The organism is Xanthobacter aminoxidans (assembly GCF_023571765.1).
Classification (GTDB): domain Bacteria; phylum Pseudomonadota; class Alphaproteobacteria; order Rhizobiales; family Xanthobacteraceae; genus Xanthobacter; species Xanthobacter aminoxidans.
In genome coordinates this window covers 111,988-168,098 of sequence record NZ_JAMJXC010000005.1, presented here as the reverse complement: position 1 = coordinate 168,098, position 56,111 = coordinate 111,988, and the positions used below count along the sequence as shown (strand labels likewise).

At 68.6% G+C, this 56,111-nt stretch carries 55 protein-coding genes (2 of these 55 only partly in view); 39 read left to right on the top strand and 16 right to left on the bottom strand.

The features are described from left to right. Positions 1-338 carry the beginning of a carbohydrate porin gene (locus EJ105_RS10530; protein WP_250166289.1) on the bottom strand. Its footprint begins 1,147 nt before the window's first position, so only the first 338 of its 1,485 coding nucleotides appear in the window; the start codon lies at positions 336-338; the stop codon falls past the left edge of the window. Between the two features lie 406 nt (positions 339-744). On the opposite strand from EJ105_RS10530, the gene EJ105_RS10525 reads away from it, so the two are divergent. Beyond that, a complete protein-coding gene (locus EJ105_RS10525; RefSeq protein ID WP_250166288.1) occupies positions 745-1,923 on the top strand; it encodes a GGDEF domain-containing protein in 1,179 nt (392 codons plus the stop codon). Here the strand turns inward: EJ105_RS10525 and EJ105_RS10520 are convergent. Together EJ105_RS10520 and EJ105_RS10515 are read right to left on the bottom strand one after the other, a co-directional pair. After that, the gene (locus EJ105_RS10520) at positions 1,890-2,843 is read right to left on the bottom strand and encodes an HpcH/HpaI aldolase/citrate lyase family protein (protein ID WP_250166287.1); all 954 of its coding nucleotides are present in this window, start codon (positions 2,841-2,843) and stop codon (positions 1,890-1,892) included. The two genes, EJ105_RS10525 and EJ105_RS10520, sit on opposite strands and share 34 nt — an antisense overlap. 82 nt (positions 2,844-2,925) lie before the next feature. Then, positions 2,926-3,849, bottom strand: coding sequence for a LysR family transcriptional regulator (locus EJ105_RS10515; RefSeq protein ID WP_250166286.1), 924 nt, complete (start codon positions 3,847-3,849; stop codon positions 2,926-2,928). A 103-nt stretch (positions 3,850-3,952) separates the two neighbouring features. Here EJ105_RS10515 and EJ105_RS10510 point away from each other — a divergent pair, with 103 nt between their 5' ends. The 3 genes from EJ105_RS10510 (at position 3,953) to EJ105_RS10500 (ending at position 7,367) form a co-directional block, all read left to right on the top strand. Next, entirely contained in the window at positions 3,953-5,125 is a 1,173-nt protein-coding gene (locus EJ105_RS10510) for an MFS transporter (protein WP_250166285.1), read from the top strand. Positions 5,126-5,326: 201 nt separating this feature from the next. After that, positions 5,327-6,004, top strand: coding sequence for a response regulator transcription factor (locus tag EJ105_RS10505; RefSeq protein WP_250166284.1), 678 nt, complete (start codon positions 5,327-5,329; stop codon positions 6,002-6,004). A gap of 10 nt (positions 6,005-6,014) precedes the next feature. Further along, positions 6,015-7,367, top strand: a complete 1,353-nt coding sequence (locus tag EJ105_RS10500) for a sensor histidine kinase (RefSeq protein ID WP_250166283.1) — start codon at positions 6,015-6,017, stop codon at positions 7,365-7,367. Between the two features lie 4 nt (positions 7,368-7,371). On the opposite strand, the gene EJ105_RS10495 is transcribed toward EJ105_RS10500, so the two are convergent. Genes EJ105_RS10495 through EJ105_RS10470 form a run of 6 tightly spaced genes read right to left on the bottom strand, consistent with a single transcriptional unit; the run spans position 7,372 to position 12,309 of the window. Beyond that, positions 7,372-8,034, bottom strand: coding sequence for a class I SAM-dependent methyltransferase (locus EJ105_RS10495; protein ID WP_250166282.1), 663 nt, complete (start codon positions 8,032-8,034; stop codon positions 7,372-7,374). After that, entirely contained in the window at positions 8,034-8,705 is a 672-nt protein-coding gene (locus EJ105_RS10490) for a tetratricopeptide repeat protein (RefSeq protein ID WP_250166281.1), read from the bottom strand. Before EJ105_RS10490 ends, EJ105_RS10495 begins: the two co-directional genes overlap by 1 nt. A gap of 43 nt (positions 8,706-8,748) precedes the next feature. After that, on the bottom strand, positions 8,749-9,561 hold the full coding sequence (locus EJ105_RS10485) for an SDR family NAD(P)-dependent oxidoreductase (protein ID WP_250166280.1): 813 nt from the start codon (positions 9,559-9,561) through the stop codon (positions 8,749-8,751). Continuing rightward, positions 9,551-10,219 carry an iron-containing redox enzyme family protein gene (locus tag EJ105_RS10480; protein WP_250166279.1) on the bottom strand — a complete coding sequence of 223 codons (669 nt, stop codon included), beginning with the start codon at positions 10,217-10,219 and terminating at the stop codon, positions 9,551-9,553. Before EJ105_RS10480 ends, EJ105_RS10485 begins: the two co-directional genes overlap by 11 nt. A 37-nt stretch (positions 10,220-10,256) precedes the next feature. Further along, a complete protein-coding gene (locus EJ105_RS10475; RefSeq protein WP_250166278.1) occupies positions 10,257-11,708 on the bottom strand; it encodes a class I adenylate-forming enzyme family protein in 1,452 nt (483 codons plus the stop codon). Then, positions 11,692-12,309, bottom strand: coding sequence for a thermostable hemolysin (locus EJ105_RS10470; RefSeq protein ID WP_250166277.1), 618 nt, complete (start codon positions 12,307-12,309; stop codon positions 11,692-11,694). Before EJ105_RS10470 ends, EJ105_RS10475 begins: the two co-directional genes overlap by 17 nt. A gap of 353 nt (positions 12,310-12,662) precedes the next feature. On the opposite strand from EJ105_RS10470, the gene EJ105_RS10465 reads away from it, so the two are divergent. The 7 genes from EJ105_RS10465 to cls all read left to right on the top strand — a co-directional run bounded on the left by EJ105_RS10465 (position 12,663) and on the right by cls (position 21,086). Continuing rightward, positions 12,663-13,634, top strand: a complete 972-nt coding sequence (locus EJ105_RS10465) for an ABC transporter substrate-binding protein (protein WP_250166276.1) — start codon at positions 12,663-12,665, stop codon at positions 13,632-13,634. Positions 13,635-13,644: 10 nt separating this feature from the next. Then, positions 13,645-14,466 (top strand): ABC transporter permease, encoded by an 822-nt coding sequence (locus tag EJ105_RS10460; protein WP_029554937.1) that lies wholly within the window; start codon positions 13,645-13,647, stop codon positions 14,464-14,466. Between the two features lie 8 nt (positions 14,467-14,474). Beyond that, positions 14,475-15,332, top strand: coding sequence for an ABC transporter ATP-binding protein (locus EJ105_RS10455; RefSeq protein ID WP_250166275.1), 858 nt, complete (start codon positions 14,475-14,477; stop codon positions 15,330-15,332). A 77-nt stretch (positions 15,333-15,409) separates the two neighbouring features. Beyond that, positions 15,410-17,287: a sensor histidine kinase gene (locus EJ105_RS10450; protein ID WP_250166274.1), complete on the top strand. Its 1,878-nt coding sequence runs from the start codon at positions 15,410-15,412 to the stop codon at positions 17,285-17,287. After that, positions 17,277-18,650 carry a sigma-54-dependent transcriptional regulator gene (locus tag EJ105_RS10445; RefSeq protein WP_284145388.1) on the top strand — a complete coding sequence of 458 codons (1,374 nt, stop codon included), beginning with the start codon at positions 17,277-17,279 and terminating at the stop codon, positions 18,648-18,650. The genes EJ105_RS10450 and EJ105_RS10445 overlap by 11 nt, the downstream gene beginning before the upstream one ends. Before the next feature lie 16 nt (positions 18,651-18,666). After that, positions 18,667-19,512 (top strand): beta-keto acid cleavage family enzyme, encoded by an 846-nt coding sequence (locus EJ105_RS10440; RefSeq protein ID WP_250166273.1) that lies wholly within the window; start codon positions 18,667-18,669, stop codon positions 19,510-19,512. Positions 19,513-19,640: 128 nt separating this feature from the next. After that, a complete protein-coding gene (gene cls, locus EJ105_RS10435; protein WP_250166272.1) occupies positions 19,641-21,086 on the top strand; it encodes a cardiolipin synthase in 1,446 nt (481 codons plus the stop codon). Positions 21,087-21,135: 49 nt separating this feature from the next. On the opposite strand, the gene EJ105_RS10430 is transcribed toward cls, so the two are convergent. Next, positions 21,136-21,654, bottom strand: coding sequence for a MarR family winged helix-turn-helix transcriptional regulator (locus EJ105_RS10430; protein ID WP_024278137.1), 519 nt, complete (start codon positions 21,652-21,654; stop codon positions 21,136-21,138). Positions 21,655-21,793: 139 nt separating this feature from the next. Between EJ105_RS10430 and EJ105_RS10425 the strand changes: the two genes are divergently transcribed. The 10 genes from EJ105_RS10425 to EJ105_RS10380 all read left to right on the top strand — a co-directional run bounded on the left by EJ105_RS10425 (position 21,794) and on the right by EJ105_RS10380 (position 33,140). After that, entirely contained in the window at positions 21,794-23,071 is a 1,278-nt protein-coding gene (locus tag EJ105_RS10425) for an amidohydrolase/deacetylase family metallohydrolase (protein WP_029554942.1), read from the top strand. Then, positions 23,068-23,931, top strand: a complete 864-nt coding sequence (locus EJ105_RS10420) for an alpha/beta hydrolase (protein ID WP_250166271.1) — start codon at positions 23,068-23,070, stop codon at positions 23,929-23,931. The genes EJ105_RS10425 and EJ105_RS10420 overlap by 4 nt, the downstream gene beginning before the upstream one ends. Continuing rightward, positions 23,928-26,285 carry a xanthine dehydrogenase family protein molybdopterin-binding subunit gene (locus tag EJ105_RS10415; RefSeq protein WP_250166270.1) on the top strand — a complete coding sequence of 786 codons (2,358 nt, stop codon included), beginning with the start codon at positions 23,928-23,930 and terminating at the stop codon, positions 26,283-26,285. Before EJ105_RS10420 ends, EJ105_RS10415 begins: the two co-directional genes overlap by 4 nt. Next, a complete protein-coding gene (locus EJ105_RS10410; RefSeq protein ID WP_250166269.1) occupies positions 26,282-27,145 on the top strand; it encodes an FAD binding domain-containing protein in 864 nt (287 codons plus the stop codon). The genes EJ105_RS10415 and EJ105_RS10410 overlap by 4 nt, the downstream gene beginning before the upstream one ends. After that, positions 27,142-28,356: a xanthine dehydrogenase family Fe-S subunit gene (locus EJ105_RS10405; protein ID WP_250166268.1), complete on the top strand. Its 1,215-nt coding sequence runs from the start codon at positions 27,142-27,144 to the stop codon at positions 28,354-28,356. The genes EJ105_RS10410 and EJ105_RS10405 overlap by 4 nt, the downstream gene beginning before the upstream one ends. Before the next feature lie 40 nt (positions 28,357-28,396). Next, positions 28,397-29,551: an ABC transporter substrate-binding protein gene (locus EJ105_RS10400; RefSeq protein ID WP_029554947.1), complete on the top strand. Its 1,155-nt coding sequence runs from the start codon at positions 28,397-28,399 to the stop codon at positions 29,549-29,551. A gap of 152 nt (positions 29,552-29,703) precedes the next feature. Continuing rightward, positions 29,704-30,576 (top strand): branched-chain amino acid ABC transporter permease, encoded by an 873-nt coding sequence (locus EJ105_RS10395; RefSeq protein WP_024278130.1) that lies wholly within the window; start codon positions 29,704-29,706, stop codon positions 30,574-30,576. Next, positions 30,573-31,622 carry a branched-chain amino acid ABC transporter permease gene (locus tag EJ105_RS10390; RefSeq protein ID WP_250166267.1) on the top strand — a complete coding sequence of 350 codons (1,050 nt, stop codon included), beginning with the start codon at positions 30,573-30,575 and terminating at the stop codon, positions 31,620-31,622. The genes EJ105_RS10395 and EJ105_RS10390 overlap by 4 nt, the downstream gene beginning before the upstream one ends. Next, positions 31,619-32,443 (top strand): ABC transporter ATP-binding protein, encoded by an 825-nt coding sequence (locus tag EJ105_RS10385; RefSeq protein WP_250166266.1) that lies wholly within the window; start codon positions 31,619-31,621, stop codon positions 32,441-32,443. The genes EJ105_RS10390 and EJ105_RS10385 overlap by 4 nt, the downstream gene beginning before the upstream one ends. Continuing rightward, positions 32,436-33,140 (top strand): ABC transporter ATP-binding protein, encoded by a 705-nt coding sequence (locus tag EJ105_RS10380; RefSeq protein WP_024278127.1) that lies wholly within the window; start codon positions 32,436-32,438, stop codon positions 33,138-33,140. The genes EJ105_RS10385 and EJ105_RS10380 overlap by 8 nt, the downstream gene beginning before the upstream one ends. A gap of 60 nt (positions 33,141-33,200) precedes the next feature. On the opposite strand, the gene EJ105_RS10375 is transcribed toward EJ105_RS10380, so the two are convergent. Both EJ105_RS10375 and EJ105_RS10370 read right to left on the bottom strand, forming a co-directional pair. After that, entirely contained in the window at positions 33,201-34,562 is a 1,362-nt protein-coding gene (locus tag EJ105_RS10375) for an O-linked N-acetylglucosamine transferase, SPINDLY family protein (RefSeq protein ID WP_250166265.1), read from the bottom strand. A gap of 142 nt (positions 34,563-34,704) precedes the next feature. Continuing rightward, positions 34,705-35,523: an N-formylglutamate amidohydrolase gene (locus EJ105_RS10370; protein WP_250166264.1), complete on the bottom strand. Its 819-nt coding sequence runs from the start codon at positions 35,521-35,523 to the stop codon at positions 34,705-34,707. A gap of 104 nt (positions 35,524-35,627) precedes the next feature. Here EJ105_RS10370 and EJ105_RS10365 point away from each other — a divergent pair, with 104 nt between their 5' ends. Then, complete coding sequence (locus EJ105_RS10365) at positions 35,628-36,443, top strand: transglutaminase-like domain-containing protein (protein ID WP_250166263.1); 816 nt, start codon at positions 35,628-35,630, stop codon at positions 36,441-36,443. 137 nt (positions 36,444-36,580) lie between these two features. Next, entirely contained in the window at positions 36,581-36,865 is a 285-nt protein-coding gene (rpsU, locus tag EJ105_RS10360; protein WP_024278123.1) for a 30S ribosomal protein S21, read from the top strand. A gap of 54 nt (positions 36,866-36,919) precedes the next feature. On the opposite strand, the gene EJ105_RS10355 is transcribed toward rpsU, so the two are convergent. Further along, positions 36,920-37,219: a hypothetical protein gene (locus tag EJ105_RS10355; protein WP_029554954.1), complete on the bottom strand. Its 300-nt coding sequence runs from the start codon at positions 37,217-37,219 to the stop codon at positions 36,920-36,922. 215 nt (positions 37,220-37,434) lie between these two features. On the opposite strand from EJ105_RS10355, the gene EJ105_RS10350 reads away from it, so the two are divergent. The 4 genes from EJ105_RS10350 (at position 37,435) to EJ105_RS10335 (ending at position 39,426) form a co-directional block, all read left to right on the top strand. Continuing rightward, complete coding sequence (locus EJ105_RS10350; protein WP_024278121.1) at positions 37,435-37,626, top strand: hypothetical protein; 192 nt, start codon at positions 37,435-37,437, stop codon at positions 37,624-37,626. Between the two features lie 214 nt (positions 37,627-37,840). Continuing rightward, a complete protein-coding gene (locus EJ105_RS10345; protein ID WP_024278120.1) occupies positions 37,841-38,050 on the top strand; it encodes a cold-shock protein in 210 nt (69 codons plus the stop codon). A gap of 154 nt (positions 38,051-38,204) precedes the next feature. Then, complete coding sequence (locus EJ105_RS10340; RefSeq protein WP_024278119.1) at positions 38,205-38,411, top strand: hypothetical protein; 207 nt, start codon at positions 38,205-38,207, stop codon at positions 38,409-38,411. 340 nt (positions 38,412-38,751) lie between these two features. Further along, complete coding sequence (locus tag EJ105_RS10335) at positions 38,752-39,426, top strand: L,D-transpeptidase family protein (protein ID WP_029554955.1); 675 nt, start codon at positions 38,752-38,754, stop codon at positions 39,424-39,426. 152 nt (positions 39,427-39,578) lie between these two features. Here the strand turns inward: EJ105_RS10335 and acuI are convergent, their stop codons facing one another. Both acuI and EJ105_RS10325 read right to left on the bottom strand, forming a co-directional pair. After that, on the bottom strand, positions 39,579-40,565 hold the full coding sequence (gene acuI, locus EJ105_RS10330) for an acrylyl-CoA reductase (NADPH) (protein ID WP_394041973.1): 987 nt from the start codon (positions 40,563-40,565) through the stop codon (positions 39,579-39,581). Positions 40,566-40,621: 56 nt separating this feature from the next. Further along, positions 40,622-41,362: a FadR/GntR family transcriptional regulator gene (locus tag EJ105_RS10325; RefSeq protein ID WP_024278116.1), complete on the bottom strand. Its 741-nt coding sequence runs from the start codon at positions 41,360-41,362 to the stop codon at positions 40,622-40,624. A gap of 172 nt (positions 41,363-41,534) precedes the next feature. Here EJ105_RS10325 and EJ105_RS10320 point away from each other — a divergent pair, with 172 nt between their 5' ends. From EJ105_RS10320 to mdoH, 6 genes are all read left to right on the top strand, one after another. Continuing rightward, positions 41,535-42,770, top strand: a complete 1,236-nt coding sequence (locus EJ105_RS10320; protein ID WP_250166262.1) for an ABC transporter substrate-binding protein — start codon at positions 41,535-41,537, stop codon at positions 42,768-42,770. 1 nt (position 42,771) lies between these two features. Beyond that, positions 42,772-44,001, top strand: coding sequence for an MFS transporter (locus EJ105_RS10315; protein WP_029554959.1), 1,230 nt, complete (start codon positions 42,772-42,774; stop codon positions 43,999-44,001). Positions 44,002-44,021: 20 nt separating this feature from the next. After that, positions 44,022-44,843, top strand: coding sequence for an enoyl-CoA hydratase/isomerase family protein (locus tag EJ105_RS10310; RefSeq protein ID WP_250166261.1), 822 nt, complete (start codon positions 44,022-44,024; stop codon positions 44,841-44,843). Between the two features lie 10 nt (positions 44,844-44,853). Continuing rightward, positions 44,854-46,284, top strand: a complete 1,431-nt coding sequence (locus EJ105_RS10305) for a class I adenylate-forming enzyme family protein (RefSeq protein ID WP_250166260.1) — start codon at positions 44,854-44,856, stop codon at positions 46,282-46,284. A 179-nt stretch (positions 46,285-46,463) separates the two neighbouring features. After that, positions 46,464-47,954 (top strand): OpgD/OpgG family glucan biosynthesis protein, encoded by a 1,491-nt coding sequence (locus EJ105_RS10300; protein ID WP_250166259.1) that lies wholly within the window; start codon positions 46,464-46,466, stop codon positions 47,952-47,954. Beyond that, entirely contained in the window at positions 47,942-50,065 is a 2,124-nt protein-coding gene (gene mdoH, locus EJ105_RS10295; protein ID WP_284145387.1) for a glucans biosynthesis glucosyltransferase MdoH, read from the top strand. Before EJ105_RS10300 ends, mdoH begins: the two co-directional genes overlap by 13 nt. Before the next feature lie 24 nt (positions 50,066-50,089). Here the strand turns inward: mdoH and EJ105_RS10290 are convergent, their stop codons facing one another. Further along, positions 50,090-50,962 (bottom strand): LysR substrate-binding domain-containing protein, encoded by an 873-nt coding sequence (locus EJ105_RS10290; protein ID WP_029554964.1) that lies wholly within the window; start codon positions 50,960-50,962, stop codon positions 50,090-50,092. A 189-nt stretch (positions 50,963-51,151) separates the two neighbouring features. On the opposite strand from EJ105_RS10290, the gene EJ105_RS10285 reads away from it, so the two are divergent. The 6 genes in view from EJ105_RS10285 to EJ105_RS10260 are tightly spaced (at most 10 nt apart) and all read left to right on the top strand, a layout consistent with a single transcriptional unit that may run on beyond the window. After that, a complete protein-coding gene (locus EJ105_RS10285) occupies positions 51,152-51,922 on the top strand; it encodes an ABC transporter ATP-binding protein (protein ID WP_250166257.1) in 771 nt (256 codons plus the stop codon). Continuing rightward, complete coding sequence (locus EJ105_RS10280; protein WP_250166256.1) at positions 51,919-52,677, top strand: ABC transporter ATP-binding protein; 759 nt, start codon at positions 51,919-51,921, stop codon at positions 52,675-52,677. Before EJ105_RS10285 ends, EJ105_RS10280 begins: the two co-directional genes overlap by 4 nt. 3 nt (positions 52,678-52,680) lie before the next feature. Continuing rightward, entirely contained in the window at positions 52,681-53,544 is an 864-nt protein-coding gene (locus EJ105_RS10275) for a branched-chain amino acid ABC transporter permease (RefSeq protein ID WP_250166255.1), read from the top strand. Positions 53,545-53,554: 10 nt separating this feature from the next. Then, the gene (locus tag EJ105_RS10270) at positions 53,555-54,475 is read left to right on the top strand and encodes a branched-chain amino acid ABC transporter permease (protein WP_250166254.1); all 921 of its coding nucleotides are present in this window, start codon (positions 53,555-53,557) and stop codon (positions 54,473-54,475) included. Then, positions 54,475-55,056 carry a carboxymuconolactone decarboxylase family protein gene (locus EJ105_RS10265; protein WP_250166253.1) on the top strand — a complete coding sequence of 194 codons (582 nt, stop codon included), beginning with the start codon at positions 54,475-54,477 and terminating at the stop codon, positions 55,054-55,056. Before EJ105_RS10270 ends, EJ105_RS10265 begins: the two co-directional genes overlap by 1 nt. Beyond that, positions 55,053-56,111, top strand: the 5' portion of a protein-coding gene (locus tag EJ105_RS10260; RefSeq protein ID WP_250166252.1) for an ABC transporter substrate-binding protein. It continues 168 nt past the right edge of the window; the window shows 1,059 of its 1,227 coding nt (coding positions 1-1,059); its start codon is at positions 55,053-55,055; its stop codon lies beyond the right edge, outside the window. Before EJ105_RS10265 ends, EJ105_RS10260 begins: the two co-directional genes overlap by 4 nt.

Below are 56,111 nucleotides of genomic sequence, written 5' to 3'. Positions count from 1 at the left end.
CCGGTGCCGAGCCCGCCCTCGGTGTTGCGCCAGAGTTCGCCGATATAGTTCACGCCGATCTTGATGCCGGCTTCCGCCAGCTTGGGACGGTAGCCGCCCCAGTCGCCCAGCCAGCCGAGCTGCGGGGCGATGGAGGGCTCGGCCTCCTCCTCGGCGGGAGCGGCTGCGGCCGGCGCCTTGGTCGCCACGTCGGCCGCGTGCGCGGTGCCGAGCAGGGGTGCGCCCAGCAGCGCACCGGCGGCGACGCCGGCGAGGAGATAGCGGGCAAGGAGGGTCCGCGTACCCGGAAGGTCCCCGCGGCTGCCGCGGGCGGCGGTCCGAAACACGGTGTCCAGCATCTTAAATTCCCCCATCGGCAGAAGGAGCGCAGCAGAAGGCCCGAACTGCCCTACCGCGCCGGCGCGACTACCATGTTACAGCACGGCCTTCCGCAAGGCTGAAAAAGACCCGCAAATCGCCGCTAACGAGGCCGGATTGGGGGCGAGCGGCCATGCTTTGTCAATCAGGTCAGCTCCCTTATTGATATAGAATATCTCTAAACTGGCGGTATGGAGATGACGGGAACTTTTGCCAACCTGAGGAATTCATACCGCGATATCCGATAGTTAGATCGCCCGCCCCGGTTACCGCCAACCTCCACGACCAGCCGGACAGGCCAATGGGCCATGATGGTTCGCTGGCCGATGTGGTAACTATGCAACGCGCCGCGACGGCGACCGGGACGGGAGCGACACGCTGGGCGCCATGACCGACGCCAAATTGACCGACGCCACATTCCTTCTGCTCATCAATGGCGCGATCGGCCTGACATTCGCAGCGGCGTTCCTTGGAACCACCTGGCGCTCGTCGGTGGAGCTGGGGCGCTGGTGCGCCGCGGCCTTCGTCTGCGCCGCCGCCACCGTGCTCATCGAGGCACTGGCGCCGGACATCCCCTCGGTCAGGCTCACCTCGACTCTCTCGTTCGGATCGCTCATGGCGGCGCTGTCCCTGATCGCGGCGGGGCTGCGGCGCCACTACCGACCTGATTCGCACCTCGGCTGGCTCGGCGCGGCGGCGCTCCTCGCGGTGGTCTTCACGGCGCTTGCGGGCGTCGACCTGCCGCGCGGAGGCTGGGCGCAGGCGCTGACCTATCAACTGCCCTTCGCGGCCATCCTCGCGTTCGCCGCCGTCACCGTGCTGCGGCACGCGCCCGGGCGGGCGGTGGATCTTGTCCTCGCCGTCGTGCTGTGGCTCTGCGCTCTGCAGTTCGCAGCGAAAGCGGTGCTCATTCCCCTCGAAGGCGCCGACAACGGGGTGCGGGACTATCTGACGAGCGCCTATGCCCGTTATTCGCAGACCGCCGGCAGCATCCTGTCGCTCATGCTCGGCGTGGCGCTGCTCGCGCTCGTCGTGAGGGAGGTCATCGCCGAGGCCACCGGACGGCTGGAGCGGGACGGCCTCTCCGGCGTCCTCACGCGCACGGCCTTCTTCGAACGCGCGGAGCGCCTCGCGGAAGCCGCGCCGCCGGGCACCCGCATCGGCCTGCTGCTCTGCGACCTCGATCATTTCAAGGCGATCAACGACAGGTTCGGGCACCCGGCCGGCGACGAGGTGATCCGACGGTTCGGCGCGCTGCTCGCCGCCTGCGCGCGCCCGGGGGATCTATGCGGCCGCATCGGCGGCGAGGAATTCTGCCTGCTGATGCCCGCCGCCGATGTCGAGGCCCTCGCCCGCATCGCCGCCGCGCTGAGAACCGGGGCGGAGCAGATGCGCTTCGCCTGGCTGCCGGAGGAGCGGCGCATCACGGCCAGCCTCGGCGGCACGCTGATCGCCCCCGGCGAGCCCCTCGCCTCCGCCATCCGCCGCGCCGACATCGCCCTCTACCAGGCCAAGGCGGACGGCCGGAACCGCTACCGGATGGCGGACCGCCCGGAAGCCGCCTGAGCGCCCTCCCCCAGCGCCGCCGCGCGCGCGAGCAGCCGCTTGGCCGAGAGATAGAACGGCACCTCGATGATGAGATCTCCCAGCCGCGCCCGGTCCTGACCGGCGGCGCGGGCCACTTCGAAGGCCGCGACGATCTCCCCCGCCTCGGCGACAGCGGCGGCGGAAGGGGTCATCACCGTGTTGATGAGCGCGATGTGGCCGGGCTCCACGGCGCTCTTGGCGCTGTAGCCCAGCGCCCGGCCGGCGCGGGCGTCGGCCTCGCAGCCCTCCAGATCGGCAAAGGTGTAGGGGCAGTCGATGGAGAGCACCTTCGCCGCCCGTGCCTCCAGATGCAGGCGCTGGCGGGCATAGGCCAGCTCCACGGCCGCCCGGCTGCGCGGCGCGTCGAGGTCTTCCGCCAGATCCTCGGTGGAGCACAAAACGGCCGTCACGCGCGGGCTGGCGGTGGCGATGGCATAGGTCTGCATGATGCCGCGCGCGGTCTCGATGTTGGGCACGATCTCGATGGCGCCCGGCGGCAGGCCGAGCCGCGCCTCGTGGCGGCTGATCTCCGCATCCAGCGCGATGACCTGAGCGGGCTCGGCGATCTTGGGCAGGTGGATGGCGTCCGGCCGCCCCGCGATCACGCCCGCGAGGTCGGCGAGGCCGTCCCCCTCCAGCGGATTGATGCGCACGCACGCCACGATGCCCGCCGCGCGCCATGCCGCCATCACCTCCGCAGACAGGGACCGCGCCGCGGCCCGAAGCTCCGGCGGCGTGAAATCCTCCAGTTCCTGGATCAGCGCATCCGCGCCGCAGGACATCGCAGCCATCAGTGCACTCTTGTCGCCACCGGGCGCGAACAGCCAGCTGCGCCGGAGCGCCGGCGGCCGGCGCGTGCTGTCCTGCCGTGCGGTGGTCTTCTGTTCTGTCGCCGACATGGGTCTTCCTCTCCCGAGGCGGCGAGATGAGCCGGAACGCGGCCGGCGCACAAGAGGCGGCGCGGTGGGCTTTGGGGCCGCGTCACGTCCCCGGATGGGCGCCGCGGAGCTTTTCGGCGAGGAAATCCACGAAGACGCGCACGCGGGCCGGCGTGTTGGCGCCGCCTACGAAAACCGCGTGGATGCTTTCCTTGTCCTGCGGGTTGAACGCTTCGAGCAGCGGCACCAGCGCGCCGCTGGCGAATTCGCCGCGCGCATTGGCTTCATCGATGTGGAAATTGCCGACGCGGGTGATGCCCACGCCCTGCGCGGCGAGCTGCACCAGCGTCTCGCCGTTGTTGGCGGTGATGTTGCCCTTCACCTCCAACATGTAGTCGCGCCCGTCCTCGCGGAACGGCCAGCCAGGCTCGATGCGGCGGAAGCTGAAATCGAGGCAATTGTGGTGGGAGAGGTCGGCCGGCACGCGGGGCGTGCCGTGGCGGGCGAGATAGGACGGCGCGGCGATGACGGTACGCCCCGTCTCGCCGAGGCGGCGGGCGGTCAGCGGGCTGTCGGCGAGGGGGCCGAAGCGGATGGCCACGTCCACCCGCCCGCCGAGCACGTCGGCGATCTCGTCGCTCAGCTCCATCTCCACCTCGATATCCGGATAGCGCGCCACGAATTCGCCGAGCAGCGGCACAATGACGAGGCGGCCATGGGCCATGGAGGCGCTGACGCGGATACGCCCGCGCGGATTGGCGCGGTCGGCCAGCGCCGCCTCCGTCTCGTCGATGTCCGCAAGGATGCGCCGGGCAGCGCGGGCATAGGCCTCGCCTTCCGCCGTGAGGCGCAGCTGCCGGGTGGTCCGCACCATCAGGCGCACGCCGAGCCGCGCCTCGATGCGGGCCAGGATGCGGCTCACAGCCGAGGGGGTCAGGCCCAGCTCGCGGGCTGCCCCGGAGAGGCTGCCGGCACACGCGACCTTAAGGAAGGCGGCCATCTCTCCGGTCCGGTCGGGGCGGTCCATTCGTGACTCCGGCGCACAGATGCTGGTCTCGGATGCTCTCTATTGCTGCACTGCAATGTCAACCATATTCCGGGACAACACGATCTGCCCCGGAGTTCCTCCCATGAAGATCAATCTGCCGCTGGTGGCGCTCGCCATCGGCGCCTTCGGCATCGGCGTCACAGAATTCTCCCCCATGGGGATGCTGCCGATCATCGCCACGGACCTCGGCGTCTCCATCCCCGCCGCCGGCCTGCTGGTCAGCGCCTATGCCTTCGGCGTGCTGGTGACCGCGCCCATCATGACGCTCGCCTTCGCCAGCATGCCCCGCCGCCGGCTGCTGGTGCTCTCCATGGGCATCTTCACCGTGGGCAACCTCATCTCCGCCTTCGCTGACGGCTACTGGATGCTGCTCGCCGGCCGCATCGTCACCTCGTTCAACCACGGCGCCTTCTTCGGCGTCGGCGCGGTGGTGGCGGCGAGCGTGGTGCCGGCGCATAAGCGCGCCGGGGCGGTCGCCGCCATGTTCTCGGGCCTCACCATCGCCACCATTGGCGGCGTACCGCTCGCCGCCTGGGTGGGCGAGGCCATCGGCTGGCGCATGGCCTTCTTCGGCATTGCCGTGATCGGCGCCATCGCCATGCTGGCGGTGCGCCTCTCCCTTCCTCCGCTGGAGGTTCAGGGCGAGAGCGACATGCGCTCCGAGCTGAAGGTGCTCATGCGCGGTCCTGTGCTCTCCGCCTTGCTGCTGACGGTGGTCAGCTCCAGCGCCATGTTCACCGTCTTCACCTATATCGCGCCGATCCTGCAGGTGGAGACCGGCGCCGCCTCCGGCTTCGTCACCGCCATGCTGGTGGTCTACGGGCTGGGTCTCGCGCTGGGCAACTGGCTGGGCGGGCGCTTCGCCGACCGCTCGCTCGACGGCACGCTCATCGGCTCGCTGACGGCGGTGGCGGTGCTCCTCGTGCTGTTCGTGCCGGGCATGCACTCGCATGTCGCCACGGTGCCGCTGGTCTTCCTGTGGGGCATCGCCAGTTTCGCCCTCGTGCCGCCGCTCCAGATGCGGGTGGTGCACGAGGCGGCCGAAGCGCCGCACCTGGCCTCAGCCATGAACATCGGCGCCTTCAACCTCGGCAATGCGCTGGGCGCGGCGCTGGGCGGCGCGGTGATCGATGCCGGCCTCGGCTATCCCGCCGTCTCCCTCGCCGGCGCCGGCACCGCCCTCGCGGGCCTCGCCTTCACCCTGCTGCTGCGGCGTGGCCGCCGGGGGCTCGAAGCCGCGCCCGCCCGGGGCTGATGAGGACCAGGGATGGCCGCTACGGAAGCGGCCATCCATTCCCCAACGGAAAAGACCGGCGCCGGATTCTTCTACTGAGCGCGGAAGGGACGCGCCCCCTCCGTATCATCCCGAGGGGGACCGGCGTGGCCGTGGAAATGCCTTAGTGCAGCGCATGGTGGTGCCGTGCGCCCTCAGGCGCACCACTTCCCCGGACGGTCGATGCGCGTTCTCATTCTCGAAGACAATTCCCGCTTGCGGGCGCTGACGGCCGGAGCCCTGCGCGCCGCCGGCTTCGCCACCGACGCCTTCGAGACCCTCGCCGACGCCCGTGCGGCCGCCGAGACCACCGCCTATGACTGCATCGTGCTCGACCTCGGCTTGCCGGACGGCGACGGCATGGATCTGCTGGAAGCGCTGCGCCGGCGCGGCTCCTCGACGCTGGTGCTGCTGCTGACGGCGCGGGACGACAAGGCCTCCGTAGTGCAGGGCCTCAACCGGGGCGCCGACGACTATCTGCGCAAGCCGTTCGACGTGGACGAGCTGATCGCCCGCATCCGCGCCCTGCTGCGCCGTCCGGGCACCGCCTTCCAGACGGTCCTTGCGGAAGGCAACATCGCCCTCGATCCCTCCGAGCGGCGCGCCGTGGTGGATGGCACGGCCATCGACTTCAGCCGCCGCGAGGTCGGTGCGCTGGAGATGCTGATGCGCTCCTCCGGTCGGGTGGTGCAGAAGTCCGCGCTTGAGGAAGCGCTCTACGGCTATGACGAGGAAGTCAGCGTCAACGCCATCGAGGTGCTGGTCCACCGGCTGCGCAAGAAGCTCTCCGGCGCTGGCGCCAACCGGGAAATCGTGACCCTGCGCGGCATCGGCTATCTGCTGGCGGAGCCGCGGGCATGAGGCAAGAGCCGTGAAAATCCTGCCCCGCGACGTGTTCGGCCGGCTGGTGCTGGGCCTCGTGGGGGTGAGCCTCGTCGCGGTGGCGGTTGGCGCGTTCTATCTCTACACCCGCTTCCACAACACCCATTCGCTGTTCTTCGAGGGCACGCTGCAGGCCTTCATCGGCGACATCGCCGACGACATCCATGTCGTCGACGGCAAGCTCACCGCCAATGTCGACGCCACCACCCGTCAGCGCATTGCGGATGAATCCGGGCGCTACGTCATCCTCGACGAAAAGGGGAGCATCGTCGCCGCCTCGCCCGGCGTGACGGAGCGCTTCACCTCCTTCCGCACCGACCGCCCGCTCTATTTCTGGATTCCAAGGCAGGCGGAGGAAGGCGAATATTACGGCCTCTCGGCCCGCATTCCCGATGTACCGGTGCCGGTCTACGTGCAGCTGATGTTCCCCAAGGGGCACATCATCTTCGAGTCGGTGCTGCACGAATTCATGAAGGACATCGCCTGGATCTGGCTGCCCTTCCTGCTCGCCATTCTCGCGGTCAACGTCATCGTCGTGCGCATCGCCCTCGCCCCCCTCTCGCAGACGGTGGAGGAGGCGCGCGCCATCCAGCCCGGCGGGCCGGCGACACTCACCGAGAAGGGCCTGCCGGACGATCTTCTGGCGCTGGTGCGCACGGTGAACGCCGCCTTTGAGCGGCTGCGGGAGGCCCATCGCCTTCAGGAGGAGTTCGTCGCCGACATGGCGCACGAGCTGCGCACCCCGCTTGCCGTGATGAAGGCCGAGTTGGCGACTATGAAGGACCCGCACGCCCGCATCCTCGAACACGACCTCGGCGCCATGGAGCGTCTGGTGGAGCAGTTGCTCGACCGTGCGCGGGTCGGCCGCTTCAATCTCGAGACGGGCAAGATCGTAGACCTCAGGGAGGTGGCGCGCGAAGCCTGCGCCTTCCTCGCCCCGCGCATCGTTGGCCGGGGCCGGATGATCGAGGTGATCGCGCCGGATGTCCCGGTCCTCGTGGCTGGCGGGCGGGACGACGTGTTCCGGGCCGTGCGCAATCTGGTCGAGAACGCCCTGGAGCACACGCCCGACAAGGGGCTGATCTCGGTGGAGATCACCGGCGAACCGGCCATCGTCGTGCGCGATCAGGGACCGGGATTTCCCGCACAGGTGCTCGACCGCGAGGCCCGCCGCAGCGGGCGGGTGCGCAGCGAGCGCCGGGAGGGGGTGGGCCTTGGCCTCTCCATCGTGGAGCGCACCATGATGGCGCACGGTGGCGACCTCACCTTGTCCAACGATCCCGGCCCGGGCGGCCGCGCCATCATGCGCTTTCCCGATGCCGGCTGGCTGCCGGCGGCCTGACCGCTCACGCAGCCCGTGCGACGGCGACCAGCCCCTCGACCCCGAACGGCAGCCGATGGGCGACGACGCGGATATCCGCATCGCGGAATCCGCCTTCGACGAGGAGGCGCCGCAGCCCGGCCGCGTCATAGGTCCGGTGGGTATCCGCGCCGGCGAACGGCCAGCGCGCCATGGTCGATCGGTCCGTCACGTAGAGCACCGCGCGCCCGCCGGGTTTCAGCACCCGCCGGATCTCGGACGCCGCGGCGCCCCCCGCATCGAAGAAATAGGCGACATTGACGGCGAGCACTCCGTCGAAGCTCGCACCGGCCCACGGAAGAGCGCGGAAGTCCCCCTCCCTCAGCTCCACCTGACCGCCCGCGACGGCACGGCGATTGCGAGACGCCGCCAGCCGGAGCATGGCCGGCGAGCCCTCGATGCCGGCCACATGGCCACCCGGCACGCACTCCGCCAATGCCGCGATGCCGGCGCCGGGCCCGAAGCCGATTTCCAGCACGCGGTCCCGCTGCGCGGGGCGAAGGGCCCCGATGGCCAGCCGGTAAGGCGCGCGATTGGCGAGCGACATCGCTCGCGCCACCAGCACGCCCCCTCCCCCCTCGGGGTGGGCAAGCTGGTGGCCGAGCCAGTGCCACAGGGGGGCGACGCCCGCGGAGGCGATGTTCGCCATCAGTGCTTCGCCTTGATCTGTTCGAGCTTCTCGGTGATGACCAGTCGGCGGTTCTCGTCCCACACCTTCCGGTCCGCGCGCACGGGAATGGCGAGCGCGTGGATGAACGCATCGCGGGCCTTCCCATACTCGCCCTGGGTCATCAGGAAATCGCCGTAGAAATACCAGGCGTCGAGCCCGTCCGGCGCGGTCCTGGTGGCTTGCTCCAGCAGCGCCCGCGCCTTCGCCTTGTCGCCGAACGCCACCGGGAAGCCGGGCACCCGGTAGTAGAGCACGCCGAGGCTGGTGGGCGCGCCGGCATCGAGCACGGTGGGGTTCATCTTGTAGGCCTTCTCCAGCGTGTCGCGGGCGCGGGAGGCGAGCGACAGCGCCGAGATGGGATTGACCAGGGAGGCGCGCTCGCTGGTGACGATGCCGTCCCAGATCAGCACTTCCACCCGATCGGGATATTTGGCGGCGAGGCTGTCGGCATCGGTGCCGAGGGCGGTCATCTCGTCGGTCTGCTTGGCGCCTTCGGGCACGGTGAACTTGATGGTCTCCCATCGGGTCTGGATCTGCTTCACCTGCCCGAGCACCGGGTCGTCGGCGGGGGTGGAAGCGGCGGGGGCCGCATGGGCGGAAACGGCGAAAGTGGCGGAGAGAAGGGCGCCGAGGAAGAGGGTTGCGCGCATGGTGATGTCCTTGGTGTGCAATGCGTGGATGTGATCCGTCGGCTCAGGCACCGGAGCGCGCGAGGGACCGGTCGATCGCCTTCGGGAACAGGCGCTGGAGCAGCACGAACAGGCGCTCGGGTCCGGCGGGATAGACGGCATCGCGGCCCGCATCCACCGCCCGCCAGATGTGGGCGGCGACCTTCTCCGGCGTATCGAGGCGCATGCCGGTTCTGGCGATGAGGTCACTGAAGGCCGCCGCCGCATCGGTCTGCGTCGCCCGCGGCGCCGCATAGGTGACGGCAATGCCGCGCCCCTTCCATTCCCGCCGCAGCGCGCTGGAATAGCCGCGCAGGGCGAACTTGGAGGCGGAATAGGCGGCAAAGCCGGGATAGGCGATGTCGCCGAACACCGAGCCCACGTTCACCACCCGCGACGGCCGGGCGGCGGCCAGCAGCGGGGCGAGATCCCGCGTCAGCGCCATGGGGGCGATGACGTTGGTGCGGAACAGATTTTCCAGCACCGCGTCGGCCATCTCCTCCACATCGCCCCCATCCACGCGGCCGGCATTGTTGAACAGGAGGTCGAGCCGGCCCCAGGCCTGCTTCAGCCCGGCGGCGATGCGCGCACGATCCTCCGCGCGGGTGAGATCGGCCGGGATGACGATGGGGCGGGCGGAGGGCGGCAGCGCCGCCGCCGTCTCCTCCAGCGCCGCCGCGCGGCGGCCGCACACCGCCACGAACATGCCGCGCCGGCCGGCCTCCAGCGCCAGCGCCCGGCCGATGCCGGAGCCGCCGCCGGTGACGAGCACGCACTTCACCTCGCGCGGCAATCCCGTGCGCGGCGCGCCCTGGCCCGATATGTCCTCACGCCGCATAGCTCAGCTCCGCGCGGGCGCCAAGCTCGCGGAAGATGTCGCCGTAGAGGCGATAGAACATCCTCGAATGGTCGATGATGATGTCCTGAACGGCCGTATCCTCGATGCCGTCCACCAGCGCGCGGAAGAAGGCCACGTGTTCCTGATCGAGGCTGCCGTGGGAGGTGAGGTAGGAGAAGCCGGCGCCGCCCGCGCTCCCGAACGTCTTGGCCAGCGTCGCCGCGAGCTGGTCGGCGAGCAGCACCGACATGCCCTCCAGCACATGCACACTGCCGAGCATGGCATAGGGGCTCACATGCTCGATGGCGTAATAGGTGAAGCCCACCATCACGCGGCAGGCCTGCCCCGGCTGGCCGGTGCGGACCGCCTCGGCATCGCCGCCCATGGCGCGGATGTCATCGAGGATCCATTTCTCGTGCCCGCGCTCCTCCTCCATGTATTCGAGGAGGGCTGCCTGATAGCGCTCGTCCGTGGTGCGGGAGGCCGCCAGCGCCAGCAGCGGGAAGGTATGCTTCACGTGGTGGTACGCCTCGCCGAGGAAGGCGAGATAGAGCGCGCGGGTGCCCCCCGTGCGGGGCGCGTTGGCGACCAGGGGAATGGCGAGGAAGCTCTCGCGCGCGGCGGCGGTCTCGCGGGTCAGGCGTTCGTGGAAGCTCATGGCCGTTGCCTTTCTGATGATGGCCGGGAAGGGAGTGTCAGACGGCCGAGGCCACGTCGGCGGCGAGCAGATCGCGCGCCACGCGCCGGCGGATGCGGCCGTTGTCGGTGAACAGGCCGGCGGCCTTGGCGGGGACCATCTCGATGACGCGCACACGGGCCGGCCGCGCATAGGGTGGCAGCCCGGCGCAGGCGACGGAGATGCGCGCCTCCACCGCCGCGCGGCCCGCATGGGCGAACCATTCGGCAGCGGGAGGAACCGGCACCACGAGGGCTGCGAGGCCGTCCGGGTCCGCCGCGACGGCGCAGGCGGCGATGTAGGGATCGGACAGGAGCGCCGTCTCCACCCATTCGGGACTGACGTTGCGCCCCAGCGGCGTGACGATGAGATTGTCCTTGCGGCCGGAGACCGTGAGCCGGCCGTCCGCGTCCAGCGCCACCAGATCGCCCGTCGGCCATGGCCGGAGGGCGGGCGCGCCGCGCAGATAGCCGTCGGTGACGCACGGCCCGTCCACGTGCAGCTCCCCGTCGACGACGGTGAGGGTCAGGCCCGGCAGCGGCTCGCCCACGGTGCCGGCCACGCGCCGGCCCGGCCGGTTCACCGCCACCACCGAGCAGCATTCGGACAGGCCGTAGCCTTCGTGCACGGGAATGCCGAGGTTCCATGCCGCCTCCGCCACCTGAGGCGGAACGGCGGCGCCGCCGACGGCGACGAAGCGCAGACTATCGGGGGCGCAGGCCCGCGCGGCGGCAAGCTCCACCACACAGAGCCGGAGCAGCTCGGGCACCAGCACGCCGGTGGTCGGCCGATGGCGGGCGAAGGCCTCGGCGATGCCGGTGACCACGCCGCGGCCGATCTGCTCCGAGACGGCGGTGTCGAAATGCACGCTGCCACCCACGAGGGCCGGGATGAACAGCGCGCAGATGCTCTCCAGCAGCAAAGAGAGCGGAAGAACAGAGAGATAGGTGTCGTCCTCCCGCGCGCCGATGGCTTCCGCCAGCGCGGCGGCGGACCACCCCACCTGCCCGCTCTCGTGCCGCACGCCCTTGGGCTGGCCGGTGCTGCCGGAGGTGTAGATGAGCGTGCCATAGCCCGCGCGGAAGGCCGGCGCGGCGCCCGGCGCGCCGGTCACGGTGACCGCCTGGCGGGCGACGCCTTCAGGCGCGGCCCCCTCCCCGCCCGGCGCGACGAGGATCAGCTCGATGCCCGCATCGCGCACCATATGGGCGATCTGGGCCGGGCTGAAGAAGCCGGGCAGCGGCACGGCGATGCGCCCCGAAGCCACCAATGCGAGCTGAGCCACGGCGTAGGCCCGCCCGTTCGGCAGGAGCAGCCCGACCACCCGCGCGGCCGGAGGAAGGGCGGCGACGAGGCGCGCCGCATCGGCCAGCAGCCCGGCGCGGGTGATGGCGCCATCCGGATCGGTGAAGGCGACGCGATCCGGTGCCCGGCGGGCATGGCCCGCCACCGCCTCAAAGAATGTCTGCATGATGCAGCACCCGGCTGGCGGCAGACGGAATGCAGACGGAAGCCGTCTGCGCCCGGCGATAGGCGGCGAGCATGTCCACGCCGCACACGCCGAAGACCTTCGGCTCGGTCTCGTAATAGCGCCCCCAGACCTCGGGATGGGCGACGCGGGCGGGATCGGCATCGCCGAGATAGATCGGCGACAGGCCGCGCCGCCGTACCAGCAGGCTCAGGCGGCGGGTGAGGGTGAAGAAGCACCAGGACAGGCCGTTGGCGCCACCGAAGGCCACGATATCGGCGATGAACGGCACGAGGTCATGCGGTGCGCCGCTGGCCAGCGTCGTCACCTCATAAACATCGGCGCGCCGCAGCCTGCGGCCGGTGGCGCGGGAGAGCGCGGCTTCCACCGGCCCGTCCAGATAAAGCTCGGAGAAGAAGCCGTCTTCGGCGAGGCGCAGGCCGGCGGCACACAGGATGTCGCCCGCTGCGTTCCGCCGGCACAGGAGGCGCTCGGCAAACGTGCCGACGTGAGCGCCGTATTCGCGTGCATAGACCGATCGGATGAAAGCTTCGACCTCGGCGCGCTCGGCGTCGCCGGGTTCAACAATATGTGCAGATCCCATGTCCGCTCGTCCGTCCGCTTGTGCGTTGATTGCTCTGTCACGGACGTTGCAAGGCTGAGCTTACGCCTCGCTTACAGGCGAGCGGTCAGGGCGGGGAGAATTTGAGGCGGTTTCGGGGCACCGGAAGGCCCTCGCACCACGAGAGGAGGCCTGCGCCCCGCGGCGAACTTCCGCCGTGCTCGCACCCCAGGTGGCGGATTTCCGCCACCCTCATGCGGGCGAGCTTGGAAAACCTTGTTTTATTTCAATGAGTAATGCCAGACCCGCGCATTCCGCAGGGGTGGCATGCGCGGTGCAAAGGCAGGGGCATCATCCGAACCGGCACCAATGCCGGGCTCCCTGGGAGAAACGCCGTGCTGAAACGACTTCGCATCACCGCCACCCTTGTGTCCGCCGTCCTGATGTCCGCTGTCGCGGCGGGTGCGGTCTCGGCGCAGGAGACGGTGCGGGTGGGCAACCTCAAGCTCGCCCATTTCGCCGGTGTCTCCTACATGAAGGAGATCGCGCCGAGCTGCGGGATCAACATCGACCTCAAGCTCTTCCCCAAGGGTCCGGACGTGATGCAGGCGATCCTCGCCGGCGAGCTGGACGTGGGCGCCACCGCCTCCGAGGCCGCCATCTCCGGCCGTGGCAACGGCGCGCCCATCTATATCGTCGGCGGCTTCGCCAGCGGCGGCGCGCGCCTTCTGGCGACCCCCGACAGCGGCATCAAGTCGGTTCCGGACATGAAGGGCAAGCGCGTGGGCGTCACCCGCGGCTCCATCCAGGAAGTGCTGCTGGCCGCTGAATTGGGCAAGAACGGCATGTCCGCCAAGGACATCACCATCGTCTATCTCGGCTATCCCGACCTCAACCAGGCGCTGCTGCAGAAGCAGGTGGACGCCATCATGCAGACCGAGCCGCAGTCGGCGCAGGCCATCGCCCGTGGCTTCGGCGTGGAGGTGCTGAAGCCCTACGACACGCCCATCGGCTCGCCCATCCGCACGCTGGTGATGAGCGAGAAGTTCTACAAGGAACATCCCGAGACGGCGAAGAAGCTGATGGACTGCTTCGTGAAGGCGCAGAAGACCTTCATGAACGACCCCAAGGCCGCCGAGAAGTTCGTGACGCAGGACGTGTTCAAGGGCCAGCTGACGGGCGAGGAATTCCAGGAAGCCCTCGCCAATTCGCCCTACTCCCTCGACATGAGCGCCGACCACATCCAGAAGACCACGGACGTGATGGCCAAGTACGGCGTCGGCAAGATGTCCGCCCCCGCCAAGGCCGAGGACTGGGTGAAGCTCGACCTGCTCAATGCCGCCAAGGCGTCCAACGGCGTGAAGTGAGGACGGCCCCATGAACATCTCGCGCTTCAAGGCGCTCGGCGAGGGGCTGCTCGTACCCGTCGCCGTGTTGCTCCTCTGGCAGGTGGCCTGCTCCGCAGGCTGGGTGAACCCCATGGTCCTGCCCTCCCCCGCCGCCGTCGCGGCGCGCTGGTGGAGCTATCTTGCTCCACTGGAAGCCTATGATCCGGCAACGGAAAGCTGGATCGCGTGGATCTTCTCAGGCGAATTGATCCACGATTCCCTCGCCAGCCTCTCGCGCGTGGTGATGGGATTTGCCGTGGGCGCTGGCCTCGCGCTGCCGCTGGGCCTGTTCATGGGCACGAGCGATTCCATCTATCGCTATGTCAATCCGCTGATGCAGCTGCTGCGTCCCATCCCGCCCATCGCCTACATCCCGCTGTCGATCCTGTGGTTCGGCCTCGGCAACGCGCCGGCGGTGTTCCTCATCGCCATCGGCGCCTTCTTCCCGGTGCTGATGAACACCATCGCCGGCGTGCGGCATGTGGACAGCATCTACATCCGCGCCGCCCGCAGCCTCGGGGCGAGCCGCCTCACCATCTTCCGGCGGGTGATCCTGCCGGCGGCCACGCCCTACATCCTGTCGGGTGCGCGCATCGGCATCGGCACCGCCTTCATCGTGGTGATCGTGGCCGAGATGATCGCCGTCAACAACGGCCTCGGCTTCCGCATTCTTGAGGCGCGCGAATACTTCTGGTCGGACAAGATCATCGCGGGAATGCTGACCATCGGCCTGATCGGCCTTGCCATCGATCTCGCCGTCAGCCGCCTCAACAATCATCTGCTGCGCTGGCATCGCGGCCTGGAATCGTGAGGACCGACATGCCCATCGCAGCTCCCCTCGCGGCCAGCCCCGCCCCCTCCGCCGCCGCGCTCGCGGACGCCGCCCGGCCGCACATCGTGGTCTCGGGTGTCGACAAGCGCTTCGTCATTCCGGGCGGCGAGATCGTCGCCCTGAAGGACATCGACCTCACCATCAATGAGGGCGAGTTCGTGTGCCTGCTCGGCCCCTCGGGCTGCGGCAAGTCCACCCTGCTCAACGCCATCGCCGGCTTTTCCGCCCCCACCACCGGCACCATTACGGTGGACGGCCGCGCGGTGAAGGATCCCGGGCCGGATCGGGGCATGGTGTTTCAGGAATACGCCCTGTTCCCGTGGATGACGGTGGCGCAGAACATCGCCTTCGGCCTCGAGATCAAGGGCATGAGTCGCGCCCAGATCGAGCCCAAGGTGAACGAACTGCTCGCCATGCTGAAGCTCGCGGAATTCCGCGACCGCTTCCCGAAAGACCTCTCCGGCGGCATGCGCCAGCGCGTGGCCATCGCCCGCGTGCTGGCCCTCGACAGCCCGGTGATGCTGATGGACGAGCCATTCGGGGCGCTCGACGCCCTCACCCGCCGCTCGCTGCAGGACGAGCTCATCCGCATCTGGTCGGCGACGGGCAAGACCATCGTCTTCGTCACCCACTCCATCGAGGAGTCCATCTATCTGGCGGACCGCATCGTCGTGCTCACCTACCGGCCAGGCACCATCAAGCGGGACATCAAGGTGGAACTGCCGCGCCCGCGGGATTCGGCTTCAACCGCCTTCAACGAGCTGAAGCGGGAATTGTCCGCCCTCGTCACCGCCGAGCAGCACCGCTTCGAGGAGGTGGAGGTCAAAGGCTTGACCACCGACTGAGGGCGGACCAGCATCCCCGCGACATGGCCGGGCCACGCGAGGCCCGGCCGCACCACCTTGAGGACGCGGAATTTTCCATGCGATCGAACCGCATCACGGCCCTCGGTGCCGTGCTGTCCGCCGTGCTGGCGGCGGCTGCGGTGTTCGCCGTTCTCGAAGCCGGGGAGATGGCCGAGGCGCGGGTGGGCGAGCGCCTCGCCTCGGACGCGCGCCACCGGGCGGAAATCTATGCCCAGAGCCTCGAAGGTGTCATCGAGCGTTTCGGCTACCTGCCCACCGCCGCCGCCCTCGACGACAATGTGAAGCGCCTCCTCGCCACCCCGCATGACACCGAACAGCTGGCGCAGGTGAACGCCTACCTGGAAACGCTGAACCGCGCCGCGGGCGGCACCGTGCTCTATCTGCTGGCGCCCGGCGGCATCACCATCGCCGCGTCCAACTGGAACACGCCGCAAACCTATGTGGGCGCGGATTTCAGCTATCGCCCCTATTATACCGAGGCCATCGCAGGCCAGACCGGCCGCTTCTATGCGGTGGGCACGCTCACCGGCGTCCCCGGCTATTTCATCAGCGCGCCGGTGATGGTAGACGGCAAGGTGGCCGGCGTGGTGGCGACCAAGGTGAATCTCGACCCGCTGGAAGCCGTCTGGCACGAGGCCGCCGACACCGTCCTGGTGGCGGACGGGCACGGCATCGTCTTCCTCGCCTCGGATCCGAAGTTCAAGTTCCGCTCCCTCCGGCCCATCGATGCCACCGCCGCCGCCGAGATCGCCAAGACCCGCCAATATGGCCACAAGTCCTATCCCCTGCTGCGCATGGGGCAGGCACAGGACGAAGGCGGCCTGAAGGTGCTGTCCGGCTCCGACCTGAGCCCCGCCGGCCTCGTCATCCGCGATGAGAAGGACCTGCCGACCTACGACTGGCGGCTGCTGCTTTTCACCGATGCCGCACCCGTGGTGCTGGCGGGACGTTCGGCGCGCATCGGCATGACGCTGGCGCTGGTCATTCTCGGCCTTGTCGGCCTCTACTGGCGCCAACATCTCAGGCGCGCCCGCGAGAGCCTCGCCGCGCAGGCGGCACTCGCGGCTGCCCATCGGGAACTGGAAGGCAAGGTCGCCGAACGCACCGCCGACCTCTCCGCCGCCAACACCCGCCTTGCCGCCGAGATCGAGGAGCGGCGCCGTGCCGAGACCGACCTGCGCGCCGCCCAGGACGAGCTGGTGCAGGCCGCCAAGATGGCGACCCTCGGCCAGATGGCGGCCGGCGTGACCCACGAACTGAACCAGCCGCTCACCGCGCTCCGGGCGCTGGCCGACAACACCGCCAAGCTGCTCCAGCACGGACGCGAGGAGGATGCGGAGGCGAACCTCGCCCGTATCGCCGCGCTGGTGGATCGCCTCGGCAAGATCACCGGCCAATTGCGCGCCTTCGCCCGCCGCAGCTCCAGCGAGAAGGGGCCGGTGGACGCCGCCGCCGTGCTTGCGGAAAGCCTCGCCATCCTCGCCCCGCGCCTTCGGGCATCGGGCGCACGCGTCGTCAGTGATCTCGCTCCCGATGCGACGCAGGTGATGTTCGAGCCCATCCGCCTCAGCCAGGTGCTGGTGAACCTCGTGGGCAACGCCCTCGACGCGGTAAAGGGACGGCCGGAGGCAATGGTGCGCATCGCTTCCCATCGCGACGGCAGCCGCATCGTGCTGACCGTGGAGGACAACGGGCCGGGCCTCGCAGAGGGGGCAGCGGAGCGCATCTTCGACCCCTTCTTCACCACCAAGCCGGCGGGCGAGGGGCTGGGGCTCGGCCTGCCCATCTCGCTCGCCATCGCCCGCGACTTCGGCGCTACCCTCGTCGCCCGCAATCGGGTGGAAGGCGGCACAGCGTTCGATCTCGTCATGGACGCGGCCGAGGCCGAAGAGCACCTGACCCTTCCCGCGGAGCCGCTGCGCCATGTTTCCTGAACGCGCCTTCTCCGCCGAGGCCGAAGCGCCCCGCCACGCCAACCGCCCCCGGGTGCTGCTGGTGGACGACGAGGAGATGATCCGCCTCTCCATCGAGCAGACTTTGGATCTCGCCGGCATCGACGTGACCGCCTTCGGAAGCGCCGAAGCCGCTTTGCCCGCCATCGGCCGGGACTATCCCGGCATCGTCGTCACAGATGTGCGCCTGCCCGCGCGCGATGGGCTGGAGCTTCTGGCGGATATCCGCCGCCGCGATCCGGAGCTGCCGGTGGTGCTCATTACTGGCCATGGGGATGTGGCCATGGCGGTCAGCGCCATGCGGGAAGGCGCCTACGACTTCATCGAGAAGCCGTTCGTGAGCGACGCCTTCGTGGAGGTGGTGAAGCGGGCGCTGGAGAAGCGTGCCCTCGTGCTCGAAAACCGGCGCCTGCGCACGGCGCTCGACCGTGGCGATGCCATCGAACGCCATCTGGTCGGCCAGTCCGCCGCCATGCGGCGCCTGCGCGACGACATCGCCCGGCTCGCCTCCACCAGCGCGGACGTCCTGGTGCTGGGCGAGACCGGCGCCGGCAAGGAGCAGGTCGCCCGCGCCCTGCACGAGGGCGGCGCGCGGCGCGACAGGCCGTTCGTGGCGGTCAATTGCGGTGCCATTCCCGAAAGCATGTTCGAGAGCGAGATGTTCGGCCACGAGGCCGGCGCCTTCACCGGGGCAGGCAAGCGGCGCATCGGCAAGATCGAGCACGCCTCCGGTGGCACGCTCTTCCTCGACGAGGTGGAGAGCATGCCGCTCGCCATGCAGGTAAAGCTGCTGCGGGTGCTGCAGGACCGGCGCATCGAGCGCCTCGGCTCCAACACGCCGGTGCCGGTGGACCTGCGCGTCATCGCCGCCACCAAGGAAGACCTCGGGGCGCTGGCTGATGCCGGCGGCTTCCGGAAAGACCTGTTCTTCCGCCTCGACGTGGTGAAGCTCTCCTTGCCGCCTTTGCGCGATCGGCGGGAGGACATCCCGCTTTTGTTCGAGCTGTTCCTGGTGCAGGCGGCGGTGAAGTACCAGCGGCCGGTGGTTGAGGTTCCGCCTTCCTTGCGACGCGCCCTGATGCTCGCCGACTGGCCGGGCAATGTGCGCGAGCTGAAGAACGCCGCCGAGCGCCACATGCTGGGCTTCCTCGCCCCCGACTTCACCGGCGGCTCGGCCGCCGCGCCGAGCCTCAACGAATTGCTGGACCGGGTGGAGCGCCTCGTCATCGAAGATGCGCTGAAAGCCTCCGGCAACCGCGTCTCCGCCGCCGCGCTGGCCCTCAACATTCCCCGCAAGACCCTTCACGACCGCATGAAGCGGCTGGGCCTCACCACCACCGACTGACACATCCGGACCGTTCATGACCGCTATCGCCCCCGCCGAGGCCCTCCTCTGGCCGCCCCTCGTCATCGCCAACGCACCCAACGGCGCCACCCGCACCAAGACGGACCACCCGGCTTTGCCCATGACCGCCGCCGAGCTGGCGCGCAACGCGGCCGAAATCGTCGAGGCGGGCGCCGCCCTCATCCACATCCATGTGCGCGACGCCGAGGGCCGCCATCTCCTGGATGCAGACGCCTATCGCGAGGCCACCGCCGCCATCCGGCGCGAGGTGGGCGACAGGCTGGTGGTGCAGGCGACGTCCGAAGCGGCGGGGCGCTACAAGGCGCCGGAGCAGATCGCCGTGGTGCGCGCCCTGCGGCCGGAGGCGGTCTCCCTCGCCTTGCGCGAGATCATCCCGGATGAAGCGCACGAGGCTGCTGCCGCCGACTTCTTCGCCTGGCTGCGGCGCGAGCGCACCCTGGTTCAGATCATCCTCTATTCGCCGGAGGAGGTGTTGCGCTATCACGCGCTGAAGGGGCGCGGCGTGCTGGGCGAGGGGGAGGACTTCCCGCTCTTCGTCCTCGGCCGCTACACCAGCGGACAGGTCTCCACGCCCGCCGATCTTGTGCCCTTCCTCGCCGCCGGCACGCCGCCGCGGCTGTGGGCCATGTGCGCCTTCGGGCCGAAGGAGAACGCCTGCGCCACCGTCGCCGCCGGCCTCGGCGGGCATGTGCGGGTGGGTTTCGAGAACAATCTCTTCGCGCCGGACGGTACGATGGCGGAGAACAATGCCGCGCAGGTGCGGCGCGCGGCAGAAGGCGCACGGCTGCTCAACCGTCCGCTCGCCACGGCCGATGTGGTGCGCGGGCTCTACGCCGCCTGACGGCGTTCGCGCAGGCGGCGAAGATGCAGGCGTCTTGCGATACGCATTTTCTTCATGCGAACCGGAATCCACTTCGCTTGAAAATGCTCTAGAACGGCAGCGCTCCTCTCACCGGGCGTGCCGCCGACATGCAAGACTCCGCCGTCCTCGCCTGGGTGTTCTACGCCGCCCACCTCAGTCTGCAGATCATCTTCGTCATCCGCGCGCTGCTGCGTCCCCATCGCGAGCCCGCCTCACGCATGGCGTGGGTGCTGGTGATCCTGCTGGCGCCGGTGGTGGGCATGCTCGCCTACATCCTGTTCGGCGAGGTCAATCTGGGGCGCAAGGCGGTGGAAAGCCTGCGCGCGGCGGTGGCCGCCCTGCCGCCTGCGGAGGGTGTCGCCGGCCCCTCGGCGGAGGCGGAACTTCCCGAGCGCCACGTGCCGCTGTTCCGGGTCGGCCAGTCGGTGAACCACTTCCTGCCTGTGGCCGGAAACCGCGCCGAGCTGCTGCCAGATTCCGCCTCTGCCATCGCGTCCATGGTCAAGGACATCGACGCCGCGCGGCAGAGCGTCCACGTGCTCTTCTATATCTGGCTCGACGATGCGAGCGGACGCTCGGTGATGGAGGCGCTGAAGCGCGCGGCGGCGCGGGGCGTCACCTGCCGGGCAATGGCGGATGATCTCGGCTCCCGCGCCCTCATCCGCTCCCCTCTGTGGCACGACATGGCGGCGGCGGGCGTGCGGCTCGCCACGGCCCTGCCCATCGGCAACCCGCTCTTGCGCCCGTTCAAGGGCCGCATCGACCTGCGCAACCACCGCAAGATCGTGGTCATCGACAACGCCATCACCTATTGCGGCAGCCAGAACTGCGCCGATGCCGCTTTCGCCGTGAAGGCGAAGTTCGCCCCCTGGGTGGATGTCATGGCGCGCTTCGAGGGGCCGGTGGTGCGGCAGAACCAGCACCTGTTCGCCAGCAACTGGATGGCGCAGGTGGAGGAAGACCTCGCCCCCCTCTTCGCCGAGCCCCTGCCGCCGCCGCAGCCCGGCTTCATCGCGCAGGTGATCGGCTCGGGAGCGGGCGTGCGCTACTCGGCCATGCCGGAGATGTTCGTGGCGCTGATGAATGCGGCGCGGCGCGAACTCGTCATCACCACACCCTATTACGTGCCGGACGAGCCGCTTCAGGCGGCGCTGTGCTCCGCCGCCCGGCGCGGGGTGGCGACCACCATCGTGTTTCCGAAGCGCAACGACAGCTGGATCGTCGCTGCCGCCAGCCGCAGCTATTACCACGAGCTGCTGGAGGCAGGCGTCGAGATCCGGGAATATGTCGGCGGCCTGCTCCACGCCAAGACGCTGACCCTCGACGGCGAAGTGACCCTGATCGGCTCCGCCAACATCGACCGCCGCAGCTTCGAGCTGAATGCGGAAAACAACATCCTCCTCTACGACCCCACCTTCACCCGGACCCTCCGGGCGCGCCAGCAGGTGTTCCTGAATGCCGCGACGCCGGTGACGCAGGACGATGCGGACGCCTTCAGCGCGCCCCGCCGCCTGTGGAACAACACCATCGCCATGCTCGGCCCGGTGCTGTAGGCGCTGCCGATTTTCCAGCCGCCCATTTCTTAGGCGCCAACGACCGAAATCAGAGCAGATCGGACGAGGCCTGCCGCCCGCCATGGGCCGCGACGATTTTCTTCATGGCTTCAATGAATTGCCGACGCTCCTCGGGCGCCAGCATCTCCACCGTCACCGCATGGGCGCGGCGGGCGCCGGCTTCCATCTCCTCCAGCATGCGGCGTCCCTCCTCGGTGAGCGAGCAGCTTTGCGAGCGACGGTCGGTGGCCGACGTGCCGCGTCGCACCAGGCCCCGCGCCTCAAGGCGCTTCAACGCTCCGGTGGTGGTGGTGCGATCCAGCGCGACGATGCGCGACAGGGTGGTCTGGTCCGCCTCGGTCCGGTCCGCGAGCGCCGACAGCAGGCTGTATTGCACCGGCGTCACCCCGAACGGGGCACACAGCTCAGAAAACAGGCTGACATGGATCTGATGCACCCGGCGCGCGAGGAAGCCGGGGCGGTCGGCAAGCGGCCAATCCTCATGCATCCCAGCCTCGGGCTCCACCGTGGAGCCCTTTGATTTTTCACGCGATCTCGTCACGTCCATCCCCTCCGGCGCGCGGCGCCGCTCTCGAAAAATTGATCTAAATCAAAACTGGCACGCGCCCTGCATTTGAAAAATGCGACGTATGCTTCGCTTTTCCAAGGCGGTCCCGAGACCGCACATGCATGGACGGAGACCCCTGATGGCTGAACCCGCCGGCTACGATATCCTCCTCAAGGGCGGACATGTCATCTGCCCCGCCACCGGCATCAACGGCATCCGCGACGTGGCCGTCCGCGACGGGCGTATCGCCGCAGTGGAGGAGACGATCCTCCCGTCGAGCGCCACCGAAACCATCGACGTTTCCGGCAAGCTGGTGCTGCCGGGCATGATCGACACCCACGGCCATATCTACCAGTACGTGACCGGCCGCTTCGGCCTGAACCCGGACATGGTGGGCGTGCATTCCGGCGTCACCACGGTGATCGACCAGGGCGGCCCTTCCTGCATGACGCTGCCGGGCTTCCGCAAGTTCATCGTCGAGCCCTCCGACACCCGCATCTATGCCTTCCTCTCCGCCTATCTCGTGGGCGGCCTTGAGGGCCATTACTACCCCAACCTCTACAGCCCGGATTGCGTGGACATCGACGCCACCGTGCGCTCGGCCATCGCCAACCGCGACCTCGTGCGCGGCATCAAGGGCCACGCCGAGATCGGCGGCTTCGCCCGCTGGGGTATCAAGGTGATGGAAATGGCGGCTGAAATCGCCCGCCGCGCCGAAATCCCGCTCTATGTTCATTTCGGAACGCTCTGGGGCTTGCCGGAGAGCGGCGCCAACGGCGAGGATGCCGACACGATCCTCGAGCGGGTCATCCCGCTTCTGAAGGAGGGCGACGTACTGGCCCATCCCTTCACCCGCCATCCCGGCGGCTTCGTGAACCAGCAGGGCGAGGTCCATCACGTCATCCAGGCGGCGCTCGACCGCGGGCTGAAGGTGGACGTGGGCCACGGCAGCCACTTCTCCTACCGCCTCGCGAAGAAGGCCATCGCCGCTGGCGTCGTGCCCCACACGCTGGGTGCCGACATGCACGGCTACAACACCCATGTCCCCGCCCCTGCCGGCACGCCGGAGGAGCATTATGACGACGAGAACCACCCCTTCAAGGGCCAGGCCCGCTTCAGCCTGACCCAGGCCATGAGCTCCATGATGGCTCTGGGCCTCTCGCTGGAACAGGTGGTGCCCATGGTCACCATCAATCCCGCGAAGATGATCGGCCTGACCGACCGGGTGGGCTCGCTCACCGTGGGCTATGCGGCCGACATCTCGGTGCTGGACGACAATCGCGGCCGCTTCCTGCTGCGCGACAACGAGGACACCAAGGTGGTGGCCGAGCGCCTGCTTACCCCCGCCTTCTGCCTGCGCGCGGGCAAGAAGTTCGATGCCGATGCCGTCATCCTGCCCCGGGCGGTGGCCGCGTGAGCCCGGCATCCGCAGCCGTTCGGCCTGCCCCGCAGGAGGTCTGGGACACCCTGTCCCAGGCCGAGCGGGATGCGGCCTACAACAACAATGCCGCGGTGAAGGACAGCGCGGCATGGGTCGAGGCGCGCGACAAGGCGGCCCCGCTCTTCCGTGCCGCGACGCCCGCCCATCTGGACATTCCCTACGGCTCCGGCGCCCGGCAGAAGCTGGACATCTACCCCGGCACCCCGGGCGCGCCCTGCCTCGTCTTCATCCATGGCGGCTACTGGCAGCGCAACACCCGCGAGGCCTTCGCCCATTATGCGGAAGGCCTCCTCGCCCACGGCTGGTCCGTGGCGATGCCCAGCTACACGCTGGCGCCGCAGGCGCGCCTCGGCGCGATCGTTGACGAGATCGGCGCCGCGCTCGATCTCATCGCCAAAGACGGCGCCCTTTATGGCGTCACCGGCCCGGTGGTGGTCTCCGGCTGGTCGGCGGGCGCGCAGCTCGCAGTGATGCAGCTGGACCATCCCGCCGTCGCCGCCGGCCTCGCCATCTCCGGCGTCTATGAGCTGGCGCCGCTGCGCGACACTTTCCTCAACGCCGCGCTTGATCTCTCGGACGCCGAGATCGCCGCCTGCTCGCCGTTGCGCCACGCTCCGTCGCCGAAGCCGCTGGCCATCGCCTACGGCACGGCGGAAGTGCCGGCGCTGGTGCATGATTCCCGCGCGCTGGCAGCAAAGCGCGTGGCGGCCCATGCGCCCGGCGCGCTGCTTCCCATCCTGGGCGCCAACCACTTCTCTATCCTCGACGAACTGCGCCGCCCCGACGGCCTTCTGGTGCGCGCGGCGCTCGACCTGATGCCGGGAGCCCAGGCATGAGCGAACCCCGGTCTCAGGAAGGTGTCGGCGCCCGTCTCCCCCGCAAGGAAGACGATCGGCTGATGCGCGGACGCGGCCAGTTCATCGCCGACATCCGCATGGCGGGGATGCAGGACGTGGCGTTCGTGCGCAGCCCGCTCGCCCACGCGCGCATCCGCGCCATCCATGTGCCGGAGGATCTGAAGGGCCGCGTCTTCACCGCCGCCGATCTCGATGGGGTGAAGCCCATCCGCGCCGTCTCCGGCCTGCCCGGCTTCAAGGTGTCGGAACAGCCCGTGCTTGCCACCGGCAAGGTGCGGCAGGTGGGCGAGCTGATCGCCATGTGCGTCGCCGACACCCGCGCCGAGGCCGAGGATATGGCCGCCCGCGTGGAACTCGACCTGGAAGAGCTGCCCGCGCTCCACGACATGCTGGACGCCCGCAAGCCCGGCGCGACGCTGGTGCATGAGCACTGGGGCGACAACGTCTTTCTCGAAAGCCTCGTGAACATCAACATCGAGGCCGCGTTCGACGCGCCGGTGAAGGTGTCGCGCACCATCTCCACCGCCCGCCAGTGCATGGCGCCCATCGAGGGGCGCGGCACGGTGGTGCATTTCGATCACCGCACCGACCAGCTGGTGGTGCACACCGCCAGCCAGATGCCGCACATCGTCCGCTCGGGCCTCTCCGAATGCCTCGGGCTGGAAGAGGGGCAGATCCGCATCATCTCCCCGGACGTGGGCGGCGGCTTCGGCTACAAGGCCATCCTGCTCAGCGAGGACGTCTGCCTCGGCTGGCTCACGCGGAAGATCGGCCGGCCGGTGCGCTGGCTGGAGGACCGCCGCGAGCACCTGACCGCCAGCGCCAATTGCCGCGAGCATCATTACGAGATCACGCTCTATGCCGAGCGCGACGGCACGCTGCGCGGCATCGACTGCGAGGCGAGCGTAGATAGCGGCGCCTATTCCGCCTACCCCTTCTCCGCGTGCCTCGAAGCCGCGCAGGTGGCGAGCATCCTGCCCGGCCCGTACGATTTCCCGTCCTATCGCTGCCGCACCTGGTCGGTGGCCACCAACAAGTGCCCGATCCTGCCCTATCGCGGCGTGGCGCGCACCGGCGTGTGCTTCGCGCTGGAAGTGGCGCTGGATGCACTGGCGGCCGAACTCGGCCTCGCGCCGGAAGTGGTGCGGCTGAAAAACCTCGTGCGGCCCGAGCAGATGCCGTTCGACAACATCACCAACAAGCATTTCGACAGCGGCAACTACCCTGAGGCGCTGCGGCAGGCGCTGGATGCGATCAAGGCCGATGCGGTTCGCACGCGCCAGCTCGCGGGGGAGCCGGACGGCCGCCGCATCGGCCTTGGCCTCTCCATCTATTGCGAGCAGGCGGCCCACGGCACCTCGGTCTATTCCGGCTGGGGGATTCCCATGGTGCCCGGCCACGAGCAGGCCGGCGCGCGCCTGACCCCGGACGGCGGGCTGGAACTGCGCATCGGCGCCCATTCCCACGGCCAGGGGCTGGAGACGACGCTGGCGCAGGTGGCGCACGAAATCCTTGGAATGCCCGTCGCCCGCACCCGCCTCGTGCATGGCGACACGGCCATGACGCCCTATTCCACCGGCAGCTGGGGCTCGCGGGTGATGGTGATGGCCGGCGGCGCCGTGGCCACCGCCTGCACCGAACTCGCCGAGCGCATCCGCCGCATCGGCGCGCACATGCTCCAGGCGCGGCCGGAAGATGTACGGCTCGAAGCCGGACGCGTCATCGGCCCCTCGGGCGACGTGACCATTCAGCAGGTGGCGCACACCTGGTATCGCCGCCCGCAGGATCTGCCGGCGGACGTGGACCCGCACGGCCTCGAAGTCACCGCCGGCTACAAGCCGGTGCGCGACAGCGGCACCTTCAGCTACGCCGCCCACGCGGTGGTCGTCGCGGTGGACCCGGACCTCGGCGAGGTGGAGATCCTCGACTACGCCATCGTGGAAGACGGCGGCACGCTGGTGAACCCCATGGTGGTGGACGGCCAGATCATCGGCGGCCTCGCCCAGGGCATCGGCACCGCGCTCTATGAGGAGATGGCGTTCGATGCCTCCGGCCAGCCGCTGGCCTCGACATTGGCGGACTATCTGCTGCCCGGCGCGCCGGAAGTGCCCATGCCCTTCATCGGCCATATGGAAACGCCTTCGCCCTATACCAAGTTCGGCGTGAAGGGCATCGGCGAGGGCGGGGCCATCGCGCCGCCCGCCGCCATCGCCAACGCCATCAACGACGCGCTGCGCCCGCTGGGCGCCGAGATGCTGCGCTCCCCGGTGACGCCCCGGCGCATCGTGGAGCAGGTGCTGGCGGTGCGCGCCAGCGAAAGGAGCGCGGCATGAAGCCCGCCCCCTTCCGCATCGAGCGCCCGCGCACCATCGCCGACGCTGTCGCGCTCCTCGCCTCGGGCGGAGACGGCGCGAAGGTCATGGCCGGGGGCCAGTCCCTCGGCCCAATGCTCAATCTGCGCCTCGCGACCCCGGACCTCATCGTCGATCTCTCCGGCATCGACGATCTGCGCACCGTGCGCGAAGAGGCCGGGCACATCATCTATGGCGCCCTCGTCACCCACGCGGACGTGGAGGACGGCCGCGCGCCGGACGTGGGCACGAACATCCTGCGGCGCGTGGCCAGCGGCATCGCCTACCGCGCTGTGCGCAACCGCGGCACCATGGGCGGCAGCCTTTCCCATGCCGATCCGGCCGCAGACTGGGTGAACGCCCTCTCGGTGCTCGGTGCCGAAGTTGAGATCGCTGGCCCGGCCGGCGCGCGCCGGCTTCCCATGGGCGCCTTCCTCGCCGGCGCGCTCGCAACGGCGCTGGAGCCGGGCGAAATCCTCGTCGGCGTGCAGGTTCCGAAGGTGCCCGCCACCGCGCGCTTCGGCTATGTGAAGCACTGCCGCAAGGTGGGCGAATTCGCCCACGCCATCGGCGCCGTGCTGATCGATCCCGCCACCGGCACCGGCCGCGCGCTGATGGGTGCCATCGACGCGCCGCCCCTCGTTTTAGCCGACGCCGCGACGCTCTTCGGCGGCCGGATCGACGCCGGTTTCGCCGTCCGCTTCGACGCATCCGCCGCCAACGCCGCGCTCGTCGCCGCCGGCCTGACGGACGCGGTGGACCGCCATGTGCATGTGGAGGTGCTGCGCCGCGCCGCCACGCAGGCCGCCAGCCTCTTCACCGACACGCGGAGCGCCGCATGACCGCTTCGCCAAGGCCCGAGACAATCGCCATGGGCGCGTCCCGCATGATTTCGCTGACCCTCAACGGCCGCCCCGTGACGGCCGAGGCGGAGGGGCGCACCAACCTCGCCGATTTCGTGCGCGACACGCTGAACCTCACCGGCACCCATCTCGGCTGCGAGCACGGCGTGTGCGGCGCCTGTACCATCCTCGTGGATGGCGAGCCGGCGCGTGCGTGCCTCTCCTTCGCCGGCGCCTGCCAGGGGGCGGATGTCATCACCATCGAGGGGCTGGACGACGATCCCGTCACCGCCGAGCTGCGCGCCGCCTTCAATCGCGAGCACGCGCTCCAGTGCGGCTTCTGCACGCCGGGGATGCTCGTCTCGGCCCGCGACCTGGTGCTGCGCCTTCCGGAAGCGGACGAGACGCGCATCCGCCTCGGCCTCGCCGGCAATCTCTGCCGCTGCACCGGCTATGCGGGCATCGTGAAGGCGGTGGCCTCCGTCATATCAGCGCGGCGGGCGCAGGGCATCGGCCCGATGACCGCCGAGCGGCCTCTCGGCCCGGTGGGCGCGCGGGCTGGCGGCGCGGTTTCCGCCGCTTTGCCGACCACCGTCGCGACCGCAGCGGCGCCCTCGGCAACCACCACCTCTCTCGCCGAGGATTTTACCCCCGCCCACAGCTTCGAGCAGAGCTTCGAGGTGCCCTTCCCGCCGGCCGAGGTGTTCGCCTTCTTCGGCCGCATTGAGGAGGTGGCCGCCTGCCTGCCCGGCGCGGTCATCGATGCCATGCCCTCGCCTGAAAAGGTGGAAGGTGGCATGCGGGTGAAGCTCGGCCCCATCGCCACCACCTTTCGCGGCAGCGCCCGCATCGGCCGCGACGACGCGACGAAGAGCGGCACCATCCATGGCGCGGGGGCCGACGGGCGCTCGCGCACGGAAGGCCTCATCCGCTATCGCGTGACGGACGGCGCAACACCCGGCACCGCCCGCGTGGTGCTCGACGTGGGTTACACGCTGAAGGGGCCGCTCGCCCAGTTCGGCCGCCCCGGCCTGGTGCGCGAGGTGGCGGGCCGTCTCATCGCCGAGTTTGCAGCCAACCTTGAGGCCCGCCTCGGCGGCACGCAGCCCTCGCCGACGCAGGAGCGCGGCCTCGATCCGCTCAAGCTTCTCATCTCGCTCGTTTCCGACCGCCTTGGCCGCCTGTGGCGCCGTGGCGGTCCCACTTCTTGACCCTGACTGCCCTTCTCGAGACTGGAGACCAACCATGTTGATGTCACGCCGGACGACACTCGCCGCTCTCGCCTTCAGCCTTCTCGCCGGCACGGCCTTCGCCGCCGACACCATCAAGATCGGCGTCAACGAGCCCCTCACCGGTGCCTTCGCGGCCTCCGGCACCTATGTGGTGAACGGCGCCAAGATCGCCGCCGACGAGATCAACGCCAAGGGCGGCATTCTCGGCAAGAAAGTCGAGCTGGTCATCGAGGACAACAAGAGCAACCCGACCGAGGCCGCCTCGGTGGCGGAAAAGCTCATCACCTCCGACAAGGTGCCGGTGCTGATGGGCGCCTGGGGCTCCTCGCTGACGCTGGCCACCATGCCGAAGCTGGAGGAATATTCCGTGCCCATGCTGGTGGAGACCTCCTCCTCCGGCAAGATCACCACCTCCGGCAACCCCTTCATCTTCCGCATCTCGCCGCCCTCCTCCGTGGAAGCCGAGGCGTTCGAGCCCAGCGTCAAGAAGCTCGGCCTGAAGAAGGTGGACTTTCTCGTCATCAACAATGACTGGGGCCGCGGCGCCGCCGCCGACTTCTCCAAGATGCTGAAGGCCAACGGCGTCGAGGTCGGCCTCGTGGAGACCATGGACCAGTCGGCCCAGGACATGAGCGCCCAGCTCGCCAAGCTGAAGGCCTCCGACGCCGACACCATCATGGTGACGAGCGCCGTGGATCAGCTCACCCTCCTGTTCAAGCAGATGGCGGCCCTCGGCCTGAAGAAGCGCATCATCACCACCGGCGGCTCGCAGAACCCCGACCAGATCATCGCCCAGGCCGGCGCTGCGGCGGACGGCACCATGCACCTGACCACCTTCCTGCCCTGGTGGCCGGAGAAGACCCCGAACCCCGAGGCCACCGCCTATTTCCTCAGCGAGTGGAAGAAGCGCGGCTTCGACTTCGCCGGCGCCACCGAGAGCTTCCGCGGCTATGACGGCATCCGCACGGTCGCGGCCGCCATCGCGGCGGGCGGCGGCACCGATCCCGCCTCCATCCAGAAGGGCTTCTGGAAGGTGGACTTCAAGGGCCTCAACGGCCCCATCAAGTTCAACAAGAGCGGCCCGGCGGGCAAGGAGAGCGGCCAGTCCAAGCCCAACGTCTACATCATCGAGATTTCCGGCGGAAAGGTGAACCAGGTTCAGCTCGGCGGCTGATCCGGCGCCTCGCGCATTCCCCCGCCTTCGGGCGGGGGCGTCGGGGTGAAGGCGGGCGCGCGGGACCGACTGCCCGGCCACGCCGCCCGCCCTCACCCCGCTCTCGCCGAGCGGACATGCTTCAGCCCCGAACGCCAGACCGGACAGGCCAGATGGACCAATTGCTGCAACACATCTTCAACGCGCTGGTGCTCGGCGGCACCTATGCGCTGCTGGGCATCGGCCTCACCTTGATCTTCGGCATCATGAACGTGGTGAACTTCACCCATGGTGCCCTCTACACCTTCGGCGGCTACGCCATGTATCTGGCGGCGGTGGCGCTGGGGCTGAACTTCTTCGTCGCGCTGCCGGTGGCCCTCGTGGCGGGCCTCCTGGTCGGCGCGTTCATCGAATTCACTTTGCTGCGGCCGCTGCGGCGCTCCGACATCGACACCACCATGCTGGTGATGATCGGCGCCGGCATCATCATGCAGTCGGGCACGCTCTGGATCTTCGGCGGCGTTGCCAAGGCCGTGCCGACGCCCTTCCCGGCGCAGCCGCTCACCTTCGGGCCGGTGTCGCTCTCCTACGTGAACCTGTTCGTGCTGTGCGCGGCGGTGGCGCTCATCGCCATCACCTATTTCACCATCAACGGCACCAAGCTCGGCCGCGCCATGCGCGCCACCTTCCAGGACCACGACACGGCGTCGCTCATGGGCGTCAACGTCTCCCTCATCTACACCGCCACCTTCGCCATCGGCTCGGCGCTGGCATCGGCGGCCGGCGCGCTGCTCGGGCCGGTCTATGTGGTGACGCCGCAGATGGGCGACCTCGCCGCGGTGAAGGCCTTCGCCATCGTCATTCTCGGCGGCCTCGGCTCCATCTCGGGCGCCACCATCGGCGGCTTCATCCTCGCCTTCGCCGAGGAGCTGGGCGCCGGCTACATCTCCTCGGGATATCGCGACGCCATGGGCTTCCTCATCATCATCGCAGTTCTGCTGGTGAAGCCCACCGGCCTGTTCGCGCGTGCGGAGCGGATCGGATGACGCGCTTCATCGCCCCCCTCTTCCTCGTCGTCTTCGCCCTGCTGCCGCTCGGCCTGACCGACCCCTATCTGCTGAATGCCCTCATCATCACGGGCATCCTCACCATCTGCGCCATGAGCCTCAATCTACTGCTCGGCTTCACCGGGCAGCTCAGCCTCGGGCATGTGGCCTTCTTCGGCATCGGCGCCTATGTGAGCGCGCTCACCGCGCTGGGCTTCGACGTGAGCCTGCCCTTCGGCCTGCGCGTAACCCACGAGGGCGGCGCGCCGCTCCTCGGCTTCCTGCTCGCCATCCTGATCACGGGGCTCGCCGGCTATCTCATCGGCCGGCTCTCGTTCCGGGTGCGCGGCGCCTATTTCGTCATCGTCACCATCTCATTCGCCGAGGTGGTGCGGCTCGTCGCGCTGAACTGGGTGGAGCTGACACAGGGCCCCCTCGCCCTCACCGCCATTCCCAACATGGTGCTGCCGGTGCCGGGCCTCGGCGACGTGGCGCTGCGCTCCAAGATGCAGAACTATTATCTGGTGCTGGCGGTGGCGGTGGCGAGCTATCTCCTCATCGCGCGCCTCGTCGCCTCGCGCTTCGGCCGGGCCATGCGGGGGCTGAAGGAGAACGAATCCCTCGCGTTGTCCCTCGGCATCAACGCGACGCGCACGCTCACCGTCGCGGCCACCATTTCCGCCGCCATGGCGGGGGCGGCCGGCAGCCTTTATGCCCACTACATCCGCATCATCGATCCGGACGTGTTCCTGTTCTCCTACACCGTCACCATGGTCATCATGGTGGTGTCCGGCGGAAAGGGCACTCTGGCGGGGCCGCTGGTGGGCGGCATCCTGTTCGGCCTGCTGCCGGTGGCGCTGCGCCCGGTGATGGCGCCGGAAGCCCAGTGGATCGTCTACGGCGCCATCCTCATCGCCATCCTGTTCCTCATGCCGCGCGGCATCGTGCCGGCATTGGAAGGCCTCGGCGAACGCATCGCCGCCCGCCGCAAGGCCGGCGACAAGCCGACGGACGTGATGCCTGCCAAGATGGGAGCGAACCCATGAGCACGACGCGTGGCAACGCCATCCTGAACGTGGAGCATGTGGGCATGAAGTTCGGCGGCCTCACGGCCATCGCCGACCTACATTTCGACGTGCAAGAGAGCGAGATCCTCAGCCTCATCGGCCCCAACGGCGCCGGCAAGACCACCGCCTTCAACATCATGACCGGCTTCCTCAAGCCCACGCAGGGCCGGGTGCTGTTCCGGGGCCGCGACCTCTCGCAGACGCGGCCGAACGAGATCGCCCGCCTGGGCCTTGCCCGCACCTTCCAGCGCACCAGCGTGTTCGCCGACGATACGGTGCGCGACAATGTGCTCATCGGCCTGCACCGCCATGGCGATGACACGCGCGCGGCAGCCCTCCTCGACCGCCTGTTCCCCACCCCCGCCGCACGACGGGCGGAGAATGCGGTGCGGGAGCGGGCGGACGCCATCATCGACATGGTGGGCCTCACCGCCCGCGCCGGCGACAAGGCGGGGTCCCTCTCCTATGGCGAGCAGCGGCTCGTGGGCTTCGCGCTGGCGCTGGCCGTGGAGCCGAAAATGCTGCTGCTGGACGAGCCGGTCTCCGGCATGAACGCCTCGGAGACGCAGGGCTTCGTGCGCCTCATCCGCAAGGTGCGGGACGAGGGCGTCACCATCCTCCTCGTGGAGCACGACATGCCCATGGTGATGGAGGTCTCCGACCGCATCGTCTGCCTCAACTACGGCCGGCTGATCGCGGAAGGGCCGCCCGAGGCCATCCGCACCGATCCCAAGGTCATCGAGGCCTATCTCGGCAAGAGTGCCGCGAAGCTGGAGCAGCGGGAGGTGGCCCATGCTTGAGATTTCCGATCTCGTCTGCGGCTACGGCCAGGTGGCGGCGCTCCGGGGCATCTCGCTCAGCGTCGGCGAAGGGCAATTGGTGGCGCTGGTGGGCGCCAACGGCGCGGGCAAGTCCACGACGCTGCGCACCATCTCCGGCCTCGTGCCGGCGCGTGCCGGCTCCATCCGCCTTCAGGGCGACGACGTGACCCGCGCCGGGCCGCAGAAGATGCTGAAGCTCGGCGTCGCCCACTGCCCGGAAGGCCGGCGGGTGTTCCCGCACATGAGCGTTTCGGAAAACCTCGCCATGGGCGCCTATCTGCGCGCCAGCGATGCCGGGCTGAAGGCGGATTACGAGCGCATCTATACGAGCTTTCCCCGCCTCGCCGAGCGCCGCCACCAGATGGCCGGCACCCTTTCCGGCGGCGAGCAGCAGATGCTGGCCATCGGCCGCGCGCTCATGTCGAGGCCCCGCCTCGTGCTGTTCGACGAGCCTTCGCTCGGGCTGGCGCCCAACATCGTCGAGCAGATGTTCGCCATCATCGGTTCCATCCGCGACGCCGGCACCACCGTGCTCCTGGTGGAGCAGAACGCCTTTGCCGCGCTGGAACTGTGCGACTACGCCTATCTGCTGGAGGCCGGACGCATCGTCATGTCCGGCAAGGGCGCGGACCTCATCGACGATCCCCACGTGCGGGCGGCGTATCTGGGAAGCTGACGCCGGCATCCCGCCCCGCCGGGCGCGTCCGAACGCGGCAAGCAACGGAATTCGCCGCGCTCAGGGTGCGGACGCACCGATGGTGGCGGGTTGCAGCCGGTCGCGGTGGCGGACGATCATCGCCCGGTAGAGGCCTTCGAGGGCCAGGGTGTAGGCCGACACGTCGAACAGAGGCGTCTCCAGCCGGTTGGCGTCCAGCCGCGCCTTGAGGGCCGCGAGGCGGCCGGGCTCCGTGGCTATGTCGTACGCCAGTTCGAAATAGCCGGCGTGGTCCTCGGCGACCAGTTCGCCGAGACCGACCGCGTGCAGGATGGAGCCTGCCACCCGCGACGGAAAGGTTTCCCCCGGACAAGTCACGATCGGCACTCCGGCCCAGAGCGCGTCGCTCGCCGTGGTGTGCGCATTGAATGGCGCGGTATCGAGCATCAGGTCGGCGAGCTGGAGCCGGGCGAGATGGGCCGCCTGTGGCAGGTTTGCGCCAAAAACCAGCCGCCGCGCATCCACGCCATGGCGGATTGCCTCCGAACGGAGGTTGCCGGCGGCATGGGGATGGTCGAGCAGCCACAGCACGCTGTCGGGCACCAGCGCCAGCAGCCGGCACCAGATTGCGAAGATGTCGGGGGAGATCTTGTAGGGCTGGTTGAAGCAGCAGAAGACGAAGCCCTCCTCCGGCAACCCGACCTCCCGCCGCCCCGGCCGCGTGCCCGGAGGCGTCCGCCGGCCGTGGGGGTGATAGGTATGCGGCATGTAGGCCAGGGCCTCGGCATAGTCCGGGGCGCTGGCGGCGGGCGTGAGAAAGCGGTCGGTGATGAGGTAGTCGCACATCCCTGCGCCCATGGTGCCGGGATAGCCGAGATAGTTCACGATGATCGGCGCCGGCCGCAGGAGGACGATGCCGCTCCGCGCCCCTGACGTGAACCCCTTCAGATCAATAAGAATGTCCACGCCGTCGGCATGGATGCGCGTCGCCGCAGCCTGATCGTCCATGTCCGAGATGTCGATGAAATGGTCGCAGGCGGCCATGGTCCGGCGGCGCATGGATTGGCCGTCGTCCGCGCCGAAGGAATAGGCAAGCACCTCGAAATCCGCACCGGCATGTGCCTCCAGCACCTCGATCAGAAGGTGGGCGGTGGCGTGTTCCTGGAAATCGTTGGAGAGATAGCCGAGGCGCATTTTCCGGCCACGCCCGTCATCGAAGGCATAGCGTAGGCCGGGGTCCGACGCCCCGGCCGCGGTCCGGCGCGCGCGGGTCCACAATTCCGAACACGCCCGCTGCTGCTTCGCGCTCACGCCGGGCGTGGACAGAAGATGGAAGGGCGGCAGCAGGTGATCGTCCTCGCCGGCGAGCATTGCGCCGATGGCGATGTCTTCAGGTGCGAGATCGTCCCATTCGCAGACGCTGCGCTGCCGCACCGTGGCCATGTTCACACTTCCCGTTCGCGCCTATGGCCTGCGCAGGAGAGCGATGGCCATCTGATGTGCCGAGCGGAGGAAGTCAGCCTCGATCTCGAAAGTCAGACCCCATTGGCAAGCAAGGATCGCGCCGCCGGAGGGTAGCTGAAGGCTATTCCTGAAGCAGCGCCGTGCGGTCCGCACCCAATTCTCCCGTCTCCTCGAGCCGCGCGGCAGCGGCGACGAACAACGGTGCGAGCCGCTCGGCCCATTGCCGCTGGCCATCGGGCTCCGCAACCAGATCCTGCCGGATCTCGATGCCCACATGGGGAATGCCGCGCCGCTCGCCGTGCTCCGGGATGGTCCAGTCCGTCGCCTCGCTCACCGCATACGGCTCGTTGTCTCCCACCATGAGCGCGGCATCGGCGCGCAGCACGGGGAGGAGCGCCCGCGCGAACCGGCTGTCGCGATGATAGAGCAGGCCGGCGTGCCATGGCCGCACGAAGCCGGCGAAAACCGGCGTGAAACTGTGCATGGCGAGGAGGATGGCCGGTGCGCCTGCGGCCTGCCGCCGGTCGAGTTCGGCCGCGATGCGCGCGTGATACGGCAGGAAGATCCCGGCCTCGCGTGCCCGGCGCTCCGCCGCGCCGATCCCCTGATTGCCGGGAACAGGCGACGCATCACTCTCCGCCGGGATGGACTGCGCGGCGCCCAGTGGCCGGTTGCAGTCGATCAGCAGGCGAGAATAGTTCTGTTGAATGAGCGTGGCATCGAGTAATTCTGAAAGCGCATGGCAAACGCCGGCAATGCCGATGTCCCACGCGATATGGCGCTCGCGGTCCACCGCCGGGAGGCCCAGCGTTCCGACCGAGCGGGGCAGCCTGTTTCCCGCGTGATCCGAGACGATAAGGAACGCGGAACGCCCTTCGGGATTTATCACAGTGACTGGCGGAATGTCGTCCGCCGTCAGTAAGGAAACAGGCGCGCTCACGTCAGGACCTTTCCGGCACGGGCCACGCACCTGACGCGACAGCCCCGAGGCTGCGCGCACCATAACCGATCTGCGGGCCATGTCCGCACAGAGCTGAGGCCCAGATGCTGATTCACGCCGGCTACGAAATTACCTACGGCTGCCCGCAGCCGACGCCCATGATTCTCACCCTGAGTGTCCATCCCTCCCGGATCACCGATCTCCTGAATCCGGACCGGGTGATGTTCGACCCGCCGATTCCCGCCAACACCTATCACGACAGCTTCGGCAATTTCTGCCACGTCATCTCCGCGCCCGCCGGCGGGCTCACCATGCGCACGGACTTCAAAATCCGCGACAGTGGGCTGCCCGACGACGTCGCCCCCGACGCGCCCCAGCATGCCCTCGGCGACCTGCCGGTGGACGTGCTCCTCTTCCTTCTGGGCAGCCGCTATTGCGAGACCGATCGCCTGAGCGCGTTTGCCTGGTCGCAGTTCGGCCACCTGCCCAAGGGCTGGCCGCTGGTGCAGGCGATCTGCGATTTCGTCCACGGCCATATCGTCTTCAACTATGCCCACGCCAGCCCGCTGAAGACCGCCTTCGACGCCTACACCAGCCGGCAGGGCGTGTGCCGCGACTTCGCCCATCTCGCCGTCACTTTGTGCCGGTGCATGAACATCCCGGCCCGCTATTGCACCGGCTATCTCGGCGACTTCGGGGTTCCCGCCGATCCGGCGCCCATGGACTTCAGCGCTTGGTTCGAGGTCTATCTTGGCGGGCGGTGGTACACGTTCGACGCCCGTCACAACACGCCGCGCATCGGCCGCATCCTGATGGCACGGGGGCGGGACGCGACCGATGTGGCGCTCGTGACATCCTTTGGCCCGTCGACGCTCACCTCCTTCAAGGTGTTGACCGTCGAAGCCCCGGAAGCCCCGTGAGGCGATGACGCAATCGGGCGCATCGCTTTAGCGGCCATATCGCTCTACACTCACCACACACCGGCCACGGCCGGCATCCGGGCGAGCGGTCAGACATCTGGCCGGGGACCCGGGACGACCTTCAGATTGGATATCTTTTGCAGGTTCTCGTCAGAGACAACAATGTTGAGCAGGCCCTCAAGGTTCTCAAGAAGCGCATGCAGCGCGAGGGCGTTTTCCGCGAGATGAAGCAGCGCCGGGCCTATGAGAAGCCTTCCGAGCGCAAGGCGCGCGAGCATGACGAGGCGATTCGCCGGCATCGCAAGGCCGCCCGGAAGAAGGCCCAGTGGGAAGGCCTGATCGCCGCCCCCAAGCGCCGCGTCCGGCCCACTAACGCCCGCGGCCCGGCACCCGGCACCACGCCGACCTTCACCGGCCGCTGATCCCTTCAGCCGTCAGAGGGCCGGGGGCGCATTGCCCCGGCCCCTCGACCGCGTTCAGTAGAACGGCCGCGCGAGGCTGGCGGAGGCGAGGAGCTTGCCTTCGGCGTCGATGGCTTCGACGGTCCAGGTGTAGATTCCACCGACGCAAGGCGATCGGTAGGAGACAGCGCCCTTGGGGATGGCTCCGCGAGCGGGAAGCTGCACGTCGGCCCCGCCAAGCTCACGTCCGCTGGGCCCCATCAGCGCAAACCGCAGCCGTGCAGTCCCGGACGGGACATTATCCACCTGGAATTCCGGGCTGCTTGGCCGCGGCGCGCACAGGGTCGTTCCGATCCATGTGAAATCCAGCGTCATGACGGGGGAGTTCGCCCAAGCGGGTGATGCACCTGCCCAGAGGAGGCAGATCAAGACGCACGCTTTTTTCATGGCAGCTCCTTCGGTCTCGGCATCGAAACCGATTCAATCCTATCATGAACATGCTCGGACGCGTGATTAAAACTGTCCGATAAATCTCTCATCTGAACGAGAATTGAGCACGCCTGGGCGAGAAAGTGTGCTAAAGGAAAAGCATGGTTACGAAATTTAACGCCAATGGCTGGGTTGAGTTCATTGCGGGCTTCCGATCGCCGCAAGGGCGGTTCCAGATCGTCCGCATCATGCCTCAGGACAAGGGCGAGCCGAGCTATCGCGTGAAGGGCGAGAACGAGGCGTTCGAACGCATCGCTCGCGAATCCGAACTTCGCCATCCCGGGGAAATATAGGCGGAGAAATAGAGGCGGCGAACAGAGAAGCTGGCCGGACATAAATCCAGGCCTTGCTATCAACACAATAGCCCCCTATGTTCCGTTTGTCTGAATTTGACGGCTGATTTTCTGACGCCAAGCCGCGTCTGACGATACCTCCCTTCAATTTCTAACTCTTGTTCTGCTCGACCTCTCGGGCGGAACTCCTACGCGCGATTGAAAGGAAATCGTCATGAATATCGGCACCGTGAAGTGGTTCAACGCCACCAAGGGCTTCGGCTTCATCCAGCCCGACAACGGCGGCGCGGATGTGTTCGTGCATATCTCGGCCGTCGAGCGCGCTGGAATGCAGGGCCTCGCCGAAGGCCAGAAGCTCCAGTTCGACATCGTCCGGGACAACAAGTCCGGAAAGAATTCGGCCGGGAATCTCCAGGCCGCGTGACATTGCTCCGGCGGACCACGGATGTACTGGCCGCTGGACTAATGCATCATGAATTCAAAAAAGGCCCCGCCTGAACAGGCGGGGCCTTTTTCTTTATCCATTTTTCTCAAATCTTAGTTCTCGGGCTTCGACCCGGATCATGATATCCTTCGGAATGACCCCAATCACGACACATCAGAACACGCTCTCCAGCGCCGAGAGCCGCCGCCAGCTGGACGAATCCATCGAGCGGGCCATGGAGCGCAACAAGGGCGAACTGGAAGCGGTGCGCGAGAAGAGCGCGCGGCTTCGGGCCCTGCGGGAGGCCAGCGAACGGGAAGCCCCCGCCGCGCCGCCGCCCAAGCGCCGCCGCAAGGCCTGAAGCAAGAAGACCTGAAGCAGCAAGACCTGAAGCAGCAAGACCCGCCAAAGCTCGGGGCAAAGCCCGTGATCCCTGCCGCTGGTGCGCCGCGGCATCCGGGATGGCGACGGGCATAATTGCCGCACCTCACGCTTGGACACCCTCTCCCCGCCCCCGTCGCAACTTGGCCGAAACGGCGCCGATGCTGGCGTCTCTGGTGCATGGCTGCCCTGCGCGGCGAAGGCTGCCGCTTGCCAGCCGCGCCGCTTGGCGGCAAAGTCCGCGCCGAAAAATGCTTAACGGTTGCGTCTGGTGCGCACACACCGTCGGCAATGGGATCAAGGGACACTGCGAGATCATCATGAGGGACGAAGTTGCCATGTCCGGGCTCGGGTCCGGCGCTCTCAGCCGCCGCTCTTTCCTGCTCGGCTCTGCCCTCGGCATCGGCGCGCTCGGGCTGGCCGGCTGCTCGTCGGATGTCATGAGCCTCGCCGAGGCGCAGAAGCTCTATGGGCCGATGCCCAACGAGAAATTCCCGATCCCCGCGCCGGATATCAGCAAGGTCAACCCCAAATATTACCGCCGGACCGTCGCTTACGAGAGCAATGAAGCGCCCGGCACGATCATCGTCGATCCCAGCAATTATTACGTCTACCGCGTCGAGGGCGAGGGCAAGGCCACCCGCTACGGCGCCAATGTGGGCCGCGCCGGCTTCCTGTGGAGTGGCGACGCCTATGTGGGGCGCAAGGGCGAGTGGGCGGTCTGGACTCCGCCCAAGGAGATGATCAAGCGCCAGCCCGAAGCGGCCAAATGGGCCAACGGCATGCCGGGTGGCCTGGAAAACCCCCTCGGCGCCCGCACGCTCTACCTCTACCAGAACGGGCAGTATACGCTCTACACGATCTATGCGAGCAGCGACCCCGAGTCGATCGGCACCGGCGTCACCAGCGGCTGCGTGGGCCTGCTCAGCCAGGACATGATCGACCTCTACGAAAAGACGCCGGTCAAGACCAAGGTCGTCGTCATGCCGGCCTGACGCCGGGGTAGACTCAAAACTCCAGCTTCAGCCTCCACAGCGCCCCCGGTGGCACGGCGTCGAAGACGAAGCGGCCGCTGGGCGCGACCGGGACCTGATGAAGGCCATCGTCACGGCCGGGCGCGCCACCGCAGCGCGCCCGTTTTGTCCGCTCAGATGCGCACCACCGTACGCCCGCGCACGCCGCCGGCGATGATGTCTTCGGCCATCTGCGGCAGGTCTTCCAGCGCGACCTCGCGGGTGACGAGATCGAAATCGGCCTCGGTGAGGAGTTCGCCGAGCCGGGTCCAGGCGGCGAGGCGGCGCGGGGTCGGGCAGTTGACGGAATCGACGCCCAGCAGCGCCACGTTGCGCAGGATGAAGGGGAAGACGGTGGTCGGCAGATCCGTCGCCGCCGCGAGGCCGCAGGCGGCCACCGCGCCGCCGTAGCGGGTGGCGGCGAGCACGTTGGCGAGGATGGTCCCGCCCGCCGTATCCACCGCCCCATGCCAGCGCTCGCCGGCCAGCGGCTTGCCCGCGGCGGCATAGGTGGCGCGATCGACGATATCGGTGGCGCCGAGGCTCTTCAGGAAGTCCGCCTCGGCCGGACGGCCGGTGAGCGCGCTCACCTTGTAGCCGAGACGCGAGAGCAGGCGCACCGCGACGCTCCCCACGCCGCCGGCCGCGCCGGTGACGAGGACATCACCACCTGCCGCGATGCCGTAGCGCTCCAGCGCATCCACGCAGAGCATGGCGGTGAGGCCGGCCGTGCCGATGGCCATGGCCTGGCGTGCGGTGAGGCCCTCGGGGAGCTTCACCAGCCACTCGCCCTTCACCTTCGCCCGCTCGGCGAATCCGCCGGACCAGTTCTCGCCGACACCCCAGCCCGTCAGCACCACCTTGTCGCCGGGGACGAAGGCGGGGTTGTCACTGGCGCGCACCGTGCCGGCAAAATCGATGCCCGGCACCATGGGCAGCGCGCGCAGGATGCGGCTCATGCCCTTCAAAGCGAGGCCGTCCTTGTAGTTGAAGGACGAATATTCCACGTCCACCGTCACGTCGCCGGCCGGCAGTTCGGCCTCGGTGATGGTCTCGATGGCAATGGCCTGCTCGGCGTCGGTCTTGCGCGCCATGAGGGCGCGGAAGGTCTCGGTGCTCATTGGACGTTTCCCTGTGATGTGCGTGGACCGCGCGGGCGCGGATCAGGGGCCTCGGCTCAGGGCCGGATGGCCTTGCGGGCCTCTTCGGCCTTCTCGTACTGGGCGCGGATGTAGCGCACGAGACCGCCAAGCGCGGCCACCGCCGCCTCGCCATCGCGGTCCCGCAGCGCGGCGAGGAGCGTCTCGTGGTGGGCGACGATCTCCGTCCGGTCGCGGACGCGGAAGATGATCATGTTGCTCACCGGCATGAGCGCTTCCACCACCGCATTCATGAGGAAGCGCAGCAGGGCATTGCCCGCCGCGTCCACGATGGTGCGGTGGAAGCGCACGTCGGAGGCGCAGAAATCCTGATCCGAAAGGCTGGCGGTCCGTTGCAGGGCGATCTCCGCCTCCAACGCCGCGAGGTGCGCGTCCGTGCGGTTCAGGGCGGCGAGACGGCAGCACACAGCTTCCATCTCCAGCCGCGCCGTCGCCATCTCCTCCAGCGAAACGCCGCCGGTGGCGACGAGGAGCGTGACGGACGTGCCGAGGCTGGTGGCCAGTTCCTCCGGCGAGGGGCCGGTGACGAAGGTTCCGCCGGTGGGGCCGCGCCGGGAGCGGATGAGGTGGCGCGCGGCGAGCCGCTTCAGGGCCTCGCGCACGGTGGGCCGCGAGACGCCGAACTGCGCGGCCAGCTCCTCCTCGGTCGGCAGGCGCTCATCCACCTTCAGCCGGCCGTCCATGATGGCCTGCTGGAGCTGATCGGCGATCTGGCTCGCCGCGCTGGTGGTGACGATCTGGCCGTAGCTCGGTTCCATCTGATCCGTTCCGGGGACGCCTGTGGTCATCCCCTTGGTCTCAGATCGGCGGCTTCAAATCAACCTAAAAATTATTCGTTTGACAAATCTTAAAATGGGCCTTTTGGTTCCACAGATCGCGGACGGAGATGCCGCGGCACAAGAAGACACTGGAAACGCCGGGAGAGAAAAAATGCGCGCTGCCCTCGTAGCGGCGACCGTGCTGTCGTGCGCCGTCGCCGTCCCGATCACGACCGCTCACAGGGCTTCAGCTCAGGACTTGCCGACGTTCCGCATCGGCGTCATGAACGACCAGTCGAGCCTCTATTCCGACATCGCCGGCCCCGGCTCCGTCACCGCCGCGCAGATGGCGGTCGCGGACTTCAATCCGGAGAAGCACGGCTTCAAGGTGGAAGTGGTCTCCGCCGATCACCAGAACAAGGCGGACATCGGCTCCTCCGTCGCGCGGCGCTGGTACGACCTCGACAAGGTGGACGCCATCGTCGACGTGCCCACCTCTTCCGTGGCCCTCGCCGTCGCCGACATCAGCCGCGACAAGAACAAGGTGTTCCTGGTTGCGAGCGCCGGCACGTCCGACCTCACCGCCAAGTCCTGCACGCCGAATACCGTGCACTGGACCTACGACACCTGGGCGCTCGCCAACGGCACCGCCCGCGCCATGATCAAGCAGGGCGGCGATTCCTGGTACTTCCTGACGGCCGATTACGCCTTCGGCCATGCGCTGGAGCGCGATGCGGCCGAGGTGGTGAAGGCCAACGGTGGCAAGGTGCTGGGCCATGCGCTCGCACCGTTCCAGAGTTCGGATTTCTCCTCCTTCATCCTCCAGGCGCAGGGCTCTGGCGCGAAGGTGGTGGCGCTGGCCAATTCCGGCGGCGACACCATCAATTCGGTGAAGCAGGCCGCGGAGTTTGGCCTGTCGCAGAAGCAGAAGCTCGTCAGCCTTCTTATCTTCCTGTCAGACATCCATTCTCTGGGCCTGAAGACGGCGCAGGGCCTGATGCTGACCAATGCCTTCTACTGGGACCTGAACGACGGCACACGCGCCTTCGGCAAGGCGTTCGGGGCGCGCAACAACGGGCGCATGCCCACCATGAACCAGGCCGGCACCTATGCCGCCACGCTGCACTGGATGAAGGCCATCGCCGCCATGGACAAGGCGAAGGCCCATGACGGTGCCGCCGTGGTCGCGCAGATGAAGGCCATGCCCACCGACGATCCGCTCTTCGGCAAGGGCCACATCCGCGCCGATGGCCGCACCATCCACGACATGTACCTGTGGCAGGTGAAGACGCCGGAGGAGTCCAAGGGCCCCTACGACTATCTGAAGCTGGTGGCGACCATCCCCGGCGACGAGGCCTTCCGCCCCATGTCGCCCGAGGCCTGCCCGATGCTGAAGAAGGCCGGCTGAGGTGACAGCGCCGGCGACAGCCGCCCGCACGGACGGCAAGGCCTTCTCCCTCGCGATCCTCGTGGTCGCGGAAGTGGCGGCGATGGCGACCTGGTTCGCCACCACCGCCTCTCTGGGGGCGATCCGGGCGCAGTGGAGCCTGTCGCCGTTTCAGGAGGCTTTGCTCACCAGTTCCGTGCAGGCAGGCTTCGTCGCCGGCACCCTCCTCAGCGCGCTGCTCTCCCTCGCGGACCGCGCCGATCTGAGGACGCTCTTCTCGGTCTCGGCCTTGGTCGCGGCGCTGGCCAACGGGGCCATCCTCCTGTTCGAGCCCACCCATCCGGCGGTGCCGCTGCTGCGGTTTCTCACCGGCATGTGCATGGCGGGGGTCTATCCCGTGGGCATGAAGCTCGCGGCCACCTGGGCCAAGGGCGATCTCGGCCTGCTCATCGGCATGCTGGTGGCGGCGCTGACGCTGGGCTCGGCCTCGCCCCACGCCATGGCGGCGGTCGGCGGGCTTGACTGGCGCGCGCCGGTGGCGGGCGCGGCGGCGAGCGCGCTGGTGGCCGCCCTCCTCATCCGCTTCGCCAAGGTCGGCCCCAACCATGCGAAGGCGCCGCCGCTGAAGCTCTCCAACGCCCTCGATGCGTTCCGTCGGCCGGCGCTCCGGCTCGCCAATCTCGGCTATTTCGGCCACATGTGGGAACTCTACGCCATGTGGGCGTGGATCGGCGCCTTCTTCGCCGCGAGCTTCGCCGCGCGCTATGGCGATGCCCCGCCCCTCGACCCGCGCCTCGCCACCTTCTGCGTGGTTGCCATCGGTGCCGTGGGCGCGCTGGGCGGCGGCTTTGCGGCCGACCGGCTGGGGCGCACCTTCGTCACGGCGCTGTCCATGGCGGTGAGCGGGCTGTGCGCGGCGGGCATCGGCTTCCTGTTCGGCGCATCGATCTGGCTGGTGCTGCCGCTGGCGCTGGTGTGGGGCGTGACGGTGATTTCCGATTCCGCCCAGTTCTCCGCCGCCGTGACGGAGCTGTCCGACCGCAGCCTCATCGGCACCATGCTGACGGTACAGACCTGCGTCGGCTTTCTCATCACGCTGGTGAGCATCCACTTGCTGCCCTACGCGGTGGATGCGTTCGGCTGGCGCTTCGCCTTCCTCATTCTCGCCATCGGCCCCTTCCTCGGCGTCCTCGCCATGCTGCGCCTGCGGCTCCGGCCGGAAGCCGCTGCCATGGCCGGCGGGCGGCGCTGATCCCTCTCCACGAGGCTTTCATGACCTTCACCAAGATCGCTTACGAAACCCGCGACGGCATCGCCCTCCTCACCCTCAACCGGCCCGAGCGCACCAATGCGCTGGACCAGGAGATGCTGGGCGAGATCAACGCCGCCATGGACCGCGCCGAGGCGGATGCGGACGTGAAGGCGGTGATCGTGCGCGGCGCTGGCAATGCCTTCTCTTCCGGCTTCGACCTGAAGGCGCAGATGGAGGCGCGCCCGGTGGGCGTCGATGCGTGGCGGCCTGTGTTGCGCAAGGATTTCGACACGGTGATGCGCTTCTGGCACTGCCCGAAGCCCACCATCGCCATGGTGCGTGGCGCCTGCCTCGCTGGCGCCTGCGAGCTGGCGCTGGCCTGCGACATGACCATCGCCTCGGAAGACGCCTTCTTCGGCGAGCCGGAGCTGAAGTTCGGCGCCGGCATCGTGGTGATGCTGCTGCCGTGGATCGTCGGCCCCAAGATCGCCAAGGAAATCATCCTGCTCGGCGAGGACCGGGTGAGCGCGCAACGCGCGGCCGAGATCGGCATGATCAACCGCGTCGTTCCCGCCGATCGGCTGGAGGACGAGGCGCTGCGCATCGCCCGGCACATCGGTGCCATTGATCCCAGCCTCGTGAAGGAAACCAAGCGCGCCCTGAACCGGGCGCTCGAAACGCAGGGCATGTTGCAGGCGCTGGAGAGCGCGCTGGAGATCGACCTTTCCATCGAGGGCGCCGGCTCGGCCGACAAGATCGCCTTCTTCGATGTCGCCCGCCGCGAGGGCCTGCGCGCTGCCATCGCCTGGCGCGATGCGCGCTTCCCGACCCGCGAAGGCTGAGGAGGCCGTGATGGCGAAACCGGGCGCGCTCTGCCGCATTCTGGACGAAGCGGCCGGCACCGTGGCCGAGGACGGCGGCGCGGCTCACACCGCCGACGCTCTGCGTGCCGCCGCCTCCAGCCTCGCTGCGCAGCTGCGCGCGGACGGTCTCACGCCGGATGAGCCGGTGATCGTCGCCGTGGCCAATCGCGCCGCGGACCTCGCCTCTTTCTTCGGCGTCTGGCAGGCGGGCGGCGTCGCGGTGCCGCTCCACGCCGGCGCGGCCGAGATGACCCGTGCCACCATCCTCGAGCAGACCGGCGCCCGGTTCCTTGTGGCGGATGGCACCGTGACACGCCTCGCGGAAACGCCACCGCCGGCCCGCCCGCTGCTCGACGGCGCGGCGCTCATCGTCTTCACCTCCGGCTCCACCGGCAAGCCCAAGGGCGTGGTGCTCGCCCATGACCGCTTCGCCGGAAAACTCGATGCGCTTCAGGACCTGCTCGCCCTGACGCCCAACGACAAGGTGGTGCTGCCGCTCCAGCTCATCTTCATCTTCGGCCTGTGGGTGGCGCTGCTCTCCCTGAAGACGGGCGCGCGGCTCGAACTGGTGGGCAAGTTCACGCCCGCCGGCCTCAAGACGCGTCTTCCCGACACCACCGTACTCGCGACCGTCCCCTCCATGCTGCGCACCTTGTTCGGTGAGGGCGAGGTGGCGGCACCGCAATTGCGCACTATCCTCACCGGCGGCGAAGGGCTGGGAACGCATCTGGCCGGGGCGATCGCGACGCAACTGCCCTGTGCCGGCGTGTTCGACCTCTACGGTCTCACCGAGACCGGCTCCTGCGACTTCTGCCTGAGGCCGGCGGACGCGGAGACGGGACGCGGCTCCATCGGCCGGCCGACGCCGGGCATCGACTACCTCATCTCGGACGATCCTGCCGCGGGAGCCACGGGCGCGGGGCCGGACGCAGCGGGCGAACTGCTCATCCGCACGCCCTTCGGCATGATCGGCTATCTCGACAATCCCGACCTGACGCAGACCGCCTTCCGCGACGGCTTTTTCCGCACCGGCGACGTGGCACGGCGACGGCCGGATGGGTGCGTGGAGATCGTGGGGCGCATCAAGGAGATCGTCTCCCGCGGCGGCAACAAGATCGCCCCGGCGGAGATCGAGACGGTGCTCTGCGCCCATCCCGCCGTCGCCCAGGCCCTCGCGGCTGGCGTGCCCGACCCGCGCCTCGGCGAGGCGCTCCATGCAGCAGTTGTGCTGCGGGCGGGAAGCTCTGCCTCTGCGGATGAACTGCGGGCGTGGTGCGCGGCGCGCATCGAGCGGTTCAAGGTGCCGGACGCCATCCATGTGGTGGCCGCGCTTCCCACCGGCCCCACGGGGAAAGCCTACCGGCCGGGCATCCGCGCCCTCGCCGACGCGGCAGTTCCGACCGGAACGCAAGGCCGCTAGGACCGGGGCGGCGGTTCTTTCACGAACCGCCGTTGCCCGCCTCCCCCGCCTGCGAGACCCAATGTCGCGCTCCCGCCGTGGAACCCGAACCCGCCTTCGCGCCTTCCTTCCGAGATGCCGCAGAGGCATGTCCGAACATCCGGGGGCGAAGGGACGCATTGCTCGACCGCCGATCATTCATGCTGGGTGCGACTGCGCTTTCGGCTCTTCAGGCCGCCGCAGCTCATCCCGCGCTTGCCCAGGAGGGCGAGCGGTTCGATGCCGACACGGTACGCAACACGGCGCGCCAGCTTGCCGCCAAACCCTTCAAGCAGGGCAACCAGTCGTTGCCGGCGGAGCTCGACAAGCTCAGCTATGACGACTACCGCAACATCCGTTTCAACGCCGATCGTTCGATCTGGCGCGGCCAGCGGTTGCCGTTCGAGATGCAGCTGCTGCATCGAGGCTTCCTGTTCCGCGATCAGGTGGATGTCTTCGTGGTGGCCGAGGGGCGGGCACGGCGCATCGCCTATGATCCCGGCCTGTTCCGTTTCGAGCACGGGCTGAAGACGCCCCAGCCCGGCACCGACCTCGGCTTCTCCGGCTTCCGCCTGCACGGCCCCCTGAACCGCCCCGATTATCTCGACGAGATCGCGGTATTTCAGGGCGCGAGCTATTTCCGCGCCGTCGCCAAGGGGCAGGGCTACGGCACCTCCGCGCGGGGTCTGGCGGTGAAGACGGCTTCGGCCTCCGGCGAGGAATTCCCTGTCTTCAAGGCCTTCTATGTGGAGCAGCCACGACCGGATGTGCCCTCCATCGTGGTTCACGCTCTGCTCGACAGCCCGAGCGCCACCGCGGCCCATCGCTTCACCATCCGCCCCGGCGATGCCACCGTGATGACGGTTGAGATGGCGCTCTACCCGCGTGCGGACCTGACCGAGGCGGGCATCGCGCCGCTCACCAGTATGTTCCTGTTCGGACCGGCCGATCATGCCGGCTTCGACGATTTCCGCCCCGCCGTCCGCGACGCCGAAGGGCTCGCCATCACCGACGGCACCGGCGAGCAGCTCTGGCGCCCCCTTTCAAATCCGGGGCGATTGCAGATCAGCGTGTTCTCCGGCTCGAACATGCGCGGCTTCGGCCTGATGCAGCGCCAGCGCTCCTTCTTCGACTATCAGGATCTGGAAGCTCGCTACGAGAAGCGGCCGAGCGTGTGGGTGGAGCCCATCGGCGACTGGGGCGAAGGCGCGGTGCATCTGGTGGAGATCCCCACGCCGCAGGAAGTCCACGACAACGTCGTCGCCTTCTGGCGCCCCAAGGACACCCTGCGCAAGGGCAGCGAATACACCTACACCTATCGCCTGCACTGGACGTGGGACATGCCCACTCCGCCGGCCCTCGGCCGCGTGGCCGGCACGCGTGCGGGTGGCACCGACGAGCGTCGGCTGTTCGTCATCGATCTGGTGGACGGCCCTATGGCGGGGCTGACGCCGGACGGCATCCGGCTGGATGTCTCCGCCAGCGCGGGAGAGGTCCGCGACGTGGTGCTCCAACCCAATCCGGAAATCTCCGGCGCCCGTCTCTCCTTCGCCTTCGAGCCGAAGGGCGCGAACCTCTCGGAATTGCGGGCGCGTCTCATGAAGGGCGATGTGCCCCTCACCGAAACCTGGCTCTATCGATGGACGCCCTAGCGCACGCCCGGCCGGCCACGCGCCAGGCCCCGGAGCCCGCTTTGCCGCCCGAAGCGCCCCTCGCCATGCCGGCGCAGGATTTCCGCCGCAGGCCGGAGCGAGTCAGGTCCGGGACGCGGCTCGGTACATTGCTCATCGCCCGCCGCGCCTTCGTGTTCGGCGGGGCCATCGCGCTGACCGGCCTTGCCGCCTACGAGATGTACAAGGTGCTCGACGTGGGCGGGCTGACCTACCTCGAATACGCCGTGCTGGTGCTGTTCGTCGTCCTGTTCGCGTGGATCGCCCTCGCCTTCACCAATGCCCTCGGCGGCGCCATCAGCCTTCTGTCGGGCCGCAAGGCGCTCGGCATCGACCCGGACGCCCCCCTGCCCGCCCCGAGCATCCGCACCGCCCTCCTCATGCCCTGCTACAATGAGGAGCCGAACCGCGTCTTCGCCGGCCTGGAAGCCACATGGCGCTCGCTGGAGGCGACCGGGCGCGCCGGCCTGTTCGACGTGTTCATCCTGAGCGACACCACCGATCCGGATGTCTGGGTCGCGGAGGAAGCCGCCTTCCTCGCCCTGCGCCGGCGCACCGGCGGCCGTTTCTTCTATCGCCGCCGCGCGCAGAACACGGACCGTAAGGCCGGCAACATCGCGGATTGGGTCACCCGCTTCGGCGCGGCATATGAGGCGATGCTCATCCTCGACGCCGACAGCGTTATGACCGGCGACTGCATGGTCCGCCTCGCCGACGCGCTGGAGCGCACCCCCGACGCGGGGCTTATCCAGACACTGCCGGTGATCGTGGGTGGCCGCACGCTGTTCGCCCGGCTCCAGCAATTTGCCGGACGCCTCTATGGCCCGCTCATCGCCCACGGACTTGCCTGGTGGCACGGGCCGCAGAGCAATTATTGGGGCCACAATGCCATCATCCGCACCCGCGCCTTCGCCGAGGCGGCGGGCCTGCCGCACCTCAAGGGGCGCAAGCCGTTCGGGGGGCATATCCTGAGCCACGATTTCGTGGAGGCGGCGCTGCTGGTGCGCGCAGGCTGGGGCGTCCACATGGTGGCCGGCCTTCCCGGCAGCTATGAGGAGGGCCCCCCTTCCCTCACCGATCTCGCCGTGCGCGACCGCCGCTGGTGCCAGGGCAATCTCCAGCACGCGGCCGTGCTGCCGGTGCGCGGGCTCCGCTTCGCGAGCCGCATTCATCTGCTCACCGGCATCGGCTCCTATGTCTCGGCGCCGCTTTGGTTGCTGATGCTGCTGGCGGGCCTTCTCACCTCCCTTCAGGCGCGCTTCGTGCCGCCGGATTATTTCCCCTCCGGCTTCGCCCTCTTCCCGGTCTGGCCGGCGCAGGATCCGGTGCGCGCAGCCTGGGTGTTCGGCGCCACCATGGCGGTGCTGCTGATGCCCAAGTTCATCGCCTTCGCGCTGATGCTCGGTGATGGCACGGCGCGACGCGGCTTTGGCGGCGCGGGGCGGACCTTCCTCGGCATGATCAGCGAAATCCTGCTCTCGGGCCTCATGGCGCCGGTGACCATGGTGTCCCAGTCCTTCGCCGTGGTCAGCATCCTCATGGGGCGGGACGGCGGGTGGAATCCGCAGCGGCGGGACGACGGCAGCCTCGGCTGGCGGGAGGCGTTCCGGCACTTCTGGCCCCACACGCTCCTCGGCCTCGGCTTTGCGGCCGCGACCGCCGCCATCGCGTGGCCGCTGATGGCGTGGATGTCGCCGGTGATCCTCGGACTTCTCACCGCAGTGCCGCTCGCGGTGTGGACCAGCCGTCCGCGCCGTCCCGGCGGACTTCTGGAAACGCCGGAGGCGAAGACCCCTCCGGCCGTCCTGCGCGCGGCCACGGACCTACGCGCCGCCTTCGGCGGAACCGACGGTCCGGCGGAGGCCGTCGCGCACCTTGCCGGCGATCCCGACCTGCTCGCCTTCCATCGCAATGCACTGCCCGCGCAGGGCAAGCGCCTGCCCGGCGATGTCCGCCCCGATCGCCTCGTCGCGCGGGCCAAGATCGAGGATGCGCGCTCGCGCGCGGAGGCGCTGGCGGGACTCTCGCCCAAGGAAAAGGCCGCTGCCCTCGCCGACGATCAGGCCCTCGCCCGGTTGCTCGCGCTCACCTGAACGCCCGCCCCGGGACCGGCGCGATCAGTCCCGATCCGACACGGACCGGCGAATGTGGGCGGCGAGATGATCCGCCGCCGACGAGCCGCCGGGGTGGCGCTCCCACAGGATGAGATCCACGCTCTCGAGCGGCGGCAGACCTTCCGCACTTCCAAGACGCACCAGCCCCGGCGTGCGCACGGATTGCGCGAGGACGCATACGGCGGAATCCGCCAGAGCCATGGATTGCAGACCGGCGATGCTCTCCGAGATGCAGGCTATGCGCCAGCGTCGGCCGATATGGTCGAGCGCCGCCAGCGCATAATCCCGGTAGAGATTGCCGTCCGGCAGCATGGCCAGCGGAATGGGGTCCGCAAGGTGGGCGCTGCCGCCCTCCGCGCCCAGCCAGATGAGCGGTTCAGGCCGCAGCAGCGTGCCGGTGCCGACGCGCGGGGAGACGCCCGGCATGCGGGTGGCGATGGCGATGTCGAGAAGGCCCTCGGTCATGTCCTGCGCCAGCTGCCGCGACAGCGCGCAGCGCACCGTCACCTCGACGCCCGGATAGGTATCGCGGAAGCGGGCCAGCGTCTCCGGCAGGAGGAAGGCGGCATAGAGATCCGGGCAGCCGAGCGTGACGCGGCCCGCCACATCGTCGGCGGAAAGCCGCAGCCGGGCTTCCTCATCCAGCCGCAGCATGGTGCGCGCATGGGGCAGCAGCATCTCGCCGTGCCGCGACAGCTTGAGATGCCGCAGGTCCGGCTCGAACAGGGGAAAGCCCGCCGCCGCCTCCAGCCGCCGGATCTGCAGGCTCACGGCCGGCTGGGTGCGGTTCAGGCGCCGGGCGACACGGGTCACGCTCTTCTCCTCCACCAGGAGAACGAAGGTGCGCAGCAGGGCAATTTCCAGCGGCCGGGACATGCCGCCCATTAAAATAACTTTGCCAAGAGCAAAGCAATATAAATTTGATTTGATCGCAATGCATCTGTCTAATCTATGAGCGGTCGCGATCGACTGTCCAATACCTGCTCAAGATCTGCGATTTTGATGCACATCAAAAAGGCATTTGCGCAACCGCAAGGCATTGTCGCCCTGCGCCGTGGAGGCGATGTGAACCCCAGCCCCTTCCTTCAGGTCCACGGTCTGACCCGGCGCTATGGCGGCGTCGCCGCACTCGACGGCGTCACCCTCGATCTCGCCCGTGGCCAGGTCACTGGCCTCATCGGCCCCAATGGTGCCGGCAAGACGACGCTGCTCAACGCACTGACGGGGCTCGCCCGGCCGGAGGCTGGCACGGTGCTCCTGGAGGGCGAGAATGTCACCGGTTTGCCGGCCCATGTGATGGCCAGCAAGGGCGTGGTCCGCTCCTTCCAGATCGTGCGGGAGCTCTCAAGCCTCACCGTGTTCGAGACCCTTCTCGCCGCCCCGCCGGCCCAGAGTGGGGAGACGGTGACGGGCGCCCTGTTCGGTCGCCGCAAATGGTGGGCGCAGGAGCGCGCCAATGCCGATCTCGCCCGTGCTCTGCTGGAGCGGGTGGGGCTCGTGAAGCTCGCCGACCAGTCGTCCGCCATGCTCTCCGGCGGCCAGAAGAAGCTGCTGGAAATGGCCCGCGCACTGCTGATGAAGCCGAGACTGATCCTGCTCGACGAGCCGGGCGCCGGCGTCTCGCCGCCGCTGCGGCTGGAGATCGTGCGGCTGGTGCGGGAGCTGAAGGCGGAAGGCCTGTCCTTCGGCATCGTCGAGCACGACATGCATCTGGTGGAGGAGGTGTGCGACCACGTTCACGTCCTCGCCCAGGGGCGCGCCCTCGTCTCCGGTACCTTCGCCGAGGCCACGGCAGACCCGCGCGTCGTCTCCGCCTATCTCGGGGTGGCGGCATGACTGCGCGCCCCTGCGATCCGAAGGCGGAAGAACTCTCCCTCGCGCTCGCCGTCTCGGGCTTGCGCGCCGGCTACGGCCGGGGCGGCGATATCGTGTGCGGCATCGATCTCGCCCAGACGGCGGAGAGCATTGTCGCCGTCATCGGCCCGAACGGCTCGGGCAAATCGTCCTTCATCAAAACCATCGCCGGCCTCGTGCCGACGCGGGCCGGAACGGTGGCGGTGACGGGGCGGGACATCACCACGCTCTCGCCGGCACGCCGGGTGGCGTCGGGGCTCGCTTATGTGCCTCAGGAAGCCAACATTTTCGCCACCCTCACCATCGCCGAGAACCTGAAGCTCGCCACCGAATTCCTGCGCGGGCGCGCCGGCGTCGGGCCGGAGCAGCGGGAGAAGGTGCTCGATCTCTTCCCCGAACTGCGGCAGCGGCCGCGCACGCTCGCCGGCAACCTCTCCGGCGGCCAGAGGCAGATGCTGGCCTTCGCCTGCGCGCTGCTTGCCAATCCCGAAGTGCTGCTGCTCGACGAACCCTCGGCCGGTCTCTCGCCCAAGATCGTCGGCGAGACCATGGAAGCGGTGGTGCGCGTGCGGGAGGCCGGCGTCACCGTGCTGCTGGTGGAGCAGAACGTCGCCGCCGCGCTCGGCATCGCCGACGAGGTGGTGGTGCTGGTCGCCGGCCGGCTCACACTCCGCGCCTCCGCCGCAGACATCCGCCAGGCGGACCTCGCCGGCCTCTTCTTCGGAAAGGCGGCCTGAGCCATGGCGCTTCAGCTCTTCCTCAACGGCCTCGTCACTGGCCTGCTGCTGGCCCTGCCGGCGCTGGCGCTGACATTGGTGTTCGGCATCCTGCGCTTCGCCAATTTCGCGGTGGGGGCGCTCCTCACCCTCGGCGCCTATGCGGCTTATACGGCGAATGTGGTGCTCGGCCTGCCGCTGCCCATCGCCGCCGCTTTCGCCGCGGGCACGGTGGCACTCGCCTCCCTCATTGCCGATGCGCTGGTGTTCGAGCGGCTGCGGACGCGCGGCTCCATCACGCTATTGGTCGCCTCCATGGGCGTATCGCTGGTGGTGGAGAACATCTGCCGCTTCATCTTCGGCAATGCCGCCAGAAGCTTCGATCTCGCGGTGGCGCGGCCGATGCGCTGGAACGGCCTGCGCATCAACCACGAACAGCTCATCACCGCCGGCGTGGTGATCATCGCGCTCGTTCTGCTGCACCTTCTCATCACCGCCTCGCCGCTCGGCCGGGCCATGCGAGCGGTGGCGGACAATGCCTCCCTTGCCGCCGTGCGCGGCGTGGAGCGGCGCACCATCGCCCGCATCACCTTCGCCCTCACCGGCGCGCTGATCGGGCTCGCCGGCGTGCTGGCGGGGCTGGATCGCGCCATCGATCCGCTGATGGGCTGGAACTACCAGATCCCCATCTTCGCCGCCGCCATCCTCGGCGGGCTGGGCAGCCCGATCGGCGCTGTGGCGGGCGCGCTCCTCATCGGCGTGGCGGAGGAGATGTCGGCCCTCGTCCTGCCCGTCTCCTTCCGGCAGATCGTGAGCTTCGGCGTCATCCTGCTGCTCCTCCTGTTCCGCGCCAATGGCCTGTTCGGGGCCAAGGCCATCCGAAAGTGAGGGCGCGGCAATGATCTCCTACCTCGTCACCGTCGTCATCCTCGTCTCCATCGCAGCCCTCGTCGGGCTGGCGCTGAACCTGCAATGGGGGCTTGCCGGGCTGGTCAATTTCGGCGTCGCCGGCTTCGTCGCGCTGGGTGCCTACACGCTGGCCATCAGCGCGCCGCACGTGGGCTGGCTCGCCGGCATGGTGCTGGCCGCGGCCGTTTGCGCGGGCCTTTCCATGCTGCTCTCGCTGCTCACCATCCGACTGGAGGAAAACTACCTCGCCATCGTCACCATCGGCTTTGCGGAGATCGTGCGCATCCTGCTGCTCAATCTCGGCGAGCTGACCGGCGGAGCGCTCGGCATCGCCGATATTCCCCGTCCCTTCGCGGGCGTCACGCCGGCCGGATGGGGCGATGCGGTGATCCTCGCCTTCGCGCTGGGGCTGGTGGTGATCGTCTTCGCCTTTAGCGAGGCGCTGGTCCGCTCGCCCTTCGGCCGGGCCCTGCGGGCGGTGCGCGACGATGCGACAGCCGCAGCGGCGCTGGGCAAGCCCGTGCTGGCCCTGCGGGTGCGCGCCTTCGCCATCGGCGGGGCGATCATGGGGCTGGCGGGGGCGCTCCACGCGTTCTTCCTCACCTATATCGACCCGAGCCAGTTCACCCCCATCATCACCGCCTATGCCTTCATGGCGGTGATCGCCGGCGGGCGCGGCTCCAACCTCGGCCTCGTCCTCGGCGCCGGCTCCATCATGCTGATCCTGGAAGCGACGCGCTTCCTGAAGGACGTGATCCCGGGCGTCGATGGCGTCCAGCTCTCCGCCCTGCGGCTCGGGATGATCGGGGTGGGCATCGTCCTTCTGCTGATCCTGCGGCCGGAAGGCCTCGTCTCCGAGCCGAAGCGCCGCTTCGCCGATTTCTTCCCGCCCGAAAGCGAGAAAGCCTGATGCCCCGCGTCGCCCCCCTCACTGCGGCCGACCTGCCGCCCCCCTATGCGGAGGTCTTCACAGCCTTCGCCGGCGGCTATGCCGACTTTCGCGACCAGGCGTCGGTGCTCGCCCATGTGCCGCCCGCGCTCGACCATCTTTACCGGATGCTGATGGAGCTGCGGGCGCGGGAAGGCGTGCCGTTCCGCTACATCGAGCTGGCGGTCGTGACCGTCTCGAAGCTCAATGCCTGCCCCTATTGCGTCTCCCACCACACCCCCCTGCTGGAGGTGGAGGGCGTGCCCGAGGAAGCGGTGGCCGCCCTCCCCGCGAGCGACCACCCCGCCTTCGATGCGGCCGACCGCGCAGTGATCGACTACGCCCGGCTCGTCACCCAGCGCGCCTGGGGCATCCGCGACCAGATGTTCGATGACCTCCGGCAGCATTTCACCGAGGCGCAGATCGTCGAACTGACGCTGCGCGCGGCGCTGGCCGGCTTCTTCAACCGCTTCAACGACGCATTGCAGATCGACGACGGCGCCGCCGAGGCGCTGCTCCACCTCCATCCCGAACCCGACACAGCAGCAGGAGAACAGCCGTGACGCGCAGTCTGCCCCTCACTCGCCGGCACGTGGTCGCCGGCCTCGCCTCGCTTCCGGCGGCCGCCCTGCTGGGCCGGCCGGCGGCGGCTCAGGCGGCCGAGATCCCCATCGGCATGGTGCTGCCGTTTTCTGGCGCCACCGGGCCCTACGGCCCGGACATGAAGAAGGCCGCCGAGATGGCGGTGAAATGGGTGAACGATGCCGGCGGCATCCTCGGCGGACGCCCGCTGAAGCTGTTCATCGAGGATTCCGAGACCAATCCCACCGTCGGCGTCACCGGCACCAAGAAGCTGCTGGAAGTGAACAAGGTGGAGCTGGTGGGCGGCTTCTGGGGCAGCCCCATCGCGCTGGCGGCCAAGCCCATCATCCTCGCCGCCGACAAGGTGCAGATGGTCTCCTGCTCGGCCAATGCCGTGACCGAGGGCGACACCAAGGGCATGGTCTTCCGCTTCCAGGCCAAAAGCACGTCCTGGGGCCCGGCCGGCGCCAAGGTGATGAAGACCATCGGCGCCAAGACGGCGGTGGTACTCGCCCAGCAGAACCCCTTCGTGGTGGCCATGATCGAGCCGTTCAAGGCGGAGTTCGCCAAGCTCGGCGGCAAGGTGCTCGACGTGGTGATGTACAACCCGGACCAGCCCTCGTATCGCTCGGAAGTCGAGAAGGCATTCGGCGGCGATCCGGACGCGGTGTTCTGCCTCTCCCTGCTGACGGATTTCGTCTCCATCGCCAAGGAGGTCTATCGCGGCGGCTTCAAGTCCAAGATCGTCGCGTTGTCCATCGGCGCCGATGCGGAGGGCAAGTTCCTCCAGGCGGTCGGCCCGGAGGTGGCGAACGGCATCTATCATCTTCAGCCCGCGCCGCCGCTCGACTCGCCGTCCTACAAGAAGTTCGTGAAGGAGATGGGCGCGGCGCCCGGCACCGTCTTCCTCTTCGCCGGCAACGCCCACGACCAGATGTGCGTCACCGCCCTCGCCATGGAGCACGCCAAGTCCTCCGACGCGAAGGTGTGGGCGAAATCCGTGTTCGAGGTCTGCAATCCGCCCGGCGAGGAGGTG

Coding starts and splice junctions, on each gene's coding strand:
- EJ105_RS10455 (WP_250166275.1), top strand. CDS start 14,475: ATGCCCATCGCAGCTCCCCTCGCGGCCAGCCCCGCCCCCTCCGCCGCC.
- EJ105_RS10495 (WP_250166282.1), bottom strand. CDS start 8,034: ATGGCGAACATCGCCTCCGCGGGCGTCGCCCCCCTGTGGCACTGGCTC.
- EJ105_RS10490 (WP_250166281.1), bottom strand. CDS start 8,705: ATGCGCGCAACCCTCTTCCTCGGCGCCCTTCTCTCCGCCACTTTCGCC.
- EJ105_RS10445 (WP_284145388.1), top strand. CDS start 17,277: ATGTTTCCTGAACGCGCCTTCTCCGCCGAGGCCGAAGCGCCCCGCCAC.
- EJ105_RS10325 (WP_024278116.1), bottom strand. CDS start 41,362: ATGGAACCGAGCTACGGCCAGATCGTCACCACCAGCGCGGCGAGCCAG.
- EJ105_RS10340 (WP_024278119.1), top strand. CDS start 38,205: ATGACCCCAATCACGACACATCAGAACACGCTCTCCAGCGCCGAGAGC.
- EJ105_RS10480 (WP_250166279.1), bottom strand. CDS start 10,219: ATGAGCTTCCACGAACGCCTGACCCGCGAGACCGCCGCCGCGCGCGAG.
- EJ105_RS10405 (WP_250166268.1), top strand. CDS start 27,142: ATGACCGCTTCGCCAAGGCCCGAGACAATCGCCATGGGCGCGTCCCGC.
- EJ105_RS10440 (WP_250166273.1), top strand. CDS start 18,667: ATGACCGCTATCGCCCCCGCCGAGGCCCTCCTCTGGCCGCCCCTCGTC.
- EJ105_RS10415 (WP_250166270.1), top strand. CDS start 23,928: ATGAGCGAACCCCGGTCTCAGGAAGGTGTCGGCGCCCGTCTCCCCCGC.
- mdoH (WP_284145387.1), top strand. CDS start 47,942: ATGGACGCCCTAGCGCACGCCCGGCCGGCCACGCGCCAGGCCCCGGAG.
- EJ105_RS10385 (WP_250166266.1), top strand. CDS start 31,619: ATGAGCACGACGCGTGGCAACGCCATCCTGAACGTGGAGCATGTGGGC.
- EJ105_RS10275 (WP_250166255.1), top strand. CDS start 52,681: ATGGCGCTTCAGCTCTTCCTCAACGGCCTCGTCACTGGCCTGCTGCTG.
- cls (WP_250166272.1), top strand. CDS start 19,641: ATGCAAGACTCCGCCGTCCTCGCCTGGGTGTTCTACGCCGCCCACCTC.
- EJ105_RS10270 (WP_250166254.1), top strand. CDS start 53,555: ATGATCTCCTACCTCGTCACCGTCGTCATCCTCGTCTCCATCGCAGCC.
- EJ105_RS10475 (WP_250166278.1), bottom strand. CDS start 11,708: ATGCAGACATTCTTTGAGGCGGTGGCGGGCCATGCCCGCCGGGCACCG.
- EJ105_RS10310 (WP_250166261.1), top strand. CDS start 44,022: ATGACCTTCACCAAGATCGCTTACGAAACCCGCGACGGCATCGCCCTC.
- EJ105_RS10430 (WP_024278137.1), bottom strand. CDS start 21,654: ATGGACGTGACGAGATCGCGTGAAAAATCAAAGGGCTCCACGGTGGAG.
- EJ105_RS10470 (WP_250166277.1), bottom strand. CDS start 12,309: ATGGGATCTGCACATATTGTTGAACCCGGCGACGCCGAGCGCGCCGAG.
- EJ105_RS10355 (WP_029554954.1), bottom strand. CDS start 37,219: ATGACGCTGGATTTCACATGGATCGGAACGACCCTGTGCGCGCCGCGG.
- EJ105_RS10335 (WP_029554955.1), top strand. CDS start 38,752: ATGAGGGACGAAGTTGCCATGTCCGGGCTCGGGTCCGGCGCTCTCAGC.
- EJ105_RS10265 (WP_250166253.1), top strand. CDS start 54,475: ATGCCCCGCGTCGCCCCCCTCACTGCGGCCGACCTGCCGCCCCCCTAT.
- EJ105_RS10460 (WP_029554937.1), top strand. CDS start 13,645: ATGAACATCTCGCGCTTCAAGGCGCTCGGCGAGGGGCTGCTCGTACCC.
- EJ105_RS10525 (WP_250166288.1), top strand. CDS start 745: ATGACCGACGCCAAATTGACCGACGCCACATTCCTTCTGCTCATCAAT.
- EJ105_RS10450 (WP_250166274.1), top strand. CDS start 15,410: ATGCGATCGAACCGCATCACGGCCCTCGGTGCCGTGCTGTCCGCCGTG.
- EJ105_RS10400 (WP_029554947.1), top strand. CDS start 28,397: ATGTCACGCCGGACGACACTCGCCGCTCTCGCCTTCAGCCTTCTCGCC.
- EJ105_RS10515 (WP_250166286.1), bottom strand. CDS start 3,849: ATGGACCGCCCCGACCGGACCGGAGAGATGGCCGCCTTCCTTAAGGTC.
- EJ105_RS10350 (WP_024278121.1), top strand. CDS start 37,435: ATGGTTACGAAATTTAACGCCAATGGCTGGGTTGAGTTCATTGCGGGC.
- EJ105_RS10375 (WP_250166265.1), bottom strand. CDS start 34,562: ATGGCCACGGTGCGGCAGCGCAGCGTCTGCGAATGGGACGATCTCGCA.
- EJ105_RS10390 (WP_250166267.1), top strand. CDS start 30,573: ATGACGCGCTTCATCGCCCCCCTCTTCCTCGTCGTCTTCGCCCTGCTG.
- EJ105_RS10410 (WP_250166269.1), top strand. CDS start 26,282: ATGAAGCCCGCCCCCTTCCGCATCGAGCGCCCGCGCACCATCGCCGAC.
- EJ105_RS10300 (WP_250166259.1), top strand. CDS start 46,464: ATGCTGGGTGCGACTGCGCTTTCGGCTCTTCAGGCCGCCGCAGCTCAT.
- EJ105_RS10395 (WP_024278130.1), top strand. CDS start 29,704: ATGGACCAATTGCTGCAACACATCTTCAACGCGCTGGTGCTCGGCGGC.
- EJ105_RS10425 (WP_029554942.1), top strand. CDS start 21,794: ATGGCTGAACCCGCCGGCTACGATATCCTCCTCAAGGGCGGACATGTC.
- EJ105_RS10485 (WP_250166280.1), bottom strand. CDS start 9,561: ATGCGGCGTGAGGACATATCGGGCCAGGGCGCGCCGCGCACGGGATTG.
- EJ105_RS10305 (WP_250166260.1), top strand. CDS start 44,854: ATGGCGAAACCGGGCGCGCTCTGCCGCATTCTGGACGAAGCGGCCGGC.
- EJ105_RS10345 (WP_024278120.1), top strand. CDS start 37,841: ATGAATATCGGCACCGTGAAGTGGTTCAACGCCACCAAGGGCTTCGGC.
- EJ105_RS10320 (WP_250166262.1), top strand. CDS start 41,535: ATGCGCGCTGCCCTCGTAGCGGCGACCGTGCTGTCGTGCGCCGTCGCC.
- EJ105_RS10520 (WP_250166287.1), bottom strand. CDS start 2,843: ATGTCGGCGACAGAACAGAAGACCACCGCACGGCAGGACAGCACGCGC.
- EJ105_RS10505 (WP_250166284.1), top strand. CDS start 5,327: ATGCGCGTTCTCATTCTCGAAGACAATTCCCGCTTGCGGGCGCTGACG.
- EJ105_RS10380 (WP_024278127.1), top strand. CDS start 32,436: ATGCTTGAGATTTCCGATCTCGTCTGCGGCTACGGCCAGGTGGCGGCG.
- EJ105_RS10510 (WP_250166285.1), top strand. CDS start 3,953: ATGAAGATCAATCTGCCGCTGGTGGCGCTCGCCATCGGCGCCTTCGGC.
- EJ105_RS10280 (WP_250166256.1), top strand. CDS start 51,919: ATGACTGCGCGCCCCTGCGATCCGAAGGCGGAAGAACTCTCCCTCGCG.
- EJ105_RS10290 (WP_029554964.1), bottom strand. CDS start 50,962: ATGTCCCGGCCGCTGGAAATTGCCCTGCTGCGCACCTTCGTTCTCCTG.
- acuI (WP_394041973.1), bottom strand. CDS start 40,565: ATGAGCACCGAGACCTTCCGCGCCCTCATGGCGCGCAAGACCGACGCC.
- EJ105_RS10365 (WP_250166263.1), top strand. CDS start 35,628: ATGCTGATTCACGCCGGCTACGAAATTACCTACGGCTGCCCGCAGCCG.